At 56.9% G+C, this 56,622-nt stretch carries 53 protein-coding genes and 5 tRNA genes (1 of these 58 cut by a window edge); 19 read left to right on the top strand and 39 right to left on the bottom strand.

The annotated features are described in order from the left end of the window. The 13 genes from BQ9846_RS04150 to BQ9846_RS04090 form a co-directional block, all read right to left on the bottom strand. On the bottom strand, positions 1-284 hold the 5' end (the start) of the coding sequence (locus BQ9846_RS04150; protein ID WP_075879330.1) for a YciK family oxidoreductase. The gene continues 478 nt to the left of window position 1, outside the view; only the first 284 of its 762 coding nucleotides appear in the window; its start codon is at positions 282-284; its stop codon lies off the left edge, out of view. A gap of 34 nt (positions 285-318) precedes the next feature. Next, a complete protein-coding gene (ybgF, locus tag BQ9846_RS04145) occupies positions 319-1,146 on the bottom strand; it encodes a tol-pal system protein YbgF (protein WP_075879329.1) in 828 nt (275 codons plus the stop codon). A gap of 76 nt (positions 1,147-1,222) precedes the next feature. Further along, positions 1,223-1,774, bottom strand: a complete 552-nt coding sequence (gene pal, locus BQ9846_RS04140) for a peptidoglycan-associated lipoprotein Pal (RefSeq protein ID WP_075879328.1) — start codon at positions 1,772-1,774, stop codon at positions 1,223-1,225. 31 nt (positions 1,775-1,805) lie between these two features. Continuing rightward, positions 1,806-3,119 (bottom strand): Tol-Pal system beta propeller repeat protein TolB, encoded by a 1,314-nt coding sequence (gene tolB / locus BQ9846_RS04135; protein WP_075879327.1) that lies wholly within the window; start codon positions 3,117-3,119, stop codon positions 1,806-1,808. After that, entirely contained in the window at positions 3,119-4,189 is a 1,071-nt protein-coding gene (gene tolA / locus BQ9846_RS04130) for a cell envelope integrity protein TolA (protein ID WP_328585365.1), read from the bottom strand. The genes tolB and tolA overlap by 1 nt, the downstream gene beginning before the upstream one ends. Positions 4,190-4,205: 16 nt before the next feature. Then, positions 4,206-4,643, bottom strand: coding sequence for a protein TolR (tolR, locus tag BQ9846_RS04125; RefSeq protein WP_075879325.1), 438 nt, complete (start codon positions 4,641-4,643; stop codon positions 4,206-4,208). A 12-nt stretch (positions 4,644-4,655) separates the two neighbouring features. Next, positions 4,656-5,345, bottom strand: a complete 690-nt coding sequence (gene tolQ / locus BQ9846_RS04120; RefSeq protein WP_075879324.1) for a protein TolQ — start codon at positions 5,343-5,345, stop codon at positions 4,656-4,658. Between the two features lie 54 nt (positions 5,346-5,399). Further along, positions 5,400-5,798, bottom strand: a complete 399-nt coding sequence (ybgC, locus tag BQ9846_RS04115) for a tol-pal system-associated acyl-CoA thioesterase (protein ID WP_075879323.1) — start codon at positions 5,796-5,798, stop codon at positions 5,400-5,402. Next, positions 5,795-6,832, bottom strand: a complete 1,038-nt coding sequence (ruvB, locus tag BQ9846_RS04110) for a Holliday junction branch migration DNA helicase RuvB (protein ID WP_075879322.1) — start codon at positions 6,830-6,832, stop codon at positions 5,795-5,797. Before ruvB ends, ybgC begins: the two co-directional genes overlap by 4 nt. A gap of 28 nt (positions 6,833-6,860) precedes the next feature. Further along, on the bottom strand, positions 6,861-7,466 hold the full coding sequence (ruvA, locus tag BQ9846_RS04105; protein WP_075879321.1) for a Holliday junction branch migration protein RuvA: 606 nt from the start codon (positions 7,464-7,466) through the stop codon (positions 6,861-6,863). Positions 7,467-7,581: 115 nt separating this feature from the next. Continuing rightward, complete coding sequence (gene ruvC / locus BQ9846_RS04100) at positions 7,582-8,133, bottom strand: crossover junction endodeoxyribonuclease RuvC (RefSeq protein WP_083651458.1); 552 nt, start codon at positions 8,131-8,133, stop codon at positions 7,582-7,584. 130 nt (positions 8,134-8,263) lie between these two features. Further along, the gene (gene aspS / locus BQ9846_RS04095) at positions 8,264-10,045 is read right to left on the bottom strand and encodes an aspartate--tRNA ligase (RefSeq protein WP_075879319.1); all 1,782 of its coding nucleotides are present in this window, start codon (positions 10,043-10,045) and stop codon (positions 8,264-8,266) included. Between the two features lie 86 nt (positions 10,046-10,131). Further along, positions 10,132-10,419, bottom strand: a complete 288-nt coding sequence (locus tag BQ9846_RS04090; protein ID WP_075879318.1) for an FmdB family zinc ribbon protein — start codon at positions 10,417-10,419, stop codon at positions 10,132-10,134. A 216-nt stretch (positions 10,420-10,635) separates the two neighbouring features. On the opposite strand from BQ9846_RS04090, the gene BQ9846_RS04085 reads away from it, so the two are divergent. Beyond that, complete coding sequence (locus tag BQ9846_RS04085) at positions 10,636-11,580, top strand: D-2-hydroxyacid dehydrogenase (RefSeq protein WP_075879317.1); 945 nt, start codon at positions 10,636-10,638, stop codon at positions 11,578-11,580. A gap of 4 nt (positions 11,581-11,584) precedes the next feature. Here the strand turns inward: BQ9846_RS04085 and yccX are convergent, their stop codons facing one another. Then, a complete protein-coding gene (yccX, locus tag BQ9846_RS04080) occupies positions 11,585-11,860 on the bottom strand; it encodes an acylphosphatase (protein WP_075879316.1) in 276 nt (91 codons plus the stop codon). Position 11,861: 1 nt separating this feature from the next. Then, a complete protein-coding gene (locus BQ9846_RS04075; RefSeq protein ID WP_075879315.1) occupies positions 11,862-12,809 on the bottom strand; it encodes a YihY/virulence factor BrkB family protein in 948 nt (315 codons plus the stop codon). Between the two features lie 154 nt (positions 12,810-12,963). On the opposite strand from BQ9846_RS04075, the gene BQ9846_RS04070 reads away from it, so the two are divergent. After that, on the top strand, positions 12,964-14,076 hold the full coding sequence (locus BQ9846_RS04070) for a bifunctional nicotinamide-nucleotide adenylyltransferase/Nudix hydroxylase (protein ID WP_075879314.1): 1,113 nt from the start codon (positions 12,964-12,966) through the stop codon (positions 14,074-14,076). A gap of 36 nt (positions 14,077-14,112) precedes the next feature. On the opposite strand, the gene BQ9846_RS04065 is transcribed toward BQ9846_RS04070, so the two are convergent. The 7 genes from BQ9846_RS04065 to BQ9846_RS04035 all read right to left on the bottom strand — a co-directional run bounded on the left by BQ9846_RS04065 (position 14,113) and on the right by BQ9846_RS04035 (position 21,919). Next, positions 14,113-15,030: a LysR substrate-binding domain-containing protein gene (locus tag BQ9846_RS04065; protein ID WP_075879313.1), complete on the bottom strand. Its 918-nt coding sequence runs from the start codon at positions 15,028-15,030 to the stop codon at positions 14,113-14,115. Between the two features lie 41 nt (positions 15,031-15,071). Beyond that, positions 15,072-16,490, bottom strand: a complete 1,419-nt coding sequence (cls, locus tag BQ9846_RS04060) for a cardiolipin synthase (protein WP_075879312.1) — start codon at positions 16,488-16,490, stop codon at positions 15,072-15,074. A gap of 200 nt (positions 16,491-16,690) precedes the next feature. Continuing rightward, a complete protein-coding gene (locus BQ9846_RS04055) occupies positions 16,691-18,196 on the bottom strand; it encodes a fumarate hydratase (RefSeq protein WP_075879311.1) in 1,506 nt (501 codons plus the stop codon). A gap of 174 nt (positions 18,197-18,370) precedes the next feature. Beyond that, complete coding sequence (gene nei, locus BQ9846_RS04050; protein WP_075879310.1) at positions 18,371-19,201, bottom strand: endonuclease VIII; 831 nt, start codon at positions 19,199-19,201, stop codon at positions 18,371-18,373. Positions 19,202-19,204: 3 nt separating this feature from the next. After that, a complete protein-coding gene (gene uvrB / locus BQ9846_RS04045; RefSeq protein ID WP_075879309.1) occupies positions 19,205-21,232 on the bottom strand; it encodes an excinuclease ABC subunit UvrB in 2,028 nt (675 codons plus the stop codon). 73 nt (positions 21,233-21,305) lie between these two features. Next, positions 21,306-21,719, bottom strand: coding sequence for an OsmC family protein (locus BQ9846_RS04040; RefSeq protein ID WP_075879308.1), 414 nt, complete (start codon positions 21,717-21,719; stop codon positions 21,306-21,308). Continuing rightward, positions 21,719-21,919 carry a hypothetical protein gene (locus BQ9846_RS04035; protein ID WP_075879307.1) on the bottom strand — a complete coding sequence of 67 codons (201 nt, stop codon included), beginning with the start codon at positions 21,917-21,919 and terminating at the stop codon, positions 21,719-21,721. Before BQ9846_RS04035 ends, BQ9846_RS04040 begins: the two co-directional genes overlap by 1 nt. Before the next feature lie 153 nt (positions 21,920-22,072). Here BQ9846_RS04035 and ygfZ point away from each other — a divergent pair, with 153 nt between their 5' ends. Further along, on the top strand, positions 22,073-23,056 hold the full coding sequence (gene ygfZ / locus BQ9846_RS04030; RefSeq protein ID WP_075879306.1) for a CAF17-like 4Fe-4S cluster assembly/insertion protein YgfZ: 984 nt from the start codon (positions 22,073-22,075) through the stop codon (positions 23,054-23,056). Positions 23,057-23,065: 9 nt separating this feature from the next. Here the strand turns inward: ygfZ and BQ9846_RS04025 are convergent, their stop codons facing one another. The 4 genes from BQ9846_RS04025 to BQ9846_RS04010 form a co-directional block, all read right to left on the bottom strand. Then, positions 23,066-23,848, bottom strand: a complete 783-nt coding sequence (locus BQ9846_RS04025) for a TatD family hydrolase (protein ID WP_075879305.1) — start codon at positions 23,846-23,848, stop codon at positions 23,066-23,068. A gap of 23 nt (positions 23,849-23,871) precedes the next feature. Further along, a complete protein-coding gene (locus tag BQ9846_RS04020) occupies positions 23,872-25,461 on the bottom strand; it encodes a peptide chain release factor 3 (RefSeq protein WP_075879304.1) in 1,590 nt (529 codons plus the stop codon). A 124-nt stretch (positions 25,462-25,585) separates the two neighbouring features. Then, on the bottom strand, positions 25,586-25,807 hold the full coding sequence (locus tag BQ9846_RS04015; RefSeq protein ID WP_075879303.1) for a putative motility protein: 222 nt from the start codon (positions 25,805-25,807) through the stop codon (positions 25,586-25,588). A gap of 85 nt (positions 25,808-25,892) precedes the next feature. Next, positions 25,893-27,137 carry an NAD(P)/FAD-dependent oxidoreductase gene (locus BQ9846_RS04010; protein WP_075879302.1) on the bottom strand — a complete coding sequence of 415 codons (1,245 nt, stop codon included), beginning with the start codon at positions 27,135-27,137 and terminating at the stop codon, positions 25,893-25,895. Between the two features lie 330 nt (positions 27,138-27,467). Between BQ9846_RS04010 and amt the strand changes: the two genes are divergently transcribed. Continuing rightward, a complete protein-coding gene (amt, locus tag BQ9846_RS04005; RefSeq protein ID WP_083651457.1) occupies positions 27,468-30,851 on the top strand; it encodes an ammonium transporter in 3,384 nt (1,127 codons plus the stop codon). 151 nt (positions 30,852-31,002) lie between these two features. Continuing rightward, on the top strand, positions 31,003-32,433 hold the full coding sequence (locus tag BQ9846_RS04000) for a sodium/proline symporter (protein WP_075879301.1): 1,431 nt from the start codon (positions 31,003-31,005) through the stop codon (positions 32,431-32,433). A 183-nt stretch (positions 32,434-32,616) separates the two neighbouring features. On the opposite strand, the gene BQ9846_RS03995 is transcribed toward BQ9846_RS04000, so the two are convergent. From BQ9846_RS03995 to BQ9846_RS03980, 4 genes are all read right to left on the bottom strand, one after another. Then, positions 32,617-32,691, bottom strand: a tRNA-His gene (locus BQ9846_RS03995). 48 nt (positions 32,692-32,739) lie between these two features. Further along, positions 32,740-32,814 (bottom strand) — tRNA-His (locus tag BQ9846_RS03990). Positions 32,815-32,864: 50 nt separating this feature from the next. Continuing rightward, positions 32,865-32,941 (bottom strand) — tRNA-Arg (locus BQ9846_RS03985). Between the two features lie 74 nt (positions 32,942-33,015). Continuing rightward, positions 33,016-33,092, bottom strand: a tRNA-Pro gene (locus BQ9846_RS03980). A gap of 188 nt (positions 33,093-33,280) precedes the next feature. Here BQ9846_RS03980 and folD point away from each other — a divergent pair. Continuing rightward, positions 33,281-34,147, top strand: a complete 867-nt coding sequence (folD, locus tag BQ9846_RS03975; protein WP_075879300.1) for a bifunctional methylenetetrahydrofolate dehydrogenase/methenyltetrahydrofolate cyclohydrolase FolD — start codon at positions 33,281-33,283, stop codon at positions 34,145-34,147. Positions 34,148-34,218: 71 nt separating this feature from the next. Next, complete coding sequence (mtnN, locus tag BQ9846_RS03970; RefSeq protein ID WP_075879299.1) at positions 34,219-34,926, top strand: 5'-methylthioadenosine/S-adenosylhomocysteine nucleosidase; 708 nt, start codon at positions 34,219-34,221, stop codon at positions 34,924-34,926. A 7-nt stretch (positions 34,927-34,933) separates the two neighbouring features. Here mtnN and pyrC read toward each other — a convergent pair whose 3' ends face one another. Next, complete coding sequence (gene pyrC / locus BQ9846_RS03965) at positions 34,934-35,974, bottom strand: dihydroorotase (protein ID WP_075879298.1); 1,041 nt, start codon at positions 35,972-35,974, stop codon at positions 34,934-34,936. A 154-nt stretch (positions 35,975-36,128) separates the two neighbouring features. Here pyrC and BQ9846_RS03960 point away from each other — a divergent pair, with 154 nt between their 5' ends. Genes BQ9846_RS03960 through BQ9846_RS03950 form a run of 3 tightly spaced genes read left to right on the top strand, consistent with a single transcriptional unit; the run spans position 36,129 to position 38,415 of the window. Further along, positions 36,129-36,548, top strand: coding sequence for a hypothetical protein (locus BQ9846_RS03960; RefSeq protein ID WP_075879297.1), 420 nt, complete (start codon positions 36,129-36,131; stop codon positions 36,546-36,548). Continuing rightward, positions 36,548-37,822, top strand: coding sequence for an ATP-binding protein (locus BQ9846_RS03955; protein WP_075879296.1), 1,275 nt, complete (start codon positions 36,548-36,550; stop codon positions 37,820-37,822). Before BQ9846_RS03960 ends, BQ9846_RS03955 begins: the two co-directional genes overlap by 1 nt. Before the next feature lie 38 nt (positions 37,823-37,860). Further along, the gene (locus tag BQ9846_RS03950) at positions 37,861-38,415 is read left to right on the top strand and encodes a response regulator transcription factor (RefSeq protein ID WP_075879295.1); all 555 of its coding nucleotides are present in this window, start codon (positions 37,861-37,863) and stop codon (positions 38,413-38,415) included. A 40-nt stretch (positions 38,416-38,455) separates the two neighbouring features. Here the strand turns inward: BQ9846_RS03950 and BQ9846_RS03945 are convergent, their stop codons facing one another. Together BQ9846_RS03945 and hybE are read right to left on the bottom strand one after the other, a co-directional pair. Beyond that, positions 38,456-39,229 (bottom strand): 3-hydroxybutyrate dehydrogenase, encoded by a 774-nt coding sequence (locus BQ9846_RS03945; protein WP_075879294.1) that lies wholly within the window; start codon positions 39,227-39,229, stop codon positions 38,456-38,458. Positions 39,230-39,313: 84 nt separating this feature from the next. Further along, complete coding sequence (gene hybE / locus BQ9846_RS03940) at positions 39,314-39,736, bottom strand: [NiFe]-hydrogenase assembly chaperone HybE (RefSeq protein ID WP_075879293.1); 423 nt, start codon at positions 39,734-39,736, stop codon at positions 39,314-39,316. Between the two features lie 143 nt (positions 39,737-39,879). Here hybE and BQ9846_RS03935 point away from each other — a divergent pair, with 143 nt between their 5' ends. Together BQ9846_RS03935 and BQ9846_RS03930 are read left to right on the top strand one after the other, a co-directional pair. Next, positions 39,880-40,143 carry a GrxA family glutaredoxin gene (locus BQ9846_RS03935; RefSeq protein WP_075879292.1) on the top strand — a complete coding sequence of 88 codons (264 nt, stop codon included), beginning with the start codon at positions 39,880-39,882 and terminating at the stop codon, positions 40,141-40,143. Positions 40,144-40,254: 111 nt separating this feature from the next. Beyond that, positions 40,255-41,052 carry a VOC family protein gene (locus tag BQ9846_RS03930; protein ID WP_075879291.1) on the top strand — a complete coding sequence of 266 codons (798 nt, stop codon included), beginning with the start codon at positions 40,255-40,257 and terminating at the stop codon, positions 41,050-41,052. Positions 41,053-41,119: 67 nt separating this feature from the next. Here the strand turns inward: BQ9846_RS03930 and BQ9846_RS03925 are convergent, their stop codons facing one another. Both BQ9846_RS03925 and BQ9846_RS03920 read right to left on the bottom strand, forming a co-directional pair. After that, the gene (locus BQ9846_RS03925; protein WP_075879290.1) at positions 41,120-41,788 is read right to left on the bottom strand and encodes a CoA transferase subunit B; all 669 of its coding nucleotides are present in this window, start codon (positions 41,786-41,788) and stop codon (positions 41,120-41,122) included. Positions 41,789-41,906: 118 nt separating this feature from the next. Continuing rightward, positions 41,907-42,605, bottom strand: a complete 699-nt coding sequence (locus BQ9846_RS03920) for a CoA transferase subunit A (RefSeq protein WP_075879289.1) — start codon at positions 42,603-42,605, stop codon at positions 41,907-41,909. A gap of 198 nt (positions 42,606-42,803) precedes the next feature. Here BQ9846_RS03920 and BQ9846_RS03915 point away from each other — a divergent pair, with 198 nt between their 5' ends. The 3 genes from BQ9846_RS03915 to BQ9846_RS03905 all read left to right on the top strand — a co-directional run bounded on the left by BQ9846_RS03915 (position 42,804) and on the right by BQ9846_RS03905 (position 45,604). Beyond that, the gene (locus tag BQ9846_RS03915) at positions 42,804-43,691 is read left to right on the top strand and encodes a LysR family transcriptional regulator (protein ID WP_075879288.1); all 888 of its coding nucleotides are present in this window, start codon (positions 42,804-42,806) and stop codon (positions 43,689-43,691) included. 105 nt (positions 43,692-43,796) lie between these two features. Continuing rightward, positions 43,797-44,678: an acyltransferase gene (locus tag BQ9846_RS03910; protein WP_075879287.1), complete on the top strand. Its 882-nt coding sequence runs from the start codon at positions 43,797-43,799 to the stop codon at positions 44,676-44,678. 23 nt (positions 44,679-44,701) lie between these two features. Beyond that, on the top strand, positions 44,702-45,604 hold the full coding sequence (locus BQ9846_RS03905) for a murein hydrolase activator EnvC family protein (RefSeq protein WP_144049377.1): 903 nt from the start codon (positions 44,702-44,704) through the stop codon (positions 45,602-45,604). A 100-nt stretch (positions 45,605-45,704) separates the two neighbouring features. Here BQ9846_RS03905 and gcvT read toward each other — a convergent pair whose 3' ends face one another. Continuing rightward, positions 45,705-46,835 carry a glycine cleavage system aminomethyltransferase GcvT gene (gene gcvT / locus BQ9846_RS03900; protein ID WP_075879286.1) on the bottom strand — a complete coding sequence of 377 codons (1,131 nt, stop codon included), beginning with the start codon at positions 46,833-46,835 and terminating at the stop codon, positions 45,705-45,707. A 117-nt stretch (positions 46,836-46,952) separates the two neighbouring features. Then, positions 46,953-48,359 carry an alanine/glycine:cation symporter family protein gene (locus tag BQ9846_RS03895; RefSeq protein WP_075879285.1) on the bottom strand — a complete coding sequence of 469 codons (1,407 nt, stop codon included), beginning with the start codon at positions 48,357-48,359 and terminating at the stop codon, positions 46,953-46,955. Between the two features lie 409 nt (positions 48,360-48,768). Here BQ9846_RS03895 and gcvH point away from each other — a divergent pair, with 409 nt between their 5' ends. Further along, positions 48,769-49,155, top strand: a complete 387-nt coding sequence (gcvH, locus tag BQ9846_RS03890; protein ID WP_075879284.1) for a glycine cleavage system protein GcvH — start codon at positions 48,769-48,771, stop codon at positions 49,153-49,155. Between the two features lie 109 nt (positions 49,156-49,264). After that, positions 49,265-52,204 carry an aminomethyl-transferring glycine dehydrogenase gene (gene gcvP, locus BQ9846_RS03885; RefSeq protein ID WP_075879283.1) on the top strand — a complete coding sequence of 980 codons (2,940 nt, stop codon included), beginning with the start codon at positions 49,265-49,267 and terminating at the stop codon, positions 52,202-52,204. On the opposite strand, the gene BQ9846_RS03880 is transcribed toward gcvP, so the two are convergent. Beyond that, a complete protein-coding gene (locus BQ9846_RS03880) occupies positions 52,201-53,106 on the bottom strand; it encodes a LysR family transcriptional regulator (protein ID WP_075879282.1) in 906 nt (301 codons plus the stop codon). The two genes, gcvP and BQ9846_RS03880, sit on opposite strands and share 4 nt — an antisense overlap. A 142-nt stretch (positions 53,107-53,248) precedes the next feature. Here BQ9846_RS03880 and ppnN point away from each other — a divergent pair, with 142 nt between their 5' ends. Beyond that, positions 53,249-54,631, top strand: a complete 1,383-nt coding sequence (gene ppnN, locus BQ9846_RS03875; protein ID WP_075879281.1) for a nucleotide 5'-monophosphate nucleosidase PpnN — start codon at positions 53,249-53,251, stop codon at positions 54,629-54,631. 15 nt (positions 54,632-54,646) lie between these two features. On the opposite strand, the gene BQ9846_RS03870 is transcribed toward ppnN, so the two are convergent. Next, entirely contained in the window at positions 54,647-56,275 is a 1,629-nt protein-coding gene (locus BQ9846_RS03870) for a BCCT family transporter (RefSeq protein WP_075879280.1), read from the bottom strand. Between the two features lie 164 nt (positions 56,276-56,439). On the opposite strand from BQ9846_RS03870, the gene BQ9846_RS03865 reads away from it, so the two are divergent. Beyond that, positions 56,440-56,516: transfer RNA gene (locus BQ9846_RS03865), tRNA-Pro, on the top strand. The last annotated feature ends 106 nt before the right edge of the window (positions 56,517-56,622 follow it).

Raw genomic sequence — 56,622 nt, 5'->3', positions numbered from 1 at the left:
CCAAACTCTTTATCCAGCGTTTGCGCCATTTCGTGGAAGTCTTTTAGCGTCGCGCCTTCGAAATTAAGCGGAAAAATAGCCGGTTGTGGCCCCCCCGCTTGCTCAATTTCATCATAAACATGCTCGAGTTTGGCAATCGTACGGCCAAGCAAAATCACCGTTGCGCCATGCTCGGCGTAGGCGAGCGCCGCCGCTCGGCCGATGCCATCGCCTGCACCGGTGACCAAAACAGTGCGATCTTTGAGTAAATCAGGCGTGGGCTGATAGTCGATTTTGCAGCTCATAGCGGTGGTTGAATCCTTGGTGTTAATTCAAGTGTTAATTCAAATTCTCTGATTGGCGTAAAAAGTCGCTGGCAAGCCCTGCCGCACTACTCTGCGGGTACTCCTCGCGAACGCGAGTCAAAAGTTCACGACTGCGTTCCGGTTCACCTTGGCGCGCTTTCAATAGGCCCAGCTTATAGAGCGCATCGGGGACCTTGCGGCTATCGCTGTACTGATTAATCACACGGTTGAAGGCTTCTTCAGCGGTGGCCAGCGCATCATTGGCCGCATAAAGCTCACCTAGCCAATAGTAGCCGTTGGGGGTAAGCCCTGATTCAGGGTGTTCTTCGACAAAACGTTCGAAGGCAGTAATGGCATCGTCAAAGCGCCGACCCTGAACGTGAGAAAAAGCCGCTTGATAAGCCTGCTGCGCCTCTTCGCTCACGGCACCGGCGCCGCTTTGGGCAGCCGCGGCTACTTGCTCGGCGGCCTCAGGCTCCACGCGTGACTCAGGAGCCGGCTCAGCGCTCTCTTCCTCGGAGGGCGCAGACGACGCTCTTTCGGTTTCTAACTGGGTTAGGCGGTCCTCCAAATCGATATAGCGCTGCTGGCTTTGGCGGGTCATCCGCTCAAACTCATGGCGCAACTCTTCAAGGGCACCGCGCAGTTCCTGAATTTCACGCTGATGCTCTTGCACCTGGTTAAACAGGACAAGGCTACCGCCGCTTGAGGGTTGCGTTTGCGTTTGCTGATAGAAGCTATTGGAAGAGGATGCCGAGAGGTCTTCCACTGTAGGTTGCTGGGCCCAAGCAGTGATAGGCAGCAACAAAGAGGCGATAAGACCCAAAACCTTATGCTTAGCACTTGCAAGACTGAAATTCATCAGGTCTCCTGAAGCCGTCTGTTAAACCCCGCTGTCACCAGCGGGGCTGCGGCGACCATAAAACGTTGAGATCCGCTCAGTAGCTAAACACCACGCGGCGGTTTTTCGCGTAAGCATCTTCACTCTGCCCACGGGCCTCCGGGCGCTCCTCGCCATAGCTCACCACGCTCATTTGGCTATTGGATACACCCTGAATGTTGAGGAAGCGCTTAACCGCATTGGCGCGACGCTCACCTAGCGCCAAGTTATATTCACGTGTGCCGCGCTCATCGGTGTGGCCTTGCAGCACGACATCCGCATTCGGGTTGGCGCGAAGATAACGGGCATGGGCCATCACCACTGACTCATACTCGCCTTTGATCGTATCGCGATTAAAATCGAAATAGATAGTCCGTACGTTCGGGATCCGTGAGTCGGCTTGTTGGCCGGTACGACTCTCGCTGCCCGAGGTGGAGCCGTATTGGCCGCCGCTACCCGCGCCGCGGCTTTCCGCCCCGCTGCCGGTTGTGCTACCCGTTTGTGATCCCCTTGACTCACCGCCCTGGGTGCCACCCGTGCTTGAACAGCCAGCAATGACCGCGATTGAGAAAGCCACCGTTAAGGCACGCACTATCGGTTTAATTTGCATCTTCTTCATACTCCTAATGTAAAACACACCTCTAATTTAAAAACGGTGACCATGCGGGTTCGCGCACATCACCTTGTGCTGCAGGCAGCCTAAAGGAAGAACGCCCATCGGCGGAAACAGCGCTTAATACCCCATTGCCGTTTTGTTGGGTAGCGAAGATTACCATGGTGCCGTTGGGGGCAACACTGGGGGATTCATCGCGGGTTGTTTCGCTCAGAATGACCAGGCGATCATTGTCCAGATCCTGGCGAGCTACTTGATAGCCACGATCGGAACGGTGAATCAAAAAGATTGCATCGCCTTCCGGGGAGAAGCGGCCACGGGCGTTGTAGTTGCCGGTAAAAGTGAGGCGCTGGCTCTTGTCGTTACTCAAGGTATAGCGATAAAGTTGCGGGCCACCGCTGCGGTCTGAGGTAAACAGCAAGCTACGTCCATCGGGCGCCCAAGAGGGCTCGGTATCGATACTGTTGCTATTTGTCAGGCGCTCAATGGAACGGCTAGCCACGTTCATCAGGTAAATATCCGGCTGACCGTCCTTGGACAGCGACATGGCTAGCCGACGGCCGTCGGGGGACCAAGCTGGCGCACTATTGATGCCCTCAAACGACGTGAGTTGAACGCGCTGACCACTTGAAACCTCCTGGACGTAGATGGCCGACTGCTCGGTTTCAAACGAGACGTACGCTAGCTTGCGGCCATCGGGAGACCACGCGGGGGAAAGAATCGGATGTTCTGAGCTAAGGATTTCCTGGCTATTGCGCCCATCCGCATCCGCTACATAGAGGCCAAACTGCATGTCATCGCCCACGCCCTGTGCGGTGACATAGGCGATCCGGGTAGAGAACGCCCCGCGAATGTCGGTAATCGCCTCAAATATCTGGTCACTTAGCCGGTGGGCGGCACCGCGCAGGTTACCTTCACCGCTGCGAATGCTTTCCGAGAGCATGCGGCGCTGGCCGCTAATGTCCATGAGTTCAGCATTGAGGCGGTAGCCCTCCGCGCTGGTGTCAATATCGCCCACCACCAAATAGCGCACATCGAGTGAACGCCACGTGCCAAACTGCACCTCCTGCGCATTATGGGGGCGTTCAAACATGGCGTCGCGCTGAAGCGGCGCAAAATAGCCGCTGCGCTCCAAGTTATCTTGGATGATTTGCGCCACGTCCTCGGGTAAGCCTTCATTACCGTCAAAAGGAACCACGGCAATCGGCAGCGCGCGGTCACTTCCCCGAGTGATTTCAATGGTGAGGTTAGCGCTGGCGGCGTTGCTTAAAAAAAGGCTAAAAAGGAGACTACCTATGAGTAGCAGCCGTGCTCGTAGTGGTGTCTGGCGTATGGTTTGCATCAGCGAACATCCCCCGGGGTAAATCGCAAATTAAATTGGCGTAAGTCGCGTTGCTGTGCGGGTGACAGGTCTCGCAACTCAGTAAAGGGTGCTGCATGCTCGACCGCTTGAATAGCCGAGCGATCAAAAGCGCTATCGCCACTCGATGTTGCCACGGCGGTGGCGAGCACCTCACCGGACGGTCCTAAACGAACTTGAATGGTGGCACTCATGTTATCACTTGCGCCACCAGGTATAAGCCATGCCTGCTCGACTGCACGGCGTACAATGGCACTAAAGCTATTGGCCGCTTGCTCTGCCTGACGTGCATTGGCCGCGGCTTGCGCTTCCCCTTCTAGCTGGCGTTGCCGTTCGGCAGCGGCTGCCTCCTCCGCTCGGCGGGCCTCTTCTTCCTCACGCCGGCGCTGCTCTGCGGCCTCCTGCGCTTGGCGGGCGAGCTCTTCCTCACGCCGGCGTTGCTCTTCGGCTTCCTGCGCTTGGCGGGCGAGCTCTTCCTCACGCCGGCGCTGCTCTTCGGCTTCCTGTGCTTGGCGAGCTTCTTCTGCCTCGCGACGGCGTTGCTCTTCGGCTTCTTGTGCTTGGCGAGCCTGTTCGGCTTCGCGGCGGCGCTCTTCCTGAGCTTGCTGTTCGGCTCGCTCGGCCTCACGCGCGGCGGCTTCCAACGCCTGCTGCTGCGCTTCTTCGGCACGCCGTTGCGCTTCGGCTTCTGCCTCGGCGCGGGCCTGCTCAAGGGCTTGGTTTTCGCGCTGAGCCGCCAGTGCTTCCGCTTGTTCGATGACCGCTTCTTCCAGCGGACGCGATGGCGCCGGCTCTTCTTGCGCTGGCGCTTGTGCGGGCGACTCTGAAGACGCACTCATTGAGGCTTGGTTATCATTCGCTTGCTGCGCTTGGTTTGTTGTCGTTTCTGTACTCACCAAGGTGGCGTTTACAATGGATGACGGCTCAGGCGCTTCATTCCTTTCCTCAAGATTAATGAGGCTAAACATGACCACGACAATGTGAACCAATACCGCAAGAACAGTCGGCAAAAGGTAGCCGACCTCTTGTTTATCCCGTGAAAAAAATGCCACAAGGCGTCCCCTGCGTTTACTCATCTTGCGGCGGCTCAGAAATGAGACCCACGTTAGCCACTCCCGCGCGCTGCAGTGTGCTCATCAACGTCACGACCTCGCCGTAGGCGATATGACGATCCCCGCGCACCATAACGGGGCTCTCTGGGCGGCGCTCCAGAATGACTGAGACGCGCTCGGCAAGCTCGTCTAGTGCCACAGCTGTCGTATCCCCCCCTAGCGTAATGTGGTAGTTACCCTCGCGGTCGACGGAGACCAGAATCGGATCGTTGTCTTCTGGCGTGTCGATCGGTTCCGAGGTCACTTGCGGCAAATCCACCTGCACCCCCTGGGTGAGCATCGGGGCGGTGATCATAAAAATCACCAGCAACACCAGCATCACGTCGATGAAAGGCACCACGTTGATTTCCGCCATTGGCCGGCGCTGCCCGCCACGATGAAAAGGCCCTTGCATACAGCGACTCCCTTAGCCTGACGTGGTGTCACGTCCTTGCAGATTGCGGTGCAAAATCGCGTAGAACTCCTCGGCAAAATCTTCGTACTTGCCCAGTAAGCGCCCTGCGCCATTAGAGAGGCGGTTATAGAAAATCACCGCGGGAATCGCAGCAAAAAGCCCCATGGCAGTGGCGATCAGCGCTTCGGCGATCCACGGTGCCACTGTCGCCAAGGTGGCTTGCTGGGCCATGGAGAGAGACTGAAATGAGCCCATAATCCCCCACACCGTGCCGAAAAGGCCAATATAGGGGCTAGCCGATGCCACCGTGGCAAGAAAGATCAAGTGTTGGTTGAGCCGATCCTCTTCACGTGACCAGGCAACCCGCATACTGCGCTGCACCCCCTCAAGCACGGTATCCGCCTGACGGGTTTTGGCCACTAAGCGATGAAACTCCCGAAACCCAGACTGAAAGATACGCTCGGCCCCTTGGCGCGCGTCATCGACGGGAATCTCTCGGTAGAGATCATTTAAATCGACGCCCGACCAGAAGGTCTCTTCAAAATGATCGTAGGCTTTTTTTGCTCGATGCAGGGCAAAGCTGCGCTGAAAGATGACCACCCATGACAGCAGGGACCCGAGCACAAGTAGCAGCATCACAAGCTGGACAACCGTACTGGCGCTCATGATCAGATGGGGAATCGACATGCTGTTTTCGTTCACGGGTGTCCTCTTTTATCTGGGAGTTAGGTGATTAGGTATTGCGCATTAAAGCGGTTACGTATCGAGTAATGCCACCAGGGATGGCGGCCAGGCTTTAGGCCTTAAGCGTTTAGCGTCCAAACACGCTATCTCGACTGTGGCGCTACACAGGAGTTCCCCGTGGCGCTTAGCTTGTTGCTCAAAGGTCATCCGGCAGCGGCCGATGTCGATTATGTCGGCTGTCACATCGATGGCATCATCCAGCTTTGCGGGTTTTGCGTAGTGGCACGCCAAGCGATATACCACTAGCTGCGTCCCTTCGTCTAGTAACACCTGTTGATTGAAGCCTTGTTGCCTTAGCCATTCGCTACGCGCGCGCTCCATAAACTTCAGGTAGTTAACGTAGTAGACAATGCCGCCCGCGTCTGTGTCCTCCATATAAACCCGAACCGGCATGGCAAAGGCATGGCTCATGGTCTCACTTCCCCCGCACTGACGGGCGCCTGCTCGTGGGGCACGCGGCTAAAGTGCGCCCACGCCTGCCGAGTCACCACGCGCCCACGCGGGGTGCGCATCATTAAGCCTTGCTGAATCAAATAGGGCTCGATGACATCCTCGATCGTATCGCGCTCTTCGCCAATCGCCGCCGAAAGAGAATCGACACCGACCGGGCCGCCGTCGAATTTATCCATCATGGCGAGCAAAAGACGCCGATCCATGTGATCGAGCCCATGATGATCAACGTTGAGCATATTCAGCGCGGCATCGGCAATCGCCACATCGACATGGCCACTGCCTTTGATATCGGCGTAATCCCGCACCCGCCTCAGCAATCGGTTGGCAATCCTTGGCGTGCCGCGCGAGCGTTTGGCGATTTCAGCGGCACCCTCCGCGCTGGTATCGACGTTTAGTAACCTTGCCGAGCGCGTGACGATGGCGCTGAGTTCTTCAAGGTTATAAAACTCCAAGCGCTGGACAATGCCGAAGCGGTCGCGCAGCGGTGACGTGAGAAGCCCGGCGCGGGTCGTGGCGCCCACTAGCGTGAAGCGCGGCAAATCAAGCTTAATCGAGCGCGCCGCTGGGCCGTCACCGATCATGATATCGAGCTGGAAGTCCTCCATCGCAGGATAGAGCACTTCCTCCACCACGGGCGAAAGCCGATGAATTTCGTCGATAAAAAGCACATCGCCGGGCTCTAAATTGGTCAGCATCGCGGCGAGATCACCGGCGCGCTCAAGCACGGGCCCCGAGGTGGATTTCAAGTTAACCCCCATCTCGGTGGCAATAATATTCGCCAGCGTGGTTTTACCCAGCCCCGGTGGGCCAAATACCAGGGTGTGATCTAGGCTCTCTTCGCGCAGCCGAGCGGCACCGATGAAGATATCCATCTGCTCGCGCATGCGCGGCTGGCCGATGTAGTCGCTAAGACGCTGGGGACGAATCGCATGATCCATCCTGACTTCACCCTGCTCCGGCGCGGCGGCGATCAAGCGATCCTGTTCTATCATGGGGCTCCTTCCAGGTGAAACAGTTGGGCTAGCTGCTTAGACGCTGCGTCAGTGCGGCTTTAATCAGCGCTTCGGTGGGCTGCTGAGGGTCGAGCCCCGCGAGCATTTTGGCCGCTTCAGTGGGCTTGTAGCCCAAACTGATCAGTGCCGCCTCGGCATCGGCTAAGCTATCGCGCTGGCCTTGTGCTGAGGCAACCTCCAGAGGTAATGGGGAGTCCGCGCTATTTTCCCACTCGGGGAAGCGGTCACGCATCTCGATTATCAGTCGCTCGGCGGTCTTTTTGCCCACACCGGGCAGGCGAGTCAACGCTTTACTGTCGTCATCGCGCACGCAGCGCATGAAGGCATCCTCATCCATCCCGGAGAGAATCGCGAGCGCCAATTTCGGCCCCACCCCGTTGACCTTGATCAAGGCACGAAACAGCGCCCTTTCATGTTCCCGAGCAAAACCATAAAGCAGGTGGGCGTCGTCACGAATGGTCAAGTGGGTATAAAGCGAAACCGTTTCGCCAGTGGCGGGTAGCGCCACTAGCGTATTCATCGACGTTTCCACTTCATAGCCGACGCCGTGTACGTCGATGACAATCAAGGGCGGATGCTTTTCCAGCAACGACCCGGTAAGGCGTCCAATCATAGCTGACCTTTCAAAATATCTGGCTCTCCATCGGGAGTCTACTATAAAGCCCCTCTGTACAAGTGACCAGTGATGCCATGGGGATACTGGGTGATTGATTGGTGGCAAGTGGCGTTTATAGACGCCAACGGCCGTTTTTGCGTCGCGAGCGCTGGGAGGTGGTAGCGGCTACCAGCCCGCTGCGCGCGTAGCCATCGGTCAGCGCAATGGCGAGGGCATCGGCGGCATCGGCCTGGGGCGTCGCCGATAGGCGCAAGATTGCCGTGACCATGTGCTGCACTTGCGTCTTATCCGCGCCGCCTTGGCCGGTTACTGCCTGTTTGATCTGACGTGGCGAATACTCATTGACCGCAAATCCGAGATTCGCCATGCAGACAAGCGCAGTGCCGCGCGCCTGACCAAGCTTCAACGCCGAATCGGCATTTTTGGCCATGAAAACACGCTCGATCGCCACACACATCGGTCGATGTAACCCCACGACTTCGCTGAGCCCGGCATAAATTTGCGCCAGGCGCTGCTCCAGTGCCACATCCGTGGTGCGAATACAGCCACTGGCCACATAGCGGGGCTTGCCTTGGCACAGATCAATGACACCAAAGCCGGTAATCCGCGAGCCCGGGTCGATACCTAGAATACGCGGCGAACTATCGAGCGGCTGCTCGGGCATCGTGTTTCGAATCCCCTAATAGGCAGGTAAAAAAACTAGGCAGTTAAAAAGCCGTAACAAAAACACCGACGCCCTAAGGCGCCGGTGCCGTATTGCTCTGCAAAAGCCTTGGCGGCTACCACAGGAGGGATTACTCCCCTGCGGTTTCCGCTTTGGCCTTTTGGCGCAGACGGATATTGAGGTCTTTCAGCTGCTCCGCGCTGACTTCGCCCGGCGCGTCGGTCATCAAGCAGGCAGCACTTTGAGTTTTCGGGAAAGCGATGACTTCGCGGATAGTGTTCGCGCCCACCATCAGCATCACCAAGCGATCCAACCCGAAGGCCAAGCCACCATGGGGCGGTGCGCCGTACTGCAGCGCGTCGAGCAAGAAGCCGAACTTCTCGCGCGCTTCTTCTTCGCCAATACCCAGAATCTCAAACACGGTGCTCTGCATGGCTTGATTATGGATACGGATAGAGCCCCCGCCGAGTTCTGTGCCATTCAGCACCATGTCATAGGCGCGGGAGAGCGCCGCTGCCGGATTGGCCTTGAGCTCTTCGGGGCTGCAAGCAGGTGCAGTAAACGGGTGGTGAAGTGGGCTTAAACGACCGTTGTCGTCGGCTTCAAACATCGGGAAGTCGACAACCCACAGCGGTGACCAGGCTTGGGTATAGAGGTCGAGGTCGGCGCCCAGCTTATTGCGTAGCGCGCCGATGGCTTCGTTAACGATGCGAGCTTTATCGGCACCGAAAAAGATAATATCGCCATCTTTAGCGTCAACACGGTCGAGCAGTTCTTCGACCACGTTCTCCATGAACTTGACAATGGGTGACTGCAGCCCTTCAAGGCCTTTGGCGCGCTCGTTGACCTTGATCCAAGCCAAGCCTTTGGCGCCGTAAATGCCGACAAATTTGGTGTATTCATCGATCTCTTTACGCGAGAGCGTCGCGCCACCGGGCACTTTCAGCGCCGCCACGCGGCCATCTTCTGCCTTCGCGGGGCCGGAAAAGACCTTGAAGTCGACTTGCTGCATTAAATCGTCGACGTCGGTCAGCTCCAGCGGAATACGCAGGTCAGGCTTATCGGAGCCGAAGCGATGCATGGCATCGTGCCAGGTCATCCGCGGAAAGACGGGTAAATCAACGTTGAGCACGTCTTTAAAGAGCTGGCGAATCATCGACTCGGTGATCGCCATGATGTCATTCTCTTCAACAAACGACGCCTCGATGTCGATCTGCGTGAACTCCGGTTGGCGGTCGGCGCGCAGATCCTCATCGCGGAAGCACTTGGCAATCTGGTAATAGCGATCGAAGCCGGACACCATCAGAAGCTGCTTAAAGAGCTGCGGCGACTGCGGTAGCGCGAAGAAGCTACCGGCGTGGGTGCGGCTGGGAACCAGATAGTCGCGCGCGCCTTCGGGTGTCGCGCGGGTGAGCACCGGCGTCTCGATATCCAAGAAGCCTTGGTTCTCTAAAAAGGCACGCACGTTATGAGAAATGCGCGAACGCAAGCGTAGCTTCTCAATCATGTCCGGACGACGCAAATCGATATAGCGATGCTTTAAACGCACCTCTTCACCGACTTTGCCGTGCTCATCGAGCTGGAACGGCGGCGTCGCCGCGGTGTTAAGTACCTCAACCTCTTTCGCCAGCACTTCAATCATGCCGGTGGGCATGTTGGGGTTTTGCGTCCCTTCCGGGCGCGGACGAACGCGACCGGTAATGCGAAGCACATATTCACCACGGGCGCGATCGGCATTGGCGAACGCTTCGGCGGTGTCTGGGTCAACCACAAACTGCGCTATGCCGTCGCGGTCGCGCATATCGAGGAAGATAACGCCGCCGTGATCCCGACGACGGTGTACCCATCCGCAAACGGTAACCGTTTGATCCACCAACGTTTCGTTTAGCTGGCCGCAATAATGGCTGCGCATGTCAAATCCTGTTCTGTGTTGTGGCAAAGTGGGGAAATAAATAACGGTAGAACCGTGAAGAGTCGGCTAGCGAGAAAGCTTACGTCTCAAGCGGCAGCGCCATCTGACTTTTTGCTGCTATCTTTCGGTTTAGCACTGCTTGGCGCGGTCGCGCTTTCTTTGCTGCTATCGGCTGCCAGATTCTTTTTGCTACCCGTTTTGAAATCGGTTTCGTACCAGCCGCCGCCGGCCAGGCGAAAACCCGCCGCTGAGACAAGACGCGATAGCGTGTCGCGTTCGCAAACGGGGCAGTCCGTTAGCGGGTCAGCGCTGATTTTTTGCAGTTTTTCCAAACGATGGCCGCAGGCCTTGCACTCATATTCGTAGATGGGCATGTTGTTGACTCCTGAAAAGCGTGGCCCAGACAGGACATTGGCATGCTCATTCGCTGCCAGGCTGCTATATGCGGCCAAATCGGGAAAATTCCAAGACGGCGGTTGGTAAAGCGGGCGTATTATACCCTTTTGTAACCCCTGCCGAGCAAGTCGCTACCGGATAAATGCTGTCACGTGATAACACATCACTTAATAACATCGCTGGAGAGAAGACAAATGCCAAACGCCGTGATACTCGACGCTGAGAGCCTAGGACCTGATATCGATTTGTCCGCCATCCGCGAACAGGTCGACAACTTAGGCGTATACGGGCAGAGCAGTACCGCTGAGGCACGGGAGCGCTTGGCGGACGCTGAGATCGCAATCGTCAACAAAGTCGTACTCGATGCGGAAACACTGGCCGCCCTGCCACGGCTAAAGCTAATTTGTGTGCTCGCGACCGGGCTTAATAACATTGACCTGGAAGCCGCTGAAACGCACGGTATCAGCGTCAAAAATGTCTCAGCCTATGGCACCGCCAGCGTGTCGCAACATACGTTAATGCTGATGCTGACGCTCGCCAATCGCTTGCCACTCTATCAGCGGGCGATTGCGGCGGGTGAATGGCAAAAAAGCGATTTTTTCTGCTTGCAGGACTACCCGACGCTTCAACTCGCGGGCAAAAACCTGGTCATGGTCGGCCAAGGCGAGCTCGGCAGCGAGGTTGCCCGCCTAGCAGAAGCCTTCGGCATGACCGTGACCTTTGCGGCGCGGCCGGGTAATGAAGATAACGATAAGCGCCCCTCTTTGGATGAGCTGCTGCCAAGCGCCGATATCATAAGCCTTCACTGCCCGCTCAACGAAACCACCCGCCACCTTATCAACCAAGAGCGCTTAGCGCGGGCCAAGTCGTCGCTGCTTTTGGTCAACTGTGCTCGCGGGGGGATTATCGATGAAAAGGCCGCGCTTAAGGCTCTCAGAAACGGCACACTGGGCGGCCTCGGAGTCGATGTGCTACCCAGCGAGCCGCCCCGCGATGGCCACGCCCTACTCGATGCGCTTAGCCAAGGAGAGGCGTTAAACTTGATCGTCACGCCTCACAACGCCTGGATTACTCCCGAGGCGCGGCAAAATATTGTCAAACTCACGGCCGACAATATCCGTAATTGGCGGTCAGCTTAACGCCTTAGTAGGTAGAAAACGTATCCGGCGCATGGGCTTGTTCCAACACCTCAAACTCTACATGGGTCACATGCGCCTTCTCCGACCCCTGCCATAGCCATTCGGAAAGCGTTTTAACGTCCTCTTGTGAACCACACATCAGCACTTCAACGCGCCCATCGGGAAGGTTTTTGGCATATCCGGTAATACCCAGTTTGAGTGCCTGCTCTTGAGTCGAACCGCGATACCAAACGCCTTGAACTTTGCCCGTTACCCAGGCTTTTGTGCAGCACCGTGACATATCATTCTCCTTGATTGTTACAGGGTCGCTTAGGCCCGCTTTGTCTTTCATCGACAAACTCACGTTTAACGATAACAGCACTGTTGCGCGGCACCAAGGTACGCCCGCGGCGCAATAACAGCGAGCGGGTGAAGGCTGCGCCAAACAGAAGAATAAGGGATGAGTAGTAAACCCACAGCAAAATCATCACGACAGAGCCAGCGGCACCGTAAGTAGAAGCCGTGGCCGTATAGGCCAGATAGATCGCGATAAGGCTGCGGCCAATGGTAAACAGCACTGCTGTCACCACCGCACCGATGAGTACATCCTGCCAGCGCAAAATCACATCGGGCAGAACCTTGAAAATAGTGGCGAATAGCAGCACCACGACACCAAGGGCAATCAGCGACTCCGCGCTTGAGGCGAGCAGTCCGATATACGGCACCAAGTCATCCGCCGCCTGTAGCATGCCGCGAATGATTACCCCGGCCACCAGCGATACCAGCAGAATAAAGCCGATAGAGAGCACCACGGTAAGCGACAGCAAACGGTTTTTGATAAAAATCCAGGCGCTGTTAGCGGTAGGCCGAGCGGTAACCCCGAAAATTGTATTCAATGAAAACTGCATCTGGGCAAATACCGTGGTCGCCCCGACCAAAAGTGCCCCCACGCCCAGAAGCGTGGGCAATAGTCCCGCTTCTTCAATGCGTGATTGCGCCACCGCCTGCTCAATGGCGACAGCTGCATCCGTGCCTAGGGTTCCCTGAAGTTGGCTCACAATTTGCCCTTGAGCAGCCTCTTCTCCCATCACCACGCCGATGACGGTAACCGCTATGATAATGGTCGGGGCAAGGGAAAAGAGCGTATAAAACGCCAGTGACCCCGCGTAGCTAAACGCATTACGTTCCAACCAAAGCTGAATGGCATCTTTTACCACATTCATCCAAAACGTTGCGGTACGTTTGACCATCGGTTGCATCCCTGTCTTTGAGTAAATATGTCCTAGCATACCGAACCTTAGGGTGGATGACAGGTCAGTCATCAATTGCGTCACGCGCGTTAACTGCCATAATGACGACCGATTTGCCGCACAATCGGCCGCGCCCTTTTCGCAGGAGCCTCCCATGCCCTCAGAACATTCAGCCACTCAAGTTCATGACGCTCAATCGTATGATTTTGATTGCCTGGTGTTTATCGGCCGTTTTCAACCCCCCCACCTTGGCCATTTGGCGGTGATTCGCGAGGCGCTTAAGCAAGCGCGGCAAGTGATTGTGCTCGTTGGTTCGTCCTGGCAGGCACGCTCGTTGCGTAACCCTTGGCAGTTCGATGAGCGTCAAACGATGATTCGTTCGGGGTTTGATGACGATGAGAATCGGCGTTTGGAAATCACCCCCCTATTGGATGCACTGTATAACGACGATGTCTGGGTGCGCGATGTGCAACGTCGTGTACGTGACTTAACCGCGCCCGATGTTGCCAAATTGCCGCGTATCGGCTTGATAGGGGCTAGCCGAGGGCAGTCGAGCTACTACTTATCGCTTTTCCCCCAATGGGAGTCGGTGAGCGTACCGTTGGTAGAGGGGATTTCCGCCAGCCAAATCCGCGAGCGGCTGTTTCGCTCGCCAGGGGCAACGGATGACTATTTGAGTACCGGCGCCTACCATGACCTTCCTCCTGGCGTGGTTCAGCAGGTAGCCGAATTTTGCCAAGGCGATGCCTACGAACAGCTGCTAGAAGAACAGCGTCTCCTTGATCAGTACCGTCAGGCATGGGCCCAAGCCCCCTACCCGCCCATTTTCGTGACCGTTAATGCCGTCGTCGTGCAGTCGGGGCATGTGCTGCTCGTTCGGCGCAAAGCCGCACCGGGTAAAGGCTTGTACGCTCTACCTGGCGGCTTTATCAACCCGCACGAACGGCTACTGGATGCTTGCCTGCGCGAACTTCGCGAACGCATTCGGCTGAAAGTCCCCGAGCCGGTGCTTAAGGGGTCGCTGCGGGGGCAGCGTCTATTTGATGAGCCGCACCGCAGTTGGCGCGGACGTACGCTTGCCGAAGCGTTCTATTTCGCCCTTCGCCCCGACCAGCAACTGCCCAGGCTAAAGCCGGTAAAAGGCGGCGACCATGCCCGATGGGTCGCACTGGCCGACCTTGAGCCTGATAGCCTTTTTGAAGACCACTTTTTTATCATTCAGAACTTTTTAGGCTTACCGGCCGATTTCGGCAGCGCAGGCGCTTGAAGAGCACTCGTTTGAAGCGCATTTTAGCCTGGAAGATTAGCCCTGAAGAAAGTCTCTAGGTAGTTTCATCATTTGTCGCCATAGGCGCTCAACGCCCGGTTTGTGCACCAATGAGCAGCGGTATAAACGGATCTCAAGCGGGATATCCCAACTCTCATCGCCGGCCCGTACGAGTTGACCATTTTTAAGCTCTTCACGAATGCAGAAATCGGGTATCCAAGCAACCCCCACGCCCTGAAGCACCATGCCTTTAAGCCCTTCGGCCATGGCGGTTTCATAAACAGTGCGTAAGCGCATCCGTAACGGGTCGTTTTTCAACAACATGCGCACGCTACGGCCCAAAAAGGCCCCTTGTGTGTAGGCTAGATAAGGAATCGCACTTTCACTTTTTAGGGTATAGCGCGGTTTACCCTGCTCGTCGGGCAGGGTGACCGGTAGCATTTTGACCTTGCCGATGGAAAAAGAGGGGAACACTTCAGCATCGAGCTGCATCGTGGCAAAAGGATCGTAATATGCCAGCATCAAGTCGCAATTGCCTTCGCGCAACACATGGATCGCTTCCCCCACGTTCATGGCGACTAAGCGCGTGGGCAGCTCCCCTAACCCTTTTTGGAGCCGGGAAATCCAGGGGGGGAAGAAACTTAACGCCAGGGAGTGGGCCGCCACTATATCCAAGGCTTCATTGGCAATGGAGAGCCCGCGCAGATGGCTAAGCGACTCGTTAAGTTGCTCAACCAGATTGCGGGCCGTTACCAGAAAAAGTTGCCCTTCTGAGGTCAGCCCTACGGGCGTTGTGGAGCGGTCGACCAGCGTGACGCCAATGGCTTGTTCCAGCGCCCGAATCCGGCGGCTAAAAGCCGGCTGAGTCACATGGCGCTGCCGCGCAGAGGCGGAAAAACTGCGCGTATTGGCTAGGGCGACAAAATCTTCTAACCATTTGGTTTCTAAATTCACCCTAGACTCCTATTGATCGAACGTGACGTGCCTGCGCACGGTTATTGTATGGGGGAAGTTAAGTAAGCTGCGCGTGAAACAACCTTTTTCCATAAAGGTCGCTGCTGAATTTCATCCAGTGAAACGCGCCGACAGTGCGAAAAATCCTTTTCCAGCATCACACGTACATTGGCGGCAAAATCGGGACTGGGTATAAAGGCGGTGATTTCAAAGTTTAAGCGAAAAGAGCGATTGTCCAGGTTTACGGTACCTACCGAGGCGGCTTCATTATCGACAAGAATGACTTTTTGGTGGAGAAACCCCGGGAGATAACGGTATATTTTTACTCCCGCGCGAAGCATATCGGGCAAGAAGGAAAACGCCGACAGAAACACCAGCAAGTGGTCCGGGCGTTCGGGAATCATTACCCGAACATCCACACCGCGCATTGCGGCAAGTCTCAGCGCATCTTGCACCCCCTGGTCGGGGACAAAATAGGGGCTTGTGACCCATAAGCGCTTTTGCGCGCTATGAATCATGTTCTGCACCAGAAGGCTCGCCGTATCTAACCGGTCTGCCGGGCCTGACGGCACCACGATGACATGGTGGTTGGTGGAAGGCTTCGTTTCGGGTTGCCAATTGAGGTTGATGACCTCGCCGGTCGCCCAGTGCCAATCTTCCCAAAAGGCTTCTTGTAGCCCCATCACGCTGGGACCTGTCAGCTTTAAGTGGGTGTCTCGCCAAGGACCGTGGCGAGGGTGCTCGCCAAGATACTCCACGCCCACGTTAAAACCGCCTACCCAACCCTCTTTGCCATCCATCACCGCCACCTTACGGTGATTGCGAAAATTGAGTTGAAAGCGATGTTTGAAACCGCGTGACGAACGAAAGGCGCTCACTTCGATGCCTTCCTCTTGGAGGTCGCGCAAGTACCCTTCATTAAGCTTACGGCTACCCAACTCGTCGTACAGAAAATAGACCCTCACGCCCCGGCTCGCCGCCTCCAGCAATCGCCGCTGCAATTTACGCCCGAGCGCATCGTCTCTGACGATAAAAAATTGCAGCAGGATATAGGACTGGGCGTTGTCGATTCCCAAAAACAGGCTTTTAAAGGTGACATCCCCATCGACTAAAAGCTCTGCTTGATTGCCTTCGGTGAGTGGCATCATCGCGAGCTGCTCAACCGCATGGGTATCCGCGCTCGGGGACACCACGCAGTAAGGCATCATATTGGCACGATAGCGCGCCAGAACACGGCGCAGTACGCTATCACGCTCGCCCCTGGCGGAGACGTAGCCATAAAAGCGTGGCCGCCCAAAGCACCAATAGGCTGGCAGTGCGACATACGGAAAGGTCAGCAGTGAAATGATCCAGGCCACCGCGCCTTGCGATGTGCGACTCGACATCAGCGCCATAATCGCTGATAAGATACCGAGCACGTGTATCAGCGCAATGCCCGCCCCCCACAGCCAGGAGGTCATGTTATCTCCAGCACGTTATCTCCAGCATGCACTCACTAAGCGCAAACAAGCCCCAAAATAGGCGTTATTGTAACAGCTTATTCGGCGTATTTATGCGCAACGTCTGATATAGAACTTACGCGGCGTATCATACGCCGCCACCTAAACAAAGGCCCCGCTAAAGCGGGGCCTAGTCAGAACCGTCGTTCTTTTAGCGACTATCAGGCTTTCTCAGCGATAATTTCTTTCCATTTCGCCGGCCCTGTTTGGTGGACGGATGTGCCTTGGGTATCCACGGCAACGGTCACCGGCATATCTTCGACTTCAAATTCGTAGATAGCCTCCATCCCGAGATCTTCAAACCCCGCCACGCGGGACTTTTTGATCGCTTGCGCCACCAGGTACGCGGAGCCGCCAACGGCCATCAGGTACACCGCCTCGTTGTCACGAATCGCTTCAATAGCGGCTTGGCCCCGCTCTGCCTTGCCGACCATGCCCAAAAGCCCGGTCTCTTCCAGCATTGTGCGGGTGAATTTATCCATCCGCGTTGCCGTTGTCGGGCCGGCCGGGCCAACCACTTCATCACCGATGGGATCGACCGGGCCAACGTAATAAATAAAGCGCCCCTTGAGATCCACCGGCAGCGGCTCACCCTTGGCGAGCATGTCCACCATGCGCTTATGAGCGGCGTCGCGGCCGGTCAGTAGCTTGCCGTTGAGCAGCAGTGTGTCGCCTGGCTGCCAGGTTTTCACCTCTTCGGGCGTGACGGTATCCAGGTTGACGCGCTTGACGTTGTCCCCCATTTCACGGGTGATTTCCGGCCAGTCCTCAAGCTTGGGCGGATTAAGTGCAGCGGGGCCAGAGCCATCCAGGGTGAAATGCGCATGGCGTGTAGCGGCACAGTTGGGAATGATCGCCACGGGCTTATTGGCCGCATGGGTGGGGTAATCCTTGACCTTAATATCCAGAACCGTGGTCAATCCCCCCAGACCCTGCGCGCCAATGCCCGACTTATTGACTTTATCAAACAGTTCCAGGCGCAGCTCCTCGGCGCGATTTTCCGGGCCGCGCGCTTGGAGGTCCTGAATATCGATGGGGTCCAAAAGTGCCTCTTTGGCGATCTCCATGGCTTTTTCCGCCGTGCCGCCAATGCCGATACCCAGCATACCGGGCGGACACCAGCCGGCGCCCATTTTGGGTAGCTGCTCCATGACCCAATCCACGACGCTATCGGAGGGGTTGAGCATGGCAAACTTCGACTTCGCCTCACTGCCGCCACCCTTCGCCGCGACGTGAACCTCGACCTTATCGCCCGGCACGATCTTGTGGTGAATCACCGCCGGCGTGTTGTCTTTGGTGTTCTGGCGTTTACCGTCCGGGTCGGCCAAAACCGAGGCGCGCAGGATGTTATCCGGCAGCTGGTAAGCGCGACGCACCCCCTCGTTGATCATATCGTCTAGGCTCATGTCCGCGTCCCACTGCACGTTCATGCCGACATGAACAAAGACCGTGACAATGCCGGTGTCCTGGCAAATGGGGCGATGCCCGGTGGCGCACATGCGCGAGTTGATCAGAATCTGGGCAATGGCGTCTTTTGCCGCGGGGTTCTCCTCGCGTTCGTACGCAGCCGCCATGGCATCGATAAAATCTTTGGGATGGTAGTAAGAAATGTACTGCAGCGCATCGGCAACGCTTTGAATCACGTCATCCTGGCGAATCACGGTCATGGAGAGAGAGCTCCTTGTTATCGTCTGGACACGATGCCAACGACCCCAGCATCGCATTAGCGGGCAGCAATTATAGCGTATTGTGCCGTCTATCGGCACTCTCATTGGGGCTCTGTGGATCTTGTTTGAATTGTGCTTTGGTGTGAGTGTAAACCCAAGATAACGGTATAAATATTATTCTCGGTTATCCGGCTGGCAGTACGGGCAGAGATAGAGCCGCCGCGAGGCGACTGTGATACGCTCAATGGCAGTTGCGCAGCGGTGGCAAAGCAACCCCTCACGCGCAAATACGGCAAATCGCCATTGCCGCCGCCCTTCACCTTGGTCTTGGGCTTTTTTCGTCCAGTCCGCGCTATTGGTCACACCAGCCTGACGATACGCCTGCCAGGTAACGTCAACGATATATTGCGCCAAACGCTGGGTTTGGGTATCGCTTAAATCGCACGGTCGATACCCAGGATGCAACGCCGCAAAAAACAGAATTTCACTGCGCAGATAATTCCCCAAGCCCGCGACAAAACCTTGATCCAGCAAAAGCCCTCCCAGACCGCGACGCCGGTATTCAGGCAGCGCCAGCCGCTCGGCGACGGTATCAACGCTGACCGCCTGACTTAACAAATCAGGGCCAAGGCGCGCCAAAAAAGGGTGTTGGTCGAGGGTGCAGGCCCACCACATGCTGATATCGGAGGCGCTATACAAACTAGCCGCCCTCCCCTGGACGACCAATCGCGCACGCAGCGAGCGACGCGTGGAGGGCTCCGTTTCGGCGCGATGGCATTTCCACACGCCATACAGTTGATTGTGCGAATAGAGCACGCGCTGGTCGGAAAAGTGAATCAGCATCGCTTTTCCCCGGGTATCTACCCGGCAAACCGACTCACCAATAAGCGAAGACGCGTGGGGCTTAAGCGCCTCAAAGGCAAACCAGGCGTCTTGAATCGGGCCACCGCGTAGCTGCTTCTCGATTTGGTCCGCCGCGCGACGGATTTCGGGTCCTTCCGGCATCGGCTACCCCAGCGCCAGCTGCTTCTCTTTGAGGGAGTGAATTTTATCGCGCAGCCTTGCGGCCTCCTCGAACTCCAAGTTTTGCGCGGCTTCAAACATGGCGTCTTCGAGCTTGTTGATCGCTGCCGCGACGTCATCCGGGTGCATGCTACTCGGCTCATAAGCGGCTTCCGACTCAGCAACCTTACGTTCGCTGCCCCGGCGGCGGTGGGCTTTCTTGCTGCCCGGCGCTTGGCCGGCTTCCATGATATCGGCCACCGAACGGGTCACCGTCGTAGGCGTGATACCGTGCTCGGCGTTGTGCGCCATCTGCTTGGCACGGCGACGCTCGGTCTCGTCGATGGCTTTGCGCATGGAGTCGGTCACCCGATCGCCGTAAAGAATTGCCTTACCATTAGCATTACGCGCCGCGCGGCCAATAGTCTGAATCAGCGAGCGCTCAGCGCGCAAGAAGCCCTCTTTATCCGCGTCAAGAATCGCCACTAGCGATACTTCGGGGATATCCAACCCTTCGCGCAGCAAGTTGATGCCGACAAGCACGTCGAACTTCCCCAAGCGCAGATCACGGATAATCTCCACCCGCTCGACGGTATCGATGTCTGAGTGGAGATAACGCACGCGGATATCGTGCTCGTCGAAGTATTCGGTTAAATCCTCGGCCATCCGCTTGGTCAATACCGTGACCAACACCCGCTCGCCGACCTCGGTGCGCAAACGGATTTCGGAGAGCAGATCATCCACCTGGGTGCTCGCCGGGCGCACGTCGATTTCCGGATCAAGCAGCCCCGTGGGGCGTACCACCTGCTCGACGACTTGCCCCGCGTGCTCCGCTTCGTAGGGGCCGGGTGTGGCGGAGACAAAGATCGTTTGCGGGCAGATCGCTTCCCACTCTTCAAACTTCATTGGGCGGTTATCCAGCGCGGAGGGGAGCCGGAAGCCGTACTCCACTAGCGTCTCTTTACGTGAGCGGTCGCCTTTATACATGCCGCCCACTTGCGGCACGCTAACATGGGACTCATCAATGAACAGCAGCGCGTCATCGGGTAAATAGTCAAAAAACGTCGGCGGCGCCTCTCCTGGGTTGCGACCTGAAAGATAGCGCGAGTAGTTTTCGATGCCGTTGCAGTAGCCAAGCTCCAGCATCATTTCGATATCGTAGAGCGTGCGCTGCTCCAAGCGTTGCGCTTCCACCAAGCGATCGTTTTTGCGCAGCCACGCTAGGCGCTCTTTGAGTTCGTCTTTGATCTCTTCAATCGCTTGCAAAATCGTCTCCCGGGGGGTGACGTAGTGCGATTTCGGGTAGATCGTCATGCGCGGCACTTGGCCCCGCACGTCGCCCGTCAGCGGATCAAAGAGGCGGATGGAGTCGATCTCGTCGTCGAACAGCTCAACACGGACGGCTTCGTCTTCGGCGTCGGCCGGGAAAATATCGATCACGTCACCGCGCACGCGATACGTACCGCGGCGGAAATCCATATCATTACGGGTATATTGCAGCTCGGCCAAGCGACGCAGAAAGGCGCGCTGGTCGATCAGCTCGCCGCGGGTGAAGTGCAAGCGCATCTTCAGGTATTGATCAGGGTCGCCCAGGCCGTAGATGGCCGACACCGATACCACAATCAGCGCGTCGCGCCGCTCCAACAACGCCTTGGTCGCGGAAAGGCGCATCTGCTCAATGTGGTCGTTAATCGAAGCGTCTTTCTCGATGAACGTATCCGAGGAGGGAACGTAAGCTTCCGGCTGATAGTAGTCGTAGTAGGAGACAAAATACTCCACGGCATTATCAGGAAAAAAGGCTTTAAATTCGCCGTAAAGTTGCGCCGCCAAGGTTTTATTGGGCGCCATCACAATCGTTGGGCGCTGCAACGTCTCTACCACGTTGGCCATGGTGAAAGTTTTGCCCGACCCGGTAACGCCCAGTAAGGTTTGATGCGCAAGTCCCGCTTCCAATCCCCCCACCAGCTGGGTAATCGCGGTAGGCTGATCACCCGCTGGGGCAAATTTTGACTGTAAGCGAAACGGTTTGCTCATCAAGGCTCCTATGGGCAAATGTATAGCAAGAAAATAGAGAGAAACAGAATGACGGGCTACATAGAGGGCGCTATCACTTAACGATCGTGCGCGTACTGACGTCTACCGTGGCCTCTGTCATTAGGCGGTGGATAGGACAGCGATCACTGATCTCTTCAAGCCGAGCGCGCTGTTCCGGGTCATCAATGCCGTGAAATTCAAGCGCCACGTCGAGTTTATACACCCCTTTGCGCTCTTGGCTGTCGTCGCGGGTTACCGTGGCGGTAATGCCTTCCAATGGCCACTTTTTGCGCTGTGCGTACATTTTCGACGTGATCGCTTTGCAAGCGCCAAGGGCCAAGTCAAAGTAGTCGTGTGGGTCCGGCGCGCTCTCTTCGCCCCCGTACGCTTTGGGTACATCCGCATAGAGGTCATCAAAGCCCGAGAGTTCAACGCGGTGGCGAAAGATGCGGTTGCGTTCACTGATCACGGTGATGCTTTTGTCCATTACGACACCTTAACCTTCAATTTTAATGCGTTAACCGCGTTGATCAGCGCGTCACGTTTAGCCCGCCCTTCGACTTCGGCACCATGGCGCCCCACTTCGGCACTTTCGACGCCATCGACCATCATCAGCGCCGTGGTAATCTGATTGACTTGGTCGGCCGTTTCGACGCCTTTAAAACTCAATGACTGCTGCTGCGCCATCCGCGCTCTCCTTTTTACTTGGGCCTATCGATACCCTCCGCGAGTCTAGCACGCCAAAGGGCGCTTGCAATTAAGCCGCGGCGCCCAAACATGGTAGAGTCAATATCGATTCTCAACTAAATGCCCACCGATGTGGCAAGGAGTTTGCGTAACATGGCCACCCCACTGGCGTTAGCCTCAACGGCTCACCTTACGCACCTAGCGTGTGTGGATGTGAAAGGTGAAGATGCTGAAAAGTTCCTCCAAGGCCAAACCAGTGCGCATGTCGCTTTGGCCAACGGGGATTTTGCCCCGCTAACCTGCTTTTGCACCCCCAAAGGCCGCATGTTGGCCAACGCGCAGCTACTGCGCCTAAAGGACGATCACTTTCGCCTAGTGCTCTCCAATTCGCTGGTCGAGCCGCTGATTGGGCACTTAAAAAAATTCGCCGCCTTTTACCGCGCGGAACTCAGTGCCCCCAGTGCCATCACGCTATTTGGCGCCGCGCCGCAAGATGCTCACACCCTGGCAGATGCGCTAAACCTTTCGCTACCGGCTATCGCTTGGCAGCAGCAAAGCGATGAACAGGGCAATACGGCACTTTGCTACCCTGCTCCTGCCGGTGATGAAGAAGGCTTTCGCTGGCTGTTTATTCTCTCCGATGCCGAGAGTGAGCGCTTTCACCCCCAGGCCAAGGCGCATCACTGGCAGCTCGCCGATATCCACCGGGGGCTGGCTTGGATTGAGGCGGACCAGCAAGAGCAGTATCTCCCGCAAATGCTCAACTGGGAGGCGCTAGGCGGTATCAGCTTTAAGAAAGGCTGCTACACGGGGCAAGAAGTGGTGGCACGCGCGCACTTTCGCGGCCAGGTCAAAAAGCGGCTCGCCCGCTGTATCGTGGAAGGAAGCCCGGTGATAGAGCACGGCGCTAGCATTAGCAACGCCGCAGAAAAAACGGTGGGTGAAGTCGTAACCAGCGCCCCCCATGATAACGGCCAGACGGAACTCTTAGCGGTGATCAACACCAAGGCGCTCGAGGAAGAGAACACGCTGACTCTGGAGGGTCATCCCCTGACGCTTGGCGAACTGCCCTATACCATCGAGCGGGTGGACCCCGAACAGCTCGTGCAAACCCTCCCCGCGCACAGTCAGCCTTAACGGTACCCTTTAACGCGCCCCGTCAAGGTCGAGCGGTAGCGAGAAAAGCCGCGCTGCCGTTTGGGTACTGGCGGCGGCAATCGCCTCTTCCGACTGCTCGCGCAGCCTCGCCACCTGGCGGCAGACTTTCGCCACATTGGCAGGCTCATTACGCTCGCCTTGCTGACCGCAAAGGGGCATATCCGGGCTATCGGTTTCGAGCACAAAGCCGTCATCGGGCAATGAACGCACCGCGCGGTGCAAGCGCTTGGCGCGCGGGTAGGTCACTGCGCCGCCCAGCCCCACCACAAAACCGAGATCAATAAACGCCTGCGCCTGCTCGGGCGAGCCGGAGAACGCGTGAATCAAACCACCGGCAGGCAGCTTGAGCTGGCGCAAACGCTTAGCGACTTGGTCATTGGCTTGCACGCAGTGAATGATCACCGGGAGCTTGCGCGTTTTTGCCAAACGCAGCTGGGCATTAAAGAAGTGCCACTGTTGATCCCATGTATCGTCGAAACGCGCGTCGATACCGCACTCCCCCACCGCGATAACACCATCGTTCTCGTCTAGCGCTCGCTCAAGGGCCTCAATATCCGCCTCACGGTGCGCTTCTATGAAGTAAGGGTGTAACCCCAGGCCAATACTAACATCGTCGCGCTTTCCCAGCGCCAGCACGTTTTGCCAACGCGACGACATCGTACCCGGAACGACGAAGTGTTCAACGTCGACGTTTTTTGCACGCGCAAATACCGCCTCGCGGTCGGCGTCGAAATCGGAAAAGTCTAAATGGCAGTGGGCATCAATCAACATAACGGGCACTACGGTTGCCTGATTCAGTGTTCCCGGGTGGGCTTAAAGCGAATATCGGGCCAGCGCTCCTGCGTCATTTGTAGGTTAACCCGGGTCGGCGCGATATAGGTCAGGTAGCCGCCGCCATCGATGGCCAGGTTGGCACTCGCTTTACGCTTAAACTCGTCCAGCATCTTCGCGTCGTCGCAGTAGACCCAGCGCGCCGTGTTGACGTTCACGCCTTCATAGAGGCAATCAACCTTGTACTCCTCTTTAAGCCGGTGGGCGACCACGTCAAACTGCAGTGTCCCTACGGCGCCGAGAATCAGATCGTTATTATCCAGCGGCATGAACACCTGCGTGGCGCCCTCTTCTGACAGCTGCTGCAGCCCTTTTTGCAACGCTTTCATCTTCAACGGATCTTTCAGCCGTACGCGCTTAAACAGCTCCGGGGCAAAGTGCGGGATACCGGTGAAGCGCATGTTTTCGCCTTGGGTAAAGGTATCGCCAATCTGGATGGTACCGTGGTTGTGCAACCCGATAATATCACCCGGCCACGCCTCTTCGACCTGGGAGCGATCAGAGGCCATGAAGGTCAAGGCGTCGGCGATTTTGACATCCTTGCCAATGCGCACGTGGCGCATCTTCATGTTCTTTTCGTACTTACCCGAACAGACGCGCAAGAAAGCGATGCGGTCACGGTGGTTCGGGTCCATGTTGGCCTGGATCTTAAACACAAAGCCGGTAAAGCGTCCGTCATCCGCCGTCACTTCGCGCACATCGGTCTCGCGGGGCTGCGGCGGCGGCGCATACTCGACGAAGCCATCGAGCATCTCACGCACGCCGAAATTGCCCATCGCGGTACCGAAATAAACCGGCGTTAGCTCACCTCGACGGTAAGCCTCCAACTCAAACTCGTGCGAGGCACCGCGCACCAGCTCGACTTCCATGCGTAGCTCTTCGGCCTGCTCTTCGCCGAGCACCTCGTCAACCTCGGGGTTATCCAAGCCTTCGATACGCTTGTCATCGGGAATGCGGCTTCCCTGGCCTTGGGTATAGAGGTGGATGGTATCGTTGTAGAGGTGATAAACGCCCTTGAAGTGGCGCCCCATACCAATCGGCCATGTCATGGGCGCACACTGAATGTTGAGTACCGTTTCGACCTCGTCCATCACCTCGATGGGGTCGCGAATATCGCGGTCCATTTTGTTAATGAAGGTCAAAATGGGGGTGGTGCGCAGGCGACACACTTCCATCAGTTTGATGGTGCGATCCTCAACACCCTTGGCGCCATCGATCACCATCAACGCCGAATCCACCGCCGTGAGCGTGCGATAAGTATCCTCAGAGAAGTCCTCATGGCCGGGCGTATCCAGCAGGTTGACGATACGCCCGCCGTAAGGGAACTGCATCACGGAGGTGGTGACCGAGATCCCCCGCTCCTGCTCCATTTTCATCCAATCGGAGGTCGCGTGACGATCATTACGCTTGCTCTTGACCGAGCCCGCCAACTGAATAGCGTTCCCAAACAGCAGCATTTTTTCAGTGATGGTGGTTTTACCGGCGTCGGGGTGCGAAATGATCGCGAAGGTTCTTCTGAGCCCGGCTTCTTGGGCGACTTTAGCGTCGGACATTAGACTCTCTGGCGGTAAATGAGGACAACAAACAGCTCTCGTAATGGCCGCGTATTCTAACGCAAAGCGCCAGCTATATCAGCTGGCGCTTTGCGTGTTGCGGTGTTGCTGTGACGCAAATTGCTTAAGCGTAGGTGTTGACCTGAGTACCCAGATTACCTTCAGAGGCAAGGTTCGAGCCTTGGTCCGAGCCTGTACCTGCGGTTGCAGACTCCATTAGGGCAGCCACTTGTTGCTCTTGTCCGTCAAGCGCCTCTTTAAACACTTGCATTTGTGCTTGCTGAGCGGTTTGCGCTTGGTTCATGTAGAGAGAAGTACTTACCGCATTGCTGACAGAAGCATCCATTACTGCCTCCTTTCTGTACCAAAAATGTATAACTCACATTAGCAAAGCAGTCCCCATTACGCAAAGCAAAGCTAACGTGAAAAAATTAGAAGCGGTCGGCTTTAAAAGGTTCCATATCAATCACCGTGGGCTGACCATCCATCATATCAGCAAGCAGTTGCCCGGTGGCGGGCCCAAGGGTGAAGCCCTGATGACCATGCCCAAATGCGAGCCATAACCCTTTATGCTTCGGTGCCGGGCCTATCACCGGCTTCATGTCCGGTAGACAGGGTCGCGCGCCCTTCCACGGCGCCTCGTCACGGCGCTCACCCAGCGGGAACAAGCCCCGCGCGGCTTTTTCCGCCGCGGCGAGCTGCGAGACATGCGCCGGCGCCTCTAAGTCGTCCAGCTCTGCGCCCGTGGTCAGACGAATGCCCGCCTGCATCGGCGCCAACAAGTAACCCACCTCGGCATCCATTACCCAGTGATTAAGGTGGGCGCTTGCTTGGCTGGCGTAGTGCATGTGGTAGCCACGTTTTACAAAGGTAGGGAAGTGATACCCCAGCGGTTTAAGCCAACGCCCCGCCCATGGCCCCAGCGCGATGACAACATCATCCGCTTGGCGTGTCTCATGCTCGGTTTGCACTTCCCATTGGTCATCCGCCTGCTGCGATACGCCCTTTACCTCGCTCTGCAGCACACGTCCACCACTTGCTTGAAAGGCTTTTGCATAGGAAGCTACCAGGGCGCCTGGGTCGGACACCGTCCAGGGGTCCAGCCAGTGAATCGCCCCCACGATGTCATCGCTGATATCGGGCTCTTTAATGGCCAGTGCGGTACGGTCCAAGTGCTGAAACGCCACGCCAAAACGTGCTTGCCCTTCTTTAGCTTCTTTAAGCCGCTTATCTAAGCGTGATGATGAGCGGAAAAGCTCCAAGAAGCCTTGTTTCTTAATCAAGTTTTCAGCACCCGCCGCCTCGATCATTGGCGCATGGGTGTCTAAACAGAGCTGAATCAGCGAGGCGTACTCCGGCACGATGCGCTGATACGCCTTGGGTGCTGAATTCTGCCAGTAGCGAAGAAGCGGTGACGCCGCGTGGATCATGCCCCCAGGGCGATAGCGAATATCCACGCGGCGGTTGGGCAGCACGCCCAACAGCGTTTTCATATCTCGGGGAAAGGGATAAGGGCGAACCGCTTCACGCTGAATGATGCCAGCATTACCAAATGAGGTTTCCCGTCCGGGTTCACGACGGTCGACCAGCGTCACCTCATGGCCGCGTTGGGCCAGATGCCACGCGATACTCACCCCTACCATGCCTGCCCCTAGAACGATGCTCCGACGCGCCATAATAAGCTTCCTGTTCGTGTGCTTTATCTTATCCAACCCAAGCATGAGGATTGGCTTTCACTCGCCTGTTTAGTTAAAGAAATTAGCACCAATTATTAAGCTTTTAAACAGCTAAAAGAACTGTATTTTATAAAAAATAAAACAAATATAACTGCAAATATAGCCAATTTAGATGCAACCACTCTTAACGGCATCCCTTTTGCATGACCCATAATAACCGCTGCTTGTTGTTTGCGCCTCAGTTGAGCGCTATCGCTCACCGGCGTCAAGCAAACGGCCCTTCTTGCACTCAAATAGTGCAGCCCATGCACGCTTATGGAGAAGCTTCACATGCCCGAAAGACTGCTCATGAATACCGAACTCATTGATGCGTTGTGGGTGTTATGGGCCGCCGCGTTGGTCTTTGTGATGCAGGCGGGCTTTTTATGCATTGAAGCCGGTACCACGCGAAGCAAAAACGCTATCAATGTGGCGATGAAAAACATCGCCGACTTTGCCGTGGCCATTAGCGTTTTTTGGCTCGTCGGTTTTGGCGTTATGTTTGGTGCCTCTCACTCGGGCTGGTTTGGCACCTCGCACTTTGGCTGGGCGTTAGCGGCTGATGACAGTTGGCTACTCACGCTGTTTATATTCCAAGCGATGTTTTGCGCTACCGCCGCGACCATTGTCGCGGGTGCCGTGGCCGAACGCATGCCTTTCATTGGCTATCTCTGGCTCTCATTTTGGGTTGCCTTACTGATCTATCCTTTTTTTGGCCACTGGGCTTGGGGCGGCCTTACCACCGGCGAGCCTGGCTGGCTAGAAGCCCTGGGGTTTGTCGATTTCGCGGGCGCCACGGTGGTTCATAGCGTGGGCGGCTGGGTTGCCTTGGCAGCCGTTATGTATATCGGCGCGCGCCAGGGGCGTTTTCACAAAGATAAGCCGCCCACCTACTTTCCCGCCGGCAACCTTCCCCTTGCCATGCTCGGCGCGTTGTTCATGATCCTGGGTTGGTTTGGCTTTAATGGCGGCAGCACACTGGGTATCGACGCGCGCATTCCGGGTATTTTGGTCAACACCATCTTAGGCGCCGCTGGGGGTATTTTGTCGGCCTTGCTGGTGGGCTGGCGAGTGCGCCGGTATGCCGATGTCATGTACGCGCTGAATGGCGCAATCGCTGGGCTGGTGGCGGTAACCGCGGGCGCGCATGTGATTTCTCTGGGTGCGGCGTTTTTCCTTGGCGCGGTAAGCGGCGTGCTCATGGTGCTAGCCAGTGAGTGGCTGCTCAAAAAGCAGATCGATGATGCTGTGGGCGCCATTCCCGCCCACTTGGTCTCCGGCATCTGGGGAACCTTGGCGTTTGTGTGGTTCGCTGATCTTTCCGCTCTGGATACAGGTTTATCGCGAAGCGCGCAATTTGGGGTCCAGGTAGTGGGCGTCGTGGTATGCGGCGTGTGGAGCTTTGGCGCGGCGTGGCTGCTATTTCGCATCACGTCCTCTTTCTTACCGCTGCGCGTCAGCCGGGAAGCGGAAAAAATGGGCCTCAACCTCGCCGAACACGGTGCCGCCAATGAGTTAGCCCAGCTTCTGGCGCAGATGCGTCGCCACGAGCAGCAGGGCGACACGCGGGAGCGTGTCGACGCTGACCCTTTCACCGAGGTCGGTGAGATTGCCGCGAGTTATAACCGCGTGTGCACGGCCCTAGAAGGCGCCGTGGCGCATACTCGTGTGATGCTTAGAAACTTGCGCGATGGCGTCATTACTTGGCAGGCGGATGGCACGCTAACCGCGCTCAACCCAGGCGCTGAACAGCTCTTTGACGTACAGGCCGAGGCATTTGTTGGTAAACCCGTGACGGCACTACTGCCCGACATCACGCTGGGACCCGGGAGCCGCAGCGAACTCAAACTGCGCACGGAAACGCACAAAGTGCGCTATCTCGAAATTCAAATCAGCGAAGGGGCCAGCGGCTCAGCGTCGGAGCGCTCGGGCATGGTCAGAGACATCACCGAGCAGCGCCTACTTCAGGAGCAACTCAATCGCGAGCGCGAACTCGCTCGTACCACGCTGGCCTCGATTAACGATGGCGTTATCACCACCGACGCCAGCGGCTGCATTACGTTCATTAACGCCGAGGCGCGCCGCTTAACCGGCTGGCGCTTAGATGAGGCCAAGGGCAAACCCATACAAAACGTGTATCGTCTCGTTGATGAAGCAAGCGGTGCCCCGCTCGCCAACCCGGCACGCCTCGTACTCAACCAGGGGCAGCCGCTGAAGTCCGATGCCCACTGCTTGCTGCTCCATCGTGATGACGGCCGCACGCCTATTCAGCACAGCGCTGCCTCAATCCGCTCTCGGGAAGGCTTAACCTTAGGTGCTGTGGTGGTATTTCAGGATGTGAGCCTAACCCGGGACTTATCCGCTCAACTCACCTACCAAGCCAGCCACGATGCGCTAACGGGGTTGGTGAACCGCCGCGCGTTTGAAGCCACGTTAGCGACGCTGCTCGACACGCAGAGCGAGGGCGAGCATGCGCTCTGCTATATCGATCTCGACCAGTTCAAAATCATTAACGATACCTGCGGGCATCTGGCGGGCGACGAGCTTTTGCGCCAAGTCGCGCAAAAGTTGAAATCCCATGTGCGCGGAAGCGATACCGTGGCCCGCTTGGGTGGCGATGAATTTGCCCTACTGCTGCCTAATTGCCCGACCGCCAAGGCCTGCCAGCTTACCGAAGGGCTACGCAAAGAGATCGAGAGTTTTCGTTTTGCCTGGCAGTCGCACACGTTCAGCATCGGCACCAGTATCGGCATTGTCGCCATCGAACCGCAAGCGCCGATGACGCTCAATCAAGCGCTTCAGGCCGCCGATATCGCCTGCTATGCGGCCAAAGAGGCTGGCCGCAACCGTATCCACTGCTATGAAGCCGACGATAACGCGCTGATGGCGCGTCACGGCGAGCTACAGTGGGTCCAGCGCTTACAGCGTGGGTTGGATGAAGATACCTTCCGGCTCTACGCGCAACCCATCATCCCGGTGAGCGCATCGACTCCGGGGTATCATGAAATTTTGTTGCGCCTTGAAGAGAACGGGCAAATGATCACGCCCGGCAGCTTCCTGCCGGCGGCCGAGCGCTACCATTTGATGCCCAAAATTGACCGCTGGGTGGTCAACAACACCCTCGCCTGGCTAAGCGACCACTGCCGCAAAAACACGTCCCGTGCGCTGTCGTGCTGGGGGATTAACCTCTCGGGTGCATCGCTTTCGGACCCGGCTTTTTGCGCAGAGCTGATTGAGCAGGTAACAAAGGCTCAGCTTCCGCCTGGCGCCCTTTGCTTTGAAGTGACCGAAAGCGCCGCCATTGCGCAGCTCTCTCGTGTTAGCGAGCTGATCATCGAACTCAAAGCCTTGGGCTGCTGCTTCGCCCTCGACGATTTTGGTACCGGGCTCTCTTCATTTAGCTATTTAAAACAGCTACCGGTCGATTTTCTTAAAATAGATGGCCACTTTATTCGCCACATTCATCAAGACCCGATTGATCGCGCCATGGTGGAGGCGATTCACTCGGTGGGTAAAACACTCAATATCGCCACCATCGCCGAATTCGTCGAAACCGAAGCCACCCTCAATGTATTGGCTCAGCTCGGCATTGACTACGCGCAGGGCTATCTATGGGGAGAGCCGCAGCCGCTAACCGCACTAGCGAAATCCAGCATTAAAATGATGCCGCGATAAGAGGCGAGCACTCAAAAGAGCACCGCCAAAAAAAGCAGTGGTCCTTGTGAATGAATGGCCTTTCGCCAGGAAAGTTATCGCTCTGGTTGCTACAGTTGAAACTAACGCATCCATAAAGCGTTAATTTTCCTCAAACAAGCAAGGACCCTGTATGGAGCCAGCGATATGGTCATTCAGTATTCTGCTTATCTTGATCACCCTCGCGGGGGCTTTTTCTTATATCCGCAGGCGCCGCACTACCGGTGACTATCTCGTCGCCAGCCGGCAGGTAAAACCCTGGCTGGCAGCGCTATCGGCGGTGGCCACCAACAATAGTGGCTTCATGTTCATTGGCATGATCGCTTTTTCTTACCGGGTGGGGCTGGAATCCATTTGGATGGCGATTGGCTGGATTCTGGGTGACTTGACCGCCTGGCTGTTCGTGCATCCAAGGGTTCGGGAGCAATCCGGTCAAATCAAAGCCAAGACCCTAGCCAACCTGATCGGCACCCATGACAACAAAGAAGACCGAACCCTTATTGTGTTAGGCGGGCTGATCACGTTTATTTTTCTCGGGGTCTACTCCGCCGGCCAATTTAAGGCCGGTAGCCTCGCGCTTCACGCCCTTTTTGGCTGGGACATGTGGGTGGGCATTATTATTGCGATGGTGGTGGTCATTATCTATTCGTTTGCCGGCGGGATACGCGCCACCATCTGGACCGATGCGGCTCAGAGCCTGGTGATGATTGGCTCCATGGCGATGATTCTGATCATGTCCTGGCTCACTATTGGCGGTCTGCCCGCACTGTTCGACAACCTTCGAACCCAAGACCCGGGGCTGGTATCGCTGTTTCCCGACAACCTCGAATTCGGCATTCTTTTTTATTTTCTGGGCATGACAGCAGGGGGCTTTGGCTCCATGGGCCAGCCGCAGATCATGGTTCGATTTATGGCCATTGAGTCGGTGAAAGCGATCAAACGCGCGAGAATTTGGTATTTCGCTTGGTTTGTTCCTTTTTTTGCGGCTTCCGTGGGAGTCGGGCTTTACAGTCGCGCCATTCTGCCCGACCTGCCCAACATGGACATCGCCGAGGGCGTGACTCAACCCACCGAATTGGCATTACCCTTAATGGCCATGGAAATGCTGCCTGCCTTTTTCGTAGGTATTTCCCTTGCGGGCCTTTTCGCGGCCACCATGTCCACGGCCGACTCTCAAGTGATTGTCTGCTCAGGCTCAGTCACCCAAGATATTCAGCCGCGATGGAAAAATTCCTACATCGCCTCCAAGGTCGCCACCATTTCCATTGCGACACTGGCGTTATTGATAGCGCTTTACGCACCGGAAGGGGTTTTTGGACTGGTGCTGATTGCCTGGTCCGCTCTCGCCGCGAGTCTGGGCTCCGTGCTATTGCTACGTATTTTCGGGCTGCCCTTTTCGACCGGCACGGCGGTTGCCATGATGCTAACCGGTTTTGGCACCGTTTTAGCGTGGCATACGTCGCCGCTAAACGATGACATCTTCAAACTGCTGCCGGGGCTAGCGGCGGCTTTCATGGTGTATCTGATAACCCGGCTTCCGCAATTACTTGGCTGGCGCCGCTAACGCGTCGGCAACCGTATGACACCCAACGCCGGGCACGCAAAATATCGCCAAGGAAGGCGACAGTTTAGGCTTAAATACTTTTAGGCTTAAGTGCTTGGATATAAATAAACGGAAACGAGCGAATAGCGAAGAAGGAAAAGCGAATAGAAAAAATTGGAGGGGCAGCAAGAGTGCAAAAGGAGATGGGGTGGATGATGGGGATCGAACCCACGACCACCGGAGCCACAATCCGGGGCTCTACCACTGAGCTACATCCACCATAACCTTTAGCTAATAAAACAGTACTGACTCTTATGAAACGCTTTATGGGGTGGATGATGGGGATCGAACCCACGACCACCGGAGCCACAATCCGGGGCTCTACCACTGAGCTACATCCACCATAAACACGATTTAACGCACTGTTTATCATTCACTTGAACAGGTGCGACTGGCGCGCCCAGCAGGATTCGAACCTGCAACCTACGGCTTAGAAGGCCGTTGCTCTATCCGGTTGAGCTATGGGCGCACTCGCGAAATCTTGAGAGCACTAAACCACAACCAACGCTTGGAAAAGCAAATTGCCACCTTCCACATTAGGCGTGGTCGGGATGGAGGGATTCGAACCCCCGACATCCTGCTCCCAAAGCAGGCGCGCTACCAGACTGCGCTACATCCCGAATGAACAACCTAGACGCTACCGCATGGCCCGTCTCAAGCGAGGCATATACTACGTTTTTTAATTTTAAAGTCAACCACTAATGCGCTATCCCATTATCTCGCTTTGCCTTGCCGCGCTGGCATGCGAAAATTACGCTGCCAAGCGCTTTTACATTCAGGCTTTTTTTCACTGACGGGGATTGCATTAATGACCGCCCAACTCATCGATGGTAAAGCCATCGCCGCAGACGTACGCGAAACCGTAACGGCTAACATAAAAGCGCGTCTTGATGCCGGCGCCCGAGCACCGGGGTTAGCGGTCGTACTGGTGGGCGCCGACCCCGCATCCCAAGTCTATGTGAACAACAAGCACCGCGCCTGTGAGAAAGCCGGCATTCACTCCTTTCAGCATGAACTCCCCGCCACCACGTCGCAAGAAGCACTTGAAGCGCTGGTCGATCAGCTCAACGCCGACCCCGCCGTGGATGGCATACTGGTCCAGCTACCGCTACCCGAGCACCTGGACCCGCGCCCGATTCTCGAGCGGATTCTGCCCAGCAAAGACGTGGATGGTTTCCACCCCTATAACCTGGGCCGTCTTGCACAGCGAATCCCCGCCCTGCGCCCTTGCACGCCCAAAGGCATTATGACCCTACTGGAGAAAAGCCACCTACCCGTGCGCGGCCTTGATGCCACGGTTATCGGTGCCTCCAACATCGTGGGTCGGCCCATGGCCCTGGAGCTGATGCTTGCCGGCTGCACCACCACCGTGTGCCACCGCTTTACGCGCAACTTAGCCGAACACGTTCAGCGCGCTGACTTGGTCGTCGTCGCCGTGGGCAAACCTGGGATTGTCAAAGGCGAGTGGATCAAGCCCGGCGCCATCGTCATTGATGTCGGTATTAACCGCCAGGAGGATGGCCGCTTGCTGGGTGATGTGGACTTTGACGCCGCCGCCGCACGCGCCGGTTATATTACCCCTGTGCCCGGTGGGGTGGGACCCATGACGGTGGCCACCCTGCTTGAAAATACCCTAGAAGCGGCTGAACAACACGACCCTTCCGGCGCGTTTTAACGCCTCGCCCCGACAACCATCGGAATTTAAGACCCGGCCTTTAAGCCACATGGATCGACGGAGACGTATTTGTGAAGCGAATTGGGATCATTGGCGCCATGGCGCAGGAAGTGGCGATTCTCGCCGATCAGCTCAACAACGCCGAGCGCTTTGACCACGCCGGTTTTACGTTTTATCGCGGTGAACGCCACGGCTTGGACGTCATTATTTTGCAATCGGGTATCGGCAAGGTAAACGCCGCCGTCGGCACGGCTGTGCTGCTGGAACGTTATCAGCCCGAGGCGGTGATCAACACAGGCTCAGCGGGCGGCTTTGCACGGGATCTCGCGATTGGCGATGTCATTATCTCTGATGAAGTGCGCCACCACGACGTCGATGTGACCGCTTTTGGTTATGAAATGGGTCAAGTCCCGGGCATGCCCGCCGCCTTCGCCGCTGACACTGGCCTGCGTGAACAGGCGCGTCGCGCCATCGAGATAGTGAACGAGGTCAACGTTAAAGAAGGCATGATCGCCACCGGTGACAGCTTTATGGCCGACCCAGAGCGGGTCGAGCGTACGCGAGCGCTCTTTCCCAGCATGCTCGCCGTTGAAATGGAAGCGGCCGCCATCGCGCAGACCTGCCACCTGTTCGGTTGCCCGTTCGTGGTGATCCGCGCACTCTCAGATATTCCCGGTAGCGGCGACAACCATCTCTCCTTTGAAGAGTTTTTAGATACCGCCGCCGCGCACTCGTCACGCATGGTCGATCAGATGCTGCACCAGATGGGCACCGGCTAACGCGCCCCTACGAACTCACCATTTTCCAAGCCAATGCCTCGCCGGCCTGCAACGGTATAATACGCTGGCCCTCCGCATAGGGGTAGCTCTCGGGCAGCACCCACGTTTGACGCGCCAGGGTAATTTTATCGGCGTTGATGGGTAGCCCATAAAAGCGTGGACCATTGAGGCTGGCAAAGGCTTCCAAGCGCTCAAGGGCATCGGCTTGTTCGAACGCGGTTGCGTAAAGCTCAATGGCGGCGGGTGCGGTGTACGCCCCCGCGCAGCCACAGCTCGACTCTTTCGCACCTTGGGCGTGAGGGGCGCTATCCGTCCCCAGGAAAAACTTGGCACTGCCCGATGTTGCAGCTTTAATCAGCGCTTGGCGATGGCGCTCGCGCTTAAGAATCGGCAGGCAGTAGTAGTGCGGACGAATGCCGCCCGCCAGCATTTGATTGCGGTTAAATAGCAGGTGGTGAGCGGTGATTGTCGCCGCCACGGTGTCAGGTGCCTGGGTCACGAAATCAGCGGCATGCTCAGTGGTGATGTGTTCGCACACCAGCTTTAGCGTGGGATGGCGCTCAAGAAGCGGCTTTAGCACGCGGTCAATAAAAACCGCTTCCCGGTCAAAGATGTCAATATCGCTATCGGTCACCTCGCCATGCACCAAAAGCGGCATACCCAGCTCGGCCATCGCTTTGATGGTTGCCTCGCAGTGGCGAAGATCGGTAACGCCTGAGTCCGAGTTCGTCGTCGCACCGGCCGGATAAAGCTTAACCGCTTTAATAACACCACTTTTAAGCGCGCGCTCAATTTCTTCGGGCGGCGTGGTATCGGTCAAGTATAGCGTCATCAACGGTTCAAAGGCGCTGCCCTCGGGCAGCGCTTGCAAGATACGCTCGCGGTAGGCCAGCGCTTTTTCCGTGGTCGTCACCGGTGGGGTTAAATTGGGCATGATGATGGCGCGCCCCATTTGTGCGGCACTGTGCCCAACCACAGCGTTTAGCGCATCGCCATCGCGCAGGTGTAGATGCCAATCGTCGGGGCGGGTCAGGGTAATGGTTTCCACGGCGGTTCCTATTGGGCTGTTGCAAATCAGTCAATCATCCAGCGCACAGTATACCCAATCCCGACATGGGTGAAATCGCCGCTGCTTCACTCCCCACAGCTATCACCATTTGGCGTATCATTGCCCCACCAATGCACGTAAGGAAAGAGTCTTTATGCATAACGTGAGGCGCTATGCGGATGTGATCGCAAGCCTTGAAGGGCTAATGTGGCTTGCGCTGGGATGGTCCATCACCCTCTCGACGTTTCGTGGCAGCACCGAGCCCACGCTCGGCGCGATACTACTGATCGCTACCGTGGTGTTTTTCAGCTGGGTTCACCGCCCTTTCCGCCTGCTCGTTCGCCGCTACCACGTACGCAAGCGACGCACGGATATGTGGATTCACCTGCTTGCCCTACCGCTGCTTCTGGCGATGTTTTTTTATATTTTGCTCGAAGCCTTGTTCGGCGGTGCTTGGCTGCCGCCCAAAATGTTCGCGGTCAATATTCTCGCCTCCGCCGGCTGGCTCACCTTTGTCGTGACGCTGGTGGTGAAGTTTGTGATTCACAGCGTTAAAAATGCTAACAAAGCCTAATGCCTACCGAACTGCCACTGCCGCTCTCCACACCTAACCGCAACTTGGTACGCCTGACGATCGTTCGCGGCATTACTTGGACCGGGTTTCTGATTGCCATTATCGTCGGCGTTGAGCTGCTCGCGTTTGATATGCCCGTACTAGCGGTCGTCAGCGTGGTGATTGCCATGGGCGCACTCAATATCATGACCTGGTGGCGCCTGGGACGACCGCGGGCGGTCAAGCATCGCGAATATCTTCTCCACCTTCTCGCGGATATCGCGGGCCTTACGCTACTGTTCTATTTTACCGGTGGCGCGACCAATCCTTTCGTTACTTACTACTTGGTTCCTGTCACCATCGCTGCGGCCACGCTGCCTTGGCGCCACACCTGGATCATCGCCTTGATGGCGATGGCGGGTTACAGCTTTCTGATGTTTCACTACCATGCCATTCCGCAACTGGGTCATATCAATACCGATGGCCCCTTGAGCCTACACGTGTTGGGCATGTGGCTAAATTTTGGCCTTTCCGCAGGGCTTGTGACGTTTTTCATCTACAAGATGGCGCACGCCCTGCGCCGACGCGATCAAGCCCTTTCGCGCACCCGCGAAGCCGCGCTTAGAAACGAGCAGGTACTCGCGGTGGCGACCCAAGCGGCGGGCACCGCTCATGAGCTGGGTACGCCGCTTTCCACCATGGCGGTGCTGCTCAACGAAATGGAGGGTGAAGTCGATACGGACTCGCCGCTAGGCCAGGATATCGCCCTACTGCGCCAGCAAGTGGATACCTGCAAATCCCGGCTGCAGCACTTGGTCTCCCATGCCGACCGTCGGCGCATGGCACAACCCGAAGTGCGCGACGCCGAGCAGTGGTTGGCGGAGGTGGTGCAACGCTGGCTGGTGCTGCGCCCGGATGTCAGCCATCAGCTGGAAGTGGCCCAGCGGCGTGGCCGTCCGTGGCTTGCGGTCGATGCCACCCTCGACCAAGCACTGACCAACTTGCTTAACAACGCCGCGGATGCCAATCCAGAGCAAATAGCCATCCGCCTCGACTGGCAGAACGAGAGCGTCGTCATCGATATTCGTGACCACGGACCCGGTATCTCGCTCTCCATTGCGGACCAATTAGGCGACACCTTTATATCCACCAAAAGTAAAGGCATGGGGATTGGCCTCTTTTTAACCCATGCCACGATCAATCGCTTTGGCGGCGGGGTGAGCCTGTATAATCACCCCGAAGGGGGAACGCTGACCGAGGTTATTCTGCCGCGTAGCGACTCCCCTTCGTCATAAATTTCGCCCCACCCTGACGCTGACTCACCGAGGACGCCATGTCGACGACCACACCACCAACACAAGAACAGCGCCTGCTGATCATCGATGACGACGAGATGTTTTGTCATGTGTTGAGCCGCGCATTAACACGCCGCGGCTACCAAGTGAGCGTAGCGCATGATGCCGATCAGGCGCTCACTCTCGCGGCTTCTGAAACGCCGACCATGGCGACGCTGGATCTAAAGCTTGAGCAAAGCTCGGGGCTGAAACTTCTGCCGGAGCTTCTAGCGGTATCGCCTAAGTGCCGGGTCGTGGTGTTGACCGGCTACTCCAGCATTGCCACCGCCGTGGAGGCGATCAAACTGGGCGCGGTCAACTATTTGTGCAAACCCGCAGACGCCGATGACGTGCTAAGCGCCTTTGAGCGCCAAGAGGGTGACCCCAACACCGAAGTGGCGGACAACCCACCCTCGGTCAACCGCATTACCTGGGAGCATATCCAAAAGGTCTTGCAGGAGCACGATGGCAATATTTCCGCCACCGCGCGGGCGCTAGGCATGCATCGACGCACCCTGCAGCGCAAACTGCAAAAACGCCCGGTCAGACGCTAAAACCCCGCGTGAGCGGGGTTTAGTGGGCTTTTAAGCAAGCTTATTGCGCTGTCCAGCCTAGGTCGATATTCCAACTTGAACCGGTCACCGCCCCCGCCAGATCCGAGCTTAAGTAAGCGACCATTTCCGCCACTTCGGACGGATCGATCAAGCGCTTGACGGCCGCGTTTTTGAGCATGATCTTCTCGATCACTTCCTGCTCTTCCATACCGTGCATCTTGGCCTGATCGGCAATCTGATTGTCCACCAGCGGGGTTTTGACATAGGCGGGACAGATGGCGTTGGCGGTGATCCCCTGGTCGCCGCCTTCCAGCGCCGCGGTTTTGGTCAGCCCAATCATCCCGTGCTTGGCACTGATATAGGCGGATTTGCCCGGTGAGGCCACCTGCGCATGCACAGACGCGACGTTGATAATACGCCCCCAGCCTTTTTCGCGCATGGAGGGCCAAGCCGCCTGCGTGAGCAGAAAAGGTGCTGTCAGCATCAAATCGATAATTTGCCGCCACTTCTGTTCGGGAAACTCCTCGATTGGCGCCACATGCTGAATGCCCGCATTATTGACCAGAATATCAACCCCCCCGAAACGCTTGATCGCGTCATCCACGGCAGCATGACACGCATCGGCATCGGTGAGATCGGCTTGGAAAAACGCAGCGCCTGCCGCTTCCGCCACCGCTTTGCCCGCTGGGTTAAAGTCAACGGCCAACACTTGATGCCCCAGTTCACAAAACTTTTTCACCACGGCCTCGCCAATACCGCTACTTGTCCCGGTGACCAAAGCGACGCGCGGGGTGGGAGTATTCGTTGCTGTCATAGTTTGCCTCTTAATGGATACGTGTGGACACAAGTACTGGAATTATGGCGATAAGGATTCTCTACCTTACCAACACTGATTGAATCACTCACTGGGCCGCATGAGACGCTCCATCAGTTGCTGAGCGAGCTTTGCGGCTCCTTGCATGCTCTCAATGCCGCGCAAATCGGTTAAAATTTGGCGCTGATACCAAGCGAACTCGCCAAACAAGCAGTGGTGTAAACGGTAGCGCCCCGAGGGCAACGAGAGCAAAAGCGACTCGGGGGCTTTCTGCAATACTGATGCGGCCGGAATAGCCACCAGCGATAACGCACACGGGCTAATCAGCGCGCCAATCCGTCCTTCCCCACCCAAGACCTCATCTTGCCAGCGTTGAAAGCATAGCGCATCCACCCCTAGCTTAGGGTTATATTCTGGCTGCTTTTTCAACGCCTTAAGATGCGCGTCTCGGTAGCTGCGTGCCTGTGCTGAAAGTAACGCGTACTCATCTGCGCTTAATGCTTGCATACCTATTGCCCTATCTCCTGCTAACTCGGCTCACGGTGTCATAACGCCTCTCAATCACCCACGTAGCATGGCGCTATTGGAGAAACATTAGGGGGTAGTCCACAATACTGCCTCAATAGACAGGTCTAAATAGGAGCTCGCATATGTTCGTGGTGATTTACGGTCGTCTCTCCTGCCCGTTCTGCGTCATGGCCAAGCGCCTGGCAGAGCAGCTAGAAAAAAACCATAAAATTGATGGCGTCCGCTACATCGACATGCCTTCAGAAGGAATTACCAAAGAAGACATTGCCAAGACGGCTGGCAAAGCCATTCACACGGTGCCTCAGATTTTCGTCGACCAGGAACACATCGGCGGCTTTAGTGAATTTGAGCAGTACGTGCGCCGCCATCCTGCCCTTTCTGCTTAAATTGCCGCCAGCCGTTTACGGGCGTTGAACGCGCCAGTTTCGCCTTGCCTATAATGACTCCAAACCGTTTTTCCCATACGCGTGAAGGTTATATTAGGCGAGGATCACTTTATGCTTTCCCCTCAAGCGCATTTGCCGGTAACACAGCGTGAAGCATTCCTCAATGAGCTATGGCTTGACTACGTTCATGCGCACCCTGATATTGCCGCTTTGCGCCTCTGGCCCACCGATACGCCCCCTGCCTACTACACGTTACTCACCCTCAACCACGACATCTACGGCACAAGCTATCTTGGCCCAGCGCTGACACGCTTGGGATACGAAACCGTGGGCCACTATGCGATGGCCGATAAAGGCTTGCTGGTCACCCTTTTGGCGCCGGAAAAGGGCGGTAGCTGGCTGGTGTTGGCCGAGCTGCAAACCGGTACGCTGTGCAAGGCACCCCGCGAAGCGCTCATCGCTCTTATGCAGCAAGGCCCCCCAAAAGGCGATGAACTGCAGGCAGTGCTTCACCAAGAGCGCCCCTGGCCAATGCCGACCTGGAATCTCTACCAAACGCTCCTCAAGGCGCACCCACTGGCGGCTTGGCTCGCGGTGATGGGTCCGCGTCTTCACCATGCCGGGTTTGATAGCCAGCAGACCGGCGTTCCGCTGACAACGCTTGATCGGCAGCTTCACGAGGCGGGCATGATGGGAGGCGATAGCATGCACCACGGCGTCTTTCCGGTCTCGAACCTGCTTGAACACCGCTTCTACCTCACCACCGCGCAAAAAACCGTGTTTGCCGAAGGCGATGAACACCGTCTCTGCTTGGGCGGTTTGGCACTGGTACAAAAGCACATGGGTGATGATCACAAACACGTCGCCGAACTTTTGCTCCCTCACCACACGCGCTGTGAAATGGCGTAGACGTTAGCCTTTTTGGCTCTGCGCCTACGCCCTAGCGTTCCTCTGCTTTAGTGGTGCAAGATCAACCCTATGAAACCTCGACGAAGGTCATTTCCGGCACGTGCTCCGGCACGATGAGCTTACCGGCGGTTTTTTCGACGATCTCTTCAACGCTGACCCCCGGCGCGCGCTCTTTAAGGATGAAACTTCCATCCTTGATCTCCAGATACGCCAGATCGGTCAGCACCCGGTTAATGCAGCCAGCGCCGGTGAGCGGCAGGTTGCACTGCGGCAACAGCTTGGATTCGCCGTGCTTGGAGGCGTGTGTCATGGTGCAAATAATGTTTTCCGCGCCCGCTACGAGATCCATCGCACCGCCCATGCCTTTAATGAGCTTGCCAGGAATCATCCAAGAGGCAATATTGCCGTTTTGATCGACCTCAAAAGCGCCTAATACGGTCAAATCGACGTGGCCACCGCGAATCATGGCGAACGACTCCGCCGATGAGAAAATCGCCGCTCCCGGGCGTGCCGTCACGGTCTGCTTGCCCGCGTTAATCATATCGGGGTCGAGTTCGTCTTCGGTCGGGTAGCGGCCCATGCCCAGCAAGCCATTCTCCGATTGCAGCATCACGTCCATATCGTCGGGGATATAGTTCGCCACAAGCGTCGGGATACCAATCCCCAAGTTCACATAGAAACCATCTTCCAGTTCGCGGGCTACGCGCTGAGCCATCTGTTCACGTGTCAAAGCCATGATGTCTTTACCTCTTATTGTCTCAAGACGTCGTTGTATCTCAGCCGACTGTCTCTAAGTAGAAAGTGTTTCGAGCTATTTCCGGCATTCAAGTCGCGCTAAAGCGTTTTACTACGCCTTAGCTACGCACGGTGCGCTTCTCAATGCGCTTCTCGAAGCTGCCCTGGATCAGGCGATCTACATAGATACCCGGCGTATGGATCTGGCTCGGCTCAAGCTCGCCCGGCTCCACAATCTCTTCGACCTCGACCACGGTGATTCGGCCCGCTGTTGCCGCCATGGGGTTGAAGTTCTGTGCCGTGTGGCGATACATCACGTTACCGTAACGGTCGGCTTTCCACCCTTTAACAATGGCAAAATCGCCGGTGATCGCCTCTTCCAGAATGTGCGGGCGTCCGTTAAATTCACGCACTTCTTTGCCTTCGCCGATCGGCGTGCCGTAGCCTGTGGCGGTATAAAACGCGGGGATACCCGCACCACCGGCGCGCATTTTTTCCGCCAGCGTGCCTTGGGGTGTCAGCACGACTTCGATTTCGTCATTGAGCATTTGCTGCTCGAACAGCGCGTTTTCGCCCACGTAGGAGGCCAGAATCTTGCGAATCTGGCGATCCTCCAGCAGAAGGCCTAGGCCGAAGCCATCCACACCGCAGTTGTTGGAAACCACGGTTAAGTCGTTCACACCGCGACGTTTAATTTCCGCGATCAGGTTCTCGGGAATACCGCACAGGCCAAAACCGCCCGCGATCACGGTCATTCCGCTCTCAATGCCTTGCATCGCTTCTTCGTAAGAACCGACGCGCTTATCAAATCCCGCCATGGTGGTGCCTCGCTTGTTGTTGGTTAATAACGTCGCATGCGCTCGACGATTAGAGGGTACACTCTCTACGCCAGCACAGCGTTTAACGTGGGTTCAGTGTTGTGCCAGAAGATATATTTGTTAAGTTTGTTTTTCTTATCAATTTATTTTTTAATCTTATCAATATTTCCCCCACCTTTCACAGATGTCGAACTCAGTATGACGGTCAAACAATTACGCGCTTTTCTCGCCGTGGCGCAGACCCTTAGTTTCACCCAGGCGTGCGAACGCCTCCACCTCTCGCAACCCGCGCTTAGCCTTGCCATCAAAGGGCTGGAGGAGACGCTCGGGGGCAAGCTCTTAATTCGCAGCACCCGTAGCGTGCGCCTAACGCCCGAGGGAGAGTCGCTTTTACCGCTAGCAAAGCACCTACTGGCGCAGTGGGACAACACCGAAGAGCGGCTGCGTCAGCGCTTCACCCTGCAGCTAGGGCGACTCAGCGTGGCGGCGATGCCGTCGTTTGCTTGCAACCTTCTCCCCGCGGCGCTGGTGAAGTTTCGCCAGCAGTACCCCAAAATCAATGTCACCGTTCACGATGTGGTCAACGAAGAAGTCACCGACATGGTGCGCTCTCGTCAGGTGGAAATGGGCATCGCTTTTGCCCCGGAAGGTACCGGCAGCCTGTTGTTCACGCCCCTTTTTGAGGATCACTTTGTGGCCGTGGTGTCGCGGCAAAGCCCCTTAGCAGAGGCCACCGAACTTTCATGGGCCGCCTTGCTTGCTCAGGATTTTATCACCCTGCAGCGGCCTTCCCTGGTTCGCCGCTTGCTTGAGCAGGCGCTGCAACAACAGGCGATCGCCCTGCCCGTGGCATTTGAGAGCCACCAGCTCTCCACCGTGGGGCGCATGGTTGCCGATGGCTTGGGCGTCAGCGCCGTGCCCTCGATGTGCATCCAACAAATGCACGAACTCGGCGCCCACTGCGTGCCTCTCACCACGCCAGGCGTTTCTTGCCGCGTGGGCATTTTGACTCACCAAGAACTCTCCGTTGCCGCCCAAGCCCTGCGCGATGTCCTGCTCGATACCGTTCAAGCGCCAAGCCTCTAATACCCTCATCAAGCGCCGCTGTGCAGCGCGTGAAATATCCATTAGCATTATTTATTCAAACGCACTGAATCAACTAAAAAAACGCAACGGGAGAGCGTTATCAGCATGCCAATAGTGAAGGGGGTGGTCAGCTGCTTGCTGCTCACCATAAATACGCTGTTTTGGGGCGTGCCCCTGATTACGCTCACGCTGCTCAAACTGCTGATGCCTACGCAAGCGCTGAAAAACGTGATGCTTAAAGGCTTAAACGCCGTCGCGCTGCACTGGATCGATGTCAACCTGTGGTGGATGCGTCACTGGCTAAAGCCTCCCCTCACCGCAGAGGTGCCGAAGGGGTTAAGCCCTAATCAGTGGTGGCTGGTGATCTCCAATCACCGCAGCTGGACCGATATTTTTATGCTCTTCATGGCGCTGCATCGGCGTATTCCCATGCCGCGTTTTTTCCTTAAAACCCAACTGATTTGGATCCCCATTGTCGGGCTTGCTTTCTGGGCGCTCGAATTTCCCTTCATGCGTCGCTACAGCCGCGAACAAATGGAGAAAAACCCCAAACTGGCCGACATTGATCGCCGTGCCACCGAGCGCATGTGCCGACGCGCCCGTCACCACCCCATCGCTATCTTTAATTTTGTCGAGGGCACGCGCTTTACCCCCGCCAAGCGCGACGCGCAGCAAAGCCCGTATCGGCATTTGCTGCGCCCCAAAGCGGGCGGCGTCGCACAAGTGCTTAACCTGCTGGGGGATCAACTCGATGGCATTCTGGATATCACCATCAGCTATGCAAACCCCAACCCCACCTTTTGGGGGTTTCTGTGCGGCCAGGAGGCACCTATCACCCTCACCGCACGACGGCTGGAAGTACCTGTTTGGATGCTAGATACTCACTATCACGCGCAACCGCAGCATAAGGAACGCTTCCACGCATGGATAAACGCCCTGTGGCAGGAAAAAGAGGCGCTATTGGATCGCCGAACCAACCACGATTAAGCGGCCGGTGCGTCATAGTGATCATGACCGCCCTGTTGACACTGACCGGCTGCGCCGGCAACCCCAGCCAGCCCGAGCGCGTTGAACGCCCTACTAAGCAGGCCGGTACGCTCAATGGCAACTGGATATCGGTGCAACGTGGCGATACGCTTGGCGCTCTCGCGCGGCGGGCGAATGTTCCCTTAGAGCGCCTACAGCGTTTTAACCCAAGCGCCGACCCACGAAGACTCGCGGTGGGACAAAAGCTGTTGATACCTACCCAACAAGAACGCGCGCCCTCGGGTGGGCCCTACCGTTATCAAGTGCGCCCCGGCGACACCTACACCGCCATCGCTCGCCACTTTGGCACCCAAAGCGCGCATATTCAGCGCGCCAATTCAGGGGTTTCACCAACGGCGTTGCGCGTCGGCCAGGTGATTAGCGTGCCCCTCAATGGCGGGCCGGCCTCACGCGCCTCTGCTCGCTTGGATAATCCATCTCCCAAAGCAACAAGCAGCGCCTCTTCCGCTGCTTCTACAGCAAGCGGCTCGGTCTCAGAGAAGCCACCCGCGTCGGCGCGGCGCTGGCCATGGCCGCTGGATGACTACCGCATTGTTCGCCGGTTTGGCGCCGATGGCCGCGGGACGCTGCAGCCCATGCTGCTGGCAACGCAAGCCGGTGCCAACGCCAAAGCCGTTGCGGCGGGCGATGTGCGCTTTGCCGGCAGCATGCGCCAGCTCGGCAAGGTCGTCATTGTTCATCACCCGGATAACTTACAGAGCGTTTACGCGCTCTGCGATACCCTTCTTGTGGAGGAAGGCGACCAGGTCAACGCCGGTGATACGCTGTGCAAGGTCGGCCAAAACAGCAGCACGCAGCGTTACGACTTGCTGTTTGACCTACGCCAAGGCGGTAAACCGATCGACCCGCGACAGGTGCTGAAATAGTTTTTATTGAAACAGACCTTTGAAACTGTCCTTTGAAACAGTCCGCGTCGCGGGGAACACATGCGGATATCTAGCGCACTAGCAAGCCGGATAACGGATGCTAACCGCGATAATAGCCTGGCGTGACAAAAGGCGTTTTTGTCACCACCATGGGGAGCTTTTTGCCGCGCACCTCGGCGTACACCTGGGTATCAATGGCTTCATATTCGCGCTCCACATACCCCATGGCAACCGGTTTACCCAGGCTAGGGCCAAAACCACCCGAGGTCACCTTACCGATTTCGTTACCATCCGCATCGACTAAAGACGCGCCTTCTCGCACCGGCGCCCGCCCTTGTGCCACGAACCCGACCCGTTTGCGCGAGTGATCCTTGGCATCGACCTGATGCAAGATCAGATCCGCCCCCGGGAAACCGCCGGCACGCTCTCCGCCATGCCGACGCGGCTTGCTAATCGCCCAAATCAGCCCCGCTTCAACCGGCGTGGTTTCTGCGTCCATATCATGTCCATAGAGGCAAAGGCCGGCTTCCAAGCGTAGAGAGTCGCGAGCGCCGAGACCAATCGCTTCCACCTCGGGCTCTGCCAATAGCTGTTTGGCGAGTGCTTCTGCGGCATCTGCCGCCACGGAAATTTCAAAACCATCCTCGCCGGTATAGCCGCTGCGGCTTACCCAGATCTCTTCGCCTGCAAGCTCGCCTTCGGCAAGCGTAAAGCGCGAATGTTGCATAAACACCAGCTCGCATGCTTTGGGGCATAGCCGCTCCATCACCTCTGCTGCCTTCGGGCCTTGAAGCGCGAGCAGAGCGCGGTCATCAAGAAGTTCGATGCTATGTGTTTCGCCCAAGTTCGCACGCAAGTGAGCGAGATCCTGCTCTTTGCACGCCGCATTGACCACCAGATAGAAATGGTCATCGGCATTCACGATCATCAAATCGTCTAAAATCCCACCCTCGGTGCTGGTAAAGAGACCGTAGCGCTGAGCGCCTGGCGCAAGCCCTACAATATCGGCTGGGATCAGTGTCTCTAAGGCTTCGGCCACCCCATCGCCACTCACGGTAATCTGGCCCATGTGCGAAACATCAAACAGTCCACACTGAGCGCGGGTGTGCTCGTGCTCCTTTTTCACCCCGAGTGGGTATTGCACCGGCATTTCGTAGCCAGCAAAGGGCACCATCTTCGCCCTTAGCTCCACGTGTAGGGAGTAAAGTGGTGTCTGTTTCAAGTCGCTCATGTCAGTTCCTCATGGATAGAAAAAAGAGCAGGAAGCCACTGCGTGCCTTCCTACTCTCGATGGGGGTAACGCTAGGTCACCTTAATCACATTATCAACGTCAACTGCCCACGCACTATTACGATTTATCGTGGTCCAGCTCTTCGCCAGGCAAGATGTCTTTACCGTCGAAGTAGTCTTTGGTTAGCTTGAAGACCACTGGCGACAGCAGCGCCAAGGCGATCAAGTTGGGAATGGCCATCATGGCGTTGAAGGTGTCTGCCATCAGCCAGATAAAACCAAGGTTCGCCATGGCACCCAGCGGAATGGCAATCACGAACAATACGCGGTAGAGCATGATCGAACGGGTGCCAAATAGGAACTGGAAGCACTTTTCACCGTAGAACGACCAACCCAGAATGGTCGTGAAGGCAAAAATCGCCAGCGCCAGCGAAACAATCTCGTTCCCTAAGCCTGGCAGCGCCGCGTCAAATGACAGCGCGGTCAATGAGGCCCCCGCTTCACCGTCAACCCAAACGGTGGAGGTGAGAATCACCAGCGCCGTAATCGTACAAACGACGATAGTATCGATAAAGGTACCCAGCATCGCGATAAGACCCTGACGCACCGGGTTTTTGGTCTTAGCAGCGGCGTGCGCAATAGGCGCGCTACCCAGGCCTGCTTCGTTGGAGAAGATACCGCGCGCCACACCGAAACGGATGGCCGCCATTACCGCGGCACCCGCGAAACCACCCATGGCCGCATGCGGATTAAAGGCGTAATAGAAGATCATGCTGAACGCTTCGCCGATTTGGGGCGCGTTAATAATCAGCACCACGATACCGGCTAAAACATAGGCAATACCCATGATCGGCACAAGCTTACCTGCCACTTTGGCGATACGCTTGATACCCCCCAGGATCACCGCACCCGATAGCACCATGATCACAAGGCCAGTCAACCAGGCGGGAACGCCAAAGGTCGAATTCATCGCATCGGCAACGGAGTTGGACTGCACGGTGTTACCGATACCGAAGGCCGCCACGGCACCAAAGAAGGCAAAGGCGCCACCGAGCCACAGCCACTTTTTACCTAGGCCATTTTTGATGTAGAACATCGGCCCGCCAACGTGAAAGCCCGTGCTATCGGTTTCACGAAAGCGTACCGCGAGCACGGCTTCGGCGAACTTGGTGGCCATGCCCACAAGCGCTGTAATCCACATCCAGAACACCGCACCCGGGCCACCCAAAGCAATCGCGGTCGCCACACCGGCGATATTACCCGTGCCGATGGTGGCCGAAAGGGCGGTCATCAAGGCGTTAAACGGAGAAATTTCGCCGTCATCGTCGGTTTTGGGCTTGCCTTCAGGCGTGTGCTTTTCATCCCGCCCCTGCCACATTAGCTTGAAACCCATACCGAGCTTTCTTATCGGCATCAGTTTCAAGCCAAGCTGCAGGTAAATCCCCACACCTAGAAGTAAAATCAGCATGATAGGGCCCCATACGACCCCATTTATCGCCCCAAAGAGGCTCGTTAATGTTTCCACTGCTATTCTCCTTATAACCCTTTACGGTTGCTTTATATCGTTGGTTTTGTAAGCAGGCGTACTGCTGTTTTGCTACGTTTACCGTGGTTATTCAGATGACCATTATATGCGCCGTCACGTATCGCGCCTCAACGCCTACGCCGTGATTTCACACACTGTAGCGCTTTATTGTGGTTTTCCTCATAACCTATGCGTTATTTATCAGTAAGAATCGCTACTTTTGGCAGTGCTATTAGCAAAGCCAGCGCCATAAACTAAAACAACTCACCGCAATAACAAAGGGGGTGACAAGAAATTTGTTTCCTAAAGGAAACAAGGTAACATGCGCACTACTTTTTGAAGCGCTTTGCCTCGGCATGAGAGCACGGGGCGAGCACGGGTTAACGACTGTTTCATATAGGAAATCATCATGAGCCAAGTTCCGGAAAACCTCCACTACGCTGAAAGCCACGAATGGGTGCTGGATAACGGTGACGGTACGGTCACCGTGGGTATCACCGACCACGCCCAAGAAGCACTGGGCGATGTGGTGTTTGTCGAGCTACCTGAAGTGGGCCAAACGCTGAGCAAAGGCGACGAGTTTGGGGTCATCGAGTCAGTCAAAGCCGCCTCTGACCTTTACGCCCCGGTTAATGGCGAGGTCATTGAGGTGAATGATGACCTGGAAGACGCCCCGGAAACCGTCAACGAAGCGCCTTACGAAGGCGGCTGGATCATGAAGGTTCGCCTCGACGGCGCGGTGGAAGGCTTACTGGACGCCGACGGTTACCAAGCCACCATCGACGCCGACAGCTAAACACCGCTTTTACCGCTATTGCCGCCTGCTGGTCTCATCCAGTTTGCTAGCAGGTAGGCGCTCCGCCTGGCCACCCTTTTTGTCTGGAACCGTCTTGGGAATACCCCCTATGTCTCATCGCCCTGAGTCCTTCGCGTCCGCGACGTCTGAACCTTCGTCTTTCGCCTCTCGTCGCTTGGCGGCCCTTGCCGACCATGATGCCTTTATCAAGCGTCACAACGGCCCTGATGCCCACGATACGCACGCCATGCTCAACACCCTGGGGGTGGCGTCGATGGCCGACTTGATCGAGCAGACGGTGCCAAGCGGCATCCGCCTCGGCCGTGAGCTGGCGCTGGATGAGCCACGCAGCGAAGCGGAAGCGCTCGATTACCTGGCGCAGCTTGCACGGCAGAATCGCGTCGCGAAGAATTTTATCGGCCAGGGCTACTACGGCACCCATATGCCCGCGGTGATTCAGCGTAACGTGTTGGAAAATCCCGGCTGGTATACCGCCTATACGCCCTACCAGCCCGAGATTTCACAAGGCCGCTTGGAAGGGCTACTCAATTTCCAACAGGTGGTGATGGATTTAACCGGCATGGAGCTTGCCAACGCATCGCTACTGGATGAAGCCACCGCCGCGGCGGAAGCCATGGCGCTATGTAAGCGCGCCAACAAGAAGAGCAAATCTAACGCCTTCTTCATCGCCGAGGATGTGTTCCCCCAGACGCTGGATGTCCTCAAAACCCGCGCGACGTTCTTCGGCTTTGAGCTGATCATCGCCCCCGCCGACACCCTAGGCGAACACGACGTCTTTGGCGCTCTGCTGCAGTACCCCGGCGATAGCGGCCAGCTGCGTGACTTATCACCGCTTCTGCGCACCGCCGCCGAGAGCGGCGTAATGACCTGCGTGGCGACCGATCTGTTAAGCCTGGTATTGCTCAAAGAGCCCGGAGCACTCGGAGCCGATATCGTCGTGGGTAGCTCCCAGCGCTTTGGGGTGCCGATGGGCTTCGGCGGCCCGCATGCGGCGTTTTTTGCCACCTCCGATAAACTCAAGCGCTCGATTCCCGGACGTATTATCGGTGTTTCCAAAGACAGCCGTGGTGCCACGGCGCTACGCATGGCGATGCAGACTCGCGAGCAGCACATTCGCCGCGAGAAAGCCACCTCCAACATCTGCACCGCGCAGGCGCTTTTGGCCAATATCGCCGGCTTCTACGCCACCTACCACGGCGCCGAGGGCCTGCGCACCATTGCCCACCGCGTACACCGCCTAACCACGATACTGGCCCATGGCCTAAAGCAGGCAGGTATTACGCTGGCCCACGACACCTGGTTCGATACGCTGCGCCTAAGCGGCGTGGACAGCGGCAAGATCCACGGCCGGGCGATGACTCACGACGTCAATCTGCGCTACTTCGCCGACGGCGATGTGGGCATCAGCCTGGATGAAACCACCACCGCCCACGATGTCACGCTGCTGTTTGACGTGGTGCTCGGCGATGAGCATGGTCTTTCCGTGGCAGGGCTCGACGAAAAGGTCCTCGCTGAAGGCCTCTCCGGCATTCCCGCTGCCTGCAAGCGGACAAGCGATTTCCTCACCCACCCGACCTTCAAGCGCTACCGCAGCGAAACCGAGATGCTGCGCTATTTGAAGCGTTTGGAAAACAAGGACCTGTCGCTGGCACACGCGATGATTCCGCTGGGTTCGTGCACCATGAAGCTCAACGCCACCAGCGAGATGATTCCCATCTCTTGGCCGGCCTTTGCGCACCTGCACCCCTTCGCCCCGCGCGATCAGGTCGCCGGTTACCACCAGATGATCGACGAGCTGGCGGCCTTTCTGGTCGAAATTACCGGTTACGATCACATCTCGATGCAGCCCAACTCCGGCGCCCAGGGCGAGTACGCTGGCCTATTGGCCATTCGCCGCTACCAGGCCGCCCAGCACCAAGCTCACCGCGATGTCTGCTTGATCCCAAGCTCCGCCCATGGCACCAACCCCGCTTCCGCCGCCATGCTGGGAATGAAGGTGGTCGTAGTGGAGTGCGACAACAATGGCAATATTGACCTTGCGGATCTCACCCAAAAAGCCGAGCAATACAGTGAGCGGCTTTCCGCGATCATGATCACCTACCCCTCGACTCACGGCGTGTTTGAATCTCACGTCCAAGCCGTGTGCGATGTCGTGCATCAGCACGGCGGGCAGGTGTATGTCGATGGCGCCAACATGAACGCTCAGGTTGGCATCACCCGTCCGGGGGATTTCGGCGGCGATGTCTCGCACCTCAACCTGCATAAGACGTTCTGCATTCCCCACGGCGGTGGCGGCCCTGGCATGGGGCCGATCGGCGTCAAAGCGCACCTGGCGCCGTTTGTGGCCAACCACGTCGTTACTCCGATCGAAGGCGTGCAGTCCTCAAGCGGCGCGGTTTCCGCCGCTGCTTTCGGTAGCGCCTCGATCCTGCCGATCTCGTGGGCATACATCAAAATGATGGGCGCGCGTGGTTTACGCGAAGCAACGGAACTCGCGATTCTTAACGCCAACTATATCGCCAAGCGCTTGGAAGCGAGCTACCCGGTGCTCTACAAGGGCGAAAACGGCACCGTGGCCCACGAGTGCATCATCGATATCCGCCCGTTGAAAGCCGCCTCGGGTATCAGCGAAGAGGATATCGCCAAGCGCCTGATGGATTACGGTTTCCACGCCCCGACCATGTCTTTCCCCGTGCCGGGAACGCTTATGATCGAGCCGACGGAGTCAGAGTCGCTGTACGAAATCGACCGTTTCTGCGAGGCGATGGTGCGTATCCGTGAGGAGATTGGCCGTGTCGAAAGCGGCGAATGGCCACTGGAGAATAACCCGCTGGTCAACGCGCCACACACCATGGCGGATGTGATGGATGCCCAATGGGAGCGCCCCTATGACCGCGAACTCGGCGCCTTCCCTACCGAGGCGGTGAAAGCGGCGAAGTATTGGCCGGCGGTGAACCGCGTGGATAACGTCTTTGGCGACCGACAGCTGATCTGCTCCTGCCCGAGCATCGACGAGTACCGCGATTAATTGGGCGCTTTCTCGTAGGCTTTTTCATGGCCGCGCTGCTCACGGAACCCCGTGAGCAGCGTTTCATAGCGTTTGGGCAAGGTAACGCCCCGGCGGTGTACCAGATACAGCACCTCGTCCACGGCATTGGCCAGGCTAAGCTCCTTGACCTGACGCTGCCAGGGAGAGGTTTCCAGCACCAGCCGAGACACCACGGTAAAACCCAATCCCCGCGCGACCGCATCCAGCACCATGCTCACTTCGTTGGTAAACCCCTGGTGGCGAAAGTGCGCCATTGAGCGAAACTCATCGGGGTAATTCTCTCGAAGCAGCGCCGTGGCTTGGTTGATGCCGTCATAATAGTTGATAAAGCCAATCCCCATCAGATCCGAGAGCGTGCTGCCAGCAAAATCGGCGGGCACCACCAAGCATAGCGGCTCTTTATGCCAAATCGCACAGCTTAGCTCGGTATGCTTCACCGCCTCCGTCACAATGCCAATATCGTAACGGCCATGGATCAAATCGGTGACGATTTCATGGTTGAAGGCGAAGCTGTAGTTAACGGTCAGATTGGGCCGCATTTGCTGCTGACCCAAAATGTAGGGGTAGAACATCAACCCGACGCTGCCCGGCGAGGCGATACGGCACTCCCCACTGTCTAGCGAATCGTCATCCAATCCGTGACGAAACTGTTCGTGCTCGGCGAAGAGCTTGAGCGCATAATCGTAAGCGCGCCGTCCGGCTTCGGTGAGAGTGAAGCGCCGCCCTTGGCGCTCCAGCAACGTCTTGCCTAGGTAGGTTTCCAGCTTGCGAATATGCTGGCTGACGCCTGGTTGGGTCATCTCCAGCCGCTGCGCGGTGCGGGTAAAACTGCCCGTTTCTACCAGCGTGATGTAAGTACGAAAGTAGTGCGCATTAAACATAGCAAGAGCCAGAGTGTGACGAGGTAAGCGGCGCTATATTAGCACACATGCGAGCTCACCTCGCCCCCGCCGCTGTATCCCGCCAAGCCTCGTGGTAATATTTCGCCTGCCAGTCGAACCAGCCTAGGACGAATAGCCCCTTATGAGCCATATACCCCAGCCGCGCCCGACGCTGTCGAGCATCATCTCTCCTGAAGGTAGCCTCGAAGTGCTTTCGCAGCACGAAGTGAACAGGCTGCACCGCACCTCGAAAAGCGGCTTGCACGACCTGCTCCGCCGTTGCGCGCTGGCGGTCCTCAACTGCGGCAACCCAACCGATGACAGCCTGGCGCTCATGGAGGCGTATAAAGATTTTGATATTGAAGTGCTGCAGCAGGATCGCGGCATTCGCCTGAAGCTCACCAATGCGCCAGCGGAGGCTTTTGTCGACGGGCACATGATTCGCGGTATCCGCGAGCACCTCTCGGCCGTCATCCGCGATATTGTCTACGTCTACAATGAAATTCAGCAGCACAACCGCTTTGACCTCACCACCGGCGACGGCACCACCAACGCCGTGTTCCACATTCTGCGTAAGGCCGGCACTTTAAAACCCGGCCGCGATCCAAGCTTAGTGGTATGTTGGGGCGGACACTCTATCGGCCGCGAAGAGTACGAATACACCAAGGACGTCGGGTACCACTTAGGGCTGCGCGACCTGGATATTTGCACCGGCTGCGGCCCCGGCGCGATGAAAGGTCCCATGAAAGGGGCTAATGTCGCCCACGCCAAGCAGCGCCGCGATAACAGCCGCTACCTGGGCATATCGGAACCCGGGATTATTGCCGCCGAAGCGCCTAACCCTATCGTCAATGAACTCGTCGTCATGCCAGATATTGAAAAGCGCCTGGAAGCCTTTGTGCGCCTAGGCCACGGCATTATCGTCTTCCCCGGTGGCGTAGGGACGGCGGAGGAAATTCTCTATCTGCTGGGCATTCTGCTCCACCCCAGTAACGTCGATATCCCCTTCCCGCTGATCCTCACTGGCCCAGCGAATTCAGCGGATTACTTCAATAAAATCGATGAGTTCTTGGTCTATACCCTAGGCGAGGAGGTGCGTGGCTATTACACCATCATCACCGGTGACCCGGTCGAGGTCGCGCGCCGCATGCGCCGCGGGGTAGATGAAGTCACCGAATTTCGCCGCACCCATCAAGACGCCTTCTACTACAACTGGCGCTTAACCGTGGCGCGGGATTTTCAAGCCCCGTTTGATCCCACTCACGCCGCCATGCGTGCGCTTAAGCTCGACAGCGATCAACCCACCCATGAGCTTGCCGCCAATCTTCGCCGCGCTTTTTCGGGGATTGTCTCGGGCAACGTGAAAGAGCAAGGCATCCGCGCCATCGAGGCCCACGGCCCATTCGAGCTGACCGCCGCTCCTGAACTCATGCGCCGACTGGATGCACTGCTGACATCGTTTGTCGCACAAGGGCGCATGAAGCTCGATGGAGAGCCCTATACGCCCTGCTACGTGCTCAATTAACGCGCCTACTAACATCTAGTCGAGGTTGCGTTCGCCGATACTCACGGGGGTCGGCGTGCTACCGGCATCGTCCAGATCCACCCACGGCTCGCGCGGTGCTTCCGCGCGCTCACCCGTACGGGCAGCGTAGCGTTCGCGGTGTAACGCTTTTAGCAGGCCAACCATCATCAACACGATGATGGCCGAAAACGGCAGCGCCGCCATAATGACTGCGGATTGCAGCGTTTCCAGCCCGCCTGCTAACAGCAAGACAGAGGTCAAAAGCCCGAGCACCACACCCCAAAGAATCCGGTGTGCCGTGGGTGGCTCGGGATCACCGCCGGAGAGAATCGTATTGATCACCAGCGTCCCGGCATTAGCAGATGTAATCAAGTAAGTGGCGATCAACACCACCAGTGCCGCAGAAACGGCCGTTCCCGCCATGCCAAGGTCCATGCTCGCCACAGTGGCAAACAGCGCCGACGCCACATCGTTATCCACCGCCGCGATAATGCCGCCATTGCCAAACAGCTCGTGGTAGAGCGCGGTACCGCCAAAAAGGCCAATCCACACCACGGTGATCAACGTCGGCACTAGCAGCACGCCCATGACAAACTCACGAAACGTGCGGCCGCGGGAAACCCGGGCAATAAACATCCCCACAAACGGCGACCACGCCAGCCACCAGCCCCAGAAGAATACCGTCCACTCGGACTGCCAGCCATCATCGATCGTGGCGTTGGTATGAAACGACATACTAAAAAGGTTTTGAATATAGTCGCCCGCCGATTCGATGGTAATACCGAACAAGTACTGGGTGGGGCCAAATAGAAGCAGGAATACCACCACGGCAATGCTCAGCCAGAAGTTCGCCTCCGACAACACACGCACGCCGCGCTTAACCCCCGACACCACAGAGAACGTTGCGATCGACATAATCACTGCGGTAATCACCAACTGCAGTGTCATGTCGGCCTCCCAGCCAAGCACCGCGCTAAATCCCGCATTCATCTGCTGTACACCCAGCCCCAGGGTCGTGGCAATCCCAAACACCGTGCCGAACACGGCGAGTAAATCCACCGCATCTCCCATGACGCCGTGGTTTCTCTCCCCCAGGATGGGTTCCAAGCCAGAACGAACCGTGAGCGGCAACTTATGCCGATAAGTAAAGTACGCCAGCACCAGCGCGACAAACGAAAAAATCGCCCAGCCATTGAGGCCCCAATGAAAGTACGTCAACCGCATGGCAACGCGCGCGGCATCCGGTGTCATGCCCTCTTCGATAAAAGGGTTGCCCTGAAACTGCATAATAGGTTGCGCCACGGCCCAGAACAGAATGCCCACCCCGGTACCTGCGGCAAACAGCATCGAGACCCAAGAAAAGAACGTGAACTCGGGCTGCTCGTAATCGCCGCCCAAGCGCACCTTTTTATACCGCCCGGTGCCCAACCAGATCATAAAAAAGAGCAAAAAGGCCACCAACAGCACGTAATACCACTCCAGAAACGGATTTAACACCGCTCGCATTACCGCAAGCCCTACCTCCAGCCTTGCGGTAAAAAACGCACCGTAAACCAGCGCTACAATAATGATGGCGATCGCGATGATCGTCACCCTTGGGTTCATTCCCTTTAACCACCCGGATTTGGCTTGGCGATAATACATAAATCCCCTTGTAGCGTGTGGATATAAGCACTCACTTTAGCATTCACGCCACCGGTAAATCCAAGCGATTGAAAAGAAGCGAAAATGGGCTTTTCATTTGCTCCGTAAACCGCTAGTATACGCACCGTCTTGAGGCGCTATTACGCAGTACCACAAGGCCCAGTCGGAGCGTGGCGCAGCTTGGTAGCGCGTTGCAATGGGGTTGCAAAGGTCGCAGGTTCGAATCCTGTCGCTCCGACCAGAATATTCAATAAAAACCGCCGCTTACGGGTCATGCCGAGTGGCGGTTTTTCGTTATAGCTCCCATGGGTTCCATGCGAGAGCAGCAACCAGCGACATCTAGCTCT

Source organism: Vreelandella massiliensis (assembly GCF_900155385.1).
Taxonomy (GTDB): domain Bacteria; phylum Pseudomonadota; class Gammaproteobacteria; order Pseudomonadales; family Halomonadaceae; genus Vreelandella; species Vreelandella massiliensis.
The sequence above is the reverse complement of the archived record's forward strand: the minus strand, read 5'-3'. Positions and strand labels throughout refer to the sequence as shown.

Excerpts from the sequence above, each read along its gene's own strand:
- pal (WP_075879328.1), bottom strand. The coding sequence starts at position 1,774 with ATGCAAATTAAACCGATAGTGCGTGCCTTAACGGTGGCTTTCTCAATC.
- BQ9846_RS03950 (WP_075879295.1), top strand. The coding sequence starts at position 37,861 with ATGTCGACGACCACACCACCAACACAAGAACAGCGCCTGCTGATCATC.
- BQ9846_RS04070 (WP_075879314.1), top strand. The coding sequence starts at position 12,964 with ATGCCCTCAGAACATTCAGCCACTCAAGTTCATGACGCTCAATCGTAT.
- yccX (WP_075879316.1), bottom strand. The coding sequence starts at position 11,860 with ATGTCACGGTGCTGCACAAAAGCCTGGGTAACGGGCAAAGTTCAAGGC.
- ruvC (WP_083651458.1), bottom strand. The coding sequence starts at position 8,133 with ATGCCCGAGCAGCCGCTCGATAGTTCGCCGCGTATTCTAGGTATCGAC.
- aspS (WP_075879319.1), bottom strand. The coding sequence starts at position 10,045 with ATGCGCAGCCATTATTGCGGCCAGCTAAACGAAACGTTGGTGGATCAA.
- gcvH (WP_075879284.1), top strand. The coding sequence starts at position 48,769 with ATGAGCCAAGTTCCGGAAAACCTCCACTACGCTGAAAGCCACGAATGG.
- BQ9846_RS04035 (WP_075879307.1), bottom strand. The coding sequence starts at position 21,919 with ATGGCGCAGCAGCAGTCATTGAGTTTTAAAGGCGTCGAAACGGCCGAC.
- BQ9846_RS03935 (WP_075879292.1), top strand. The coding sequence starts at position 39,880 with ATGTTCGTGGTGATTTACGGTCGTCTCTCCTGCCCGTTCTGCGTCATG.
- BQ9846_RS03920 (WP_075879289.1), bottom strand. The coding sequence starts at position 42,605 with ATGGCGGGATTTGATAAGCGCGTCGGTTCTTACGAAGAAGCGATGCAA.
- BQ9846_RS04085 (WP_075879317.1), top strand. The coding sequence starts at position 10,636 with ATGCCAAACGCCGTGATACTCGACGCTGAGAGCCTAGGACCTGATATC.
- BQ9846_RS03870 (WP_075879280.1), bottom strand. The coding sequence starts at position 56,275 with ATGTATTATCGCCAAGCCAAATCCGGGTGGTTAAAGGGAATGAACCCA.
- BQ9846_RS04000 (WP_075879301.1), top strand. The coding sequence starts at position 31,003 with ATGGAGCCAGCGATATGGTCATTCAGTATTCTGCTTATCTTGATCACC.
- cls (WP_075879312.1), bottom strand. The coding sequence starts at position 16,490 with ATGACCTCCTGGCTGTGGGGGGCGGGCATTGCGCTGATACACGTGCTC.
- BQ9846_RS04040 (WP_075879308.1), bottom strand. The coding sequence starts at position 21,719 with ATGGACAAAAGCATCACCGTGATCAGTGAACGCAACCGCATCTTTCGC.
- ruvB (WP_075879322.1), bottom strand. The coding sequence starts at position 6,832 with ATGATAGAACAGGATCGCTTGATCGCCGCCGCGCCGGAGCAGGGTGAA.
- BQ9846_RS04015 (WP_075879303.1), bottom strand. The coding sequence starts at position 25,807 with ATGGATGCTTCTGTCAGCAATGCGGTAAGTACTTCTCTCTACATGAAC.
- BQ9846_RS03960 (WP_075879297.1), top strand. The coding sequence starts at position 36,129 with ATGCATAACGTGAGGCGCTATGCGGATGTGATCGCAAGCCTTGAAGGG.
- BQ9846_RS04055 (WP_075879311.1), bottom strand. The coding sequence starts at position 18,196 with ATGACCGTGATTCGCCAGGATGACGTGATTCAAAGCGTTGCCGATGCG.
- tolB (WP_075879327.1), bottom strand. The coding sequence starts at position 3,119 with ATGCAAACCATACGCCAGACACCACTACGAGCACGGCTGCTACTCATA.
- BQ9846_RS03930 (WP_075879291.1), top strand. The coding sequence starts at position 40,255 with ATGCTTTCCCCTCAAGCGCATTTGCCGGTAACACAGCGTGAAGCATTC.
- BQ9846_RS03945 (WP_075879294.1), bottom strand. The coding sequence starts at position 39,229 with ATGACAGCAACGAATACTCCCACCCCGCGCGTCGCTTTGGTCACCGGG.
- ybgF (WP_075879329.1), bottom strand. The coding sequence starts at position 1,146 with ATGAATTTCAGTCTTGCAAGTGCTAAGCATAAGGTTTTGGGTCTTATC.
- hybE (WP_075879293.1), bottom strand. The coding sequence starts at position 39,736 with ATGCAAGCATTAAGCGCAGATGAGTACGCGTTACTTTCAGCACAGGCA.
- uvrB (WP_075879309.1), bottom strand. The coding sequence starts at position 21,232 with ATGAGCAAACCGTTTCGCTTACAGTCAAAATTTGCCCCAGCGGGTGAT.
- folD (WP_075879300.1), top strand. The coding sequence starts at position 33,281 with ATGACCGCCCAACTCATCGATGGTAAAGCCATCGCCGCAGACGTACGC.
- BQ9846_RS04010 (WP_075879302.1), bottom strand. The coding sequence starts at position 27,137 with ATGGCGCGTCGGAGCATCGTTCTAGGGGCAGGCATGGTAGGGGTGAGT.
- BQ9846_RS03925 (WP_075879290.1), bottom strand. The coding sequence starts at position 41,788 with ATGGCTTTGACACGTGAACAGATGGCTCAGCGCGTAGCCCGCGAACTG.
- BQ9846_RS03915 (WP_075879288.1), top strand. The coding sequence starts at position 42,804 with ATGACGGTCAAACAATTACGCGCTTTTCTCGCCGTGGCGCAGACCCTT.
- BQ9846_RS03905 (WP_144049377.1), top strand. The coding sequence starts at position 44,702 with ATGACCGCCCTGTTGACACTGACCGGCTGCGCCGGCAACCCCAGCCAG.
- ygfZ (WP_075879306.1), top strand. The coding sequence starts at position 22,073 with ATGGCCACCCCACTGGCGTTAGCCTCAACGGCTCACCTTACGCACCTA.
- BQ9846_RS04025 (WP_075879305.1), bottom strand. The coding sequence starts at position 23,848 with ATGTTGATTGATGCCCACTGCCATTTAGACTTTTCCGATTTCGACGCC.
- ybgC (WP_075879323.1), bottom strand. The coding sequence starts at position 5,798 with ATGAGCCATGCCTTTGCCATGCCGGTTCGGGTTTATATGGAGGACACA.
- gcvT (WP_075879286.1), bottom strand. The coding sequence starts at position 46,835 with ATGAGCGACTTGAAACAGACACCACTTTACTCCCTACACGTGGAGCTA.
- gcvP (WP_075879283.1), top strand. The coding sequence starts at position 49,265 with ATGTCTCATCGCCCTGAGTCCTTCGCGTCCGCGACGTCTGAACCTTCG.
- BQ9846_RS03955 (WP_075879296.1), top strand. The coding sequence starts at position 36,548 with ATGCCTACCGAACTGCCACTGCCGCTCTCCACACCTAACCGCAACTTG.
- BQ9846_RS04020 (WP_075879304.1), bottom strand. The coding sequence starts at position 25,461 with ATGTCCGACGCTAAAGTCGCCCAAGAAGCCGGGCTCAGAAGAACCTTC.
- tolR (WP_075879325.1), bottom strand. The coding sequence starts at position 4,643 with ATGCAAGGGCCTTTTCATCGTGGCGGGCAGCGCCGGCCAATGGCGGAA.
- BQ9846_RS03880 (WP_075879282.1), bottom strand. The coding sequence starts at position 53,106 with ATGTTTAATGCGCACTACTTTCGTACTTACATCACGCTGGTAGAAACG.
- ppnN (WP_075879281.1), top strand. The coding sequence starts at position 53,249 with ATGAGCCATATACCCCAGCCGCGCCCGACGCTGTCGAGCATCATCTCT.
- ruvA (WP_075879321.1), bottom strand. The coding sequence starts at position 7,466 with ATGATTGGACGCCTTACCGGGTCGTTGCTGGAAAAGCATCCGCCCTTG.
- BQ9846_RS04075 (WP_075879315.1), bottom strand. The coding sequence starts at position 12,809 with ATGGTCAAACGTACCGCAACGTTTTGGATGAATGTGGTAAAAGATGCC.
- nei (WP_075879310.1), bottom strand. The coding sequence starts at position 19,201 with ATGCCGGAAGGACCCGAAATCCGTCGCGCGGCGGACCAAATCGAGAAG.
- BQ9846_RS03910 (WP_075879287.1), top strand. The coding sequence starts at position 43,797 with ATGCCAATAGTGAAGGGGGTGGTCAGCTGCTTGCTGCTCACCATAAAT.
- amt (WP_083651457.1), top strand. The coding sequence starts at position 27,468 with ATGCCCGAAAGACTGCTCATGAATACCGAACTCATTGATGCGTTGTGG.
- BQ9846_RS04090 (WP_075879318.1), bottom strand. The coding sequence starts at position 10,419 with ATGCCCATCTACGAATATGAGTGCAAGGCCTGCGGCCATCGTTTGGAA.